Source organism: Ruegeria sp. AB9 (assembly GCF_056542585.1).
This window is the reverse complement of the sequence record NZ_JBQGAA010000019.1, coordinates 1-52087: the sequence shown is the minus strand read 5'-3', so window position 1 is coordinate 52087 and position 52087 is coordinate 1. Positions and strand designations below refer to the sequence as shown.

At 55.8% G+C, this 52087-nt stretch carries 49 protein-coding genes, 1 tRNA gene and 3 pseudogenes; 34 read left to right on the top strand and 19 right to left on the bottom strand.

The window, feature by feature from the left end; genetic code table 11:
* Positions 1 to 100: 100 nt before the first annotated feature.
* On the top strand, positions 101 to 274 hold the full coding sequence (locus tag ACR0K5_RS22875; protein WP_480631849.1) for a hypothetical protein: 174 nt from the start codon (positions 101 to 103) through the stop codon (positions 272 to 274).
* 384 nt (positions 275 to 658) lie between these two features.
* On the opposite strand, the gene ACR0K5_RS22870 is transcribed toward ACR0K5_RS22875, so the two are convergent.
* The 3 genes from ACR0K5_RS22870 to ACR0K5_RS22860 all read right to left on the bottom strand — a co-directional run bounded on the left by ACR0K5_RS22870 (position 659) and on the right by ACR0K5_RS22860 (position 2543).
* Entirely contained in the window at positions 659 to 1717 is a 1059-nt protein-coding gene (locus ACR0K5_RS22870; RefSeq protein WP_480631848.1) for a YeeE/YedE family protein, read from the bottom strand.
* Between the two features lie 42 nt (positions 1718 to 1759).
* Complete coding sequence (locus ACR0K5_RS22865) at positions 1760 to 2068, bottom strand: metalloregulator ArsR/SmtB family transcription factor (protein WP_480631851.1); 309 nt, start codon at positions 2066 to 2068, stop codon at positions 1760 to 1762.
* A 100-nt stretch (positions 2069 to 2168) separates the two neighbouring features.
* Positions 2169 to 2543: a hypothetical protein gene (locus ACR0K5_RS22860; RefSeq protein WP_480631847.1), complete on the bottom strand. Its 375-nt coding sequence runs from the start codon at positions 2541 to 2543 to the stop codon at positions 2169 to 2171.
* Positions 2544 to 2623: 80 nt separating this feature from the next.
* Here ACR0K5_RS22860 and ACR0K5_RS22855 point away from each other — a divergent pair, with 80 nt between their 5' ends.
* The 14 genes from ACR0K5_RS22855 to ACR0K5_RS22790 all read left to right on the top strand — a co-directional run bounded on the left by ACR0K5_RS22855 (position 2624) and on the right by ACR0K5_RS22790 (position 15533).
* Positions 2624 to 3364, top strand: coding sequence for a cytochrome c biogenesis CcdA family protein (locus tag ACR0K5_RS22855; RefSeq protein ID WP_480631846.1), 741 nt, complete (start codon positions 2624 to 2626; stop codon positions 3362 to 3364).
* Positions 3365 to 3378: 14 nt separating this feature from the next.
* Positions 3379 to 3957: a thioredoxin family protein gene (locus ACR0K5_RS22850; protein WP_480631845.1), complete on the top strand. Its 579-nt coding sequence runs from the start codon at positions 3379 to 3381 to the stop codon at positions 3955 to 3957.
* A 130-nt stretch (positions 3958 to 4087) separates the two neighbouring features.
* Positions 4088 to 4564 (top strand): sulfur oxidation c-type cytochrome SoxX, encoded by a 477-nt coding sequence (gene soxX / locus ACR0K5_RS22845; protein ID WP_480631844.1) that lies wholly within the window; start codon positions 4088 to 4090, stop codon positions 4562 to 4564.
* A gap of 46 nt (positions 4565 to 4610) precedes the next feature.
* Positions 4611 to 5027 (top strand): thiosulfate oxidation carrier protein SoxY, encoded by a 417-nt coding sequence (gene soxY, locus ACR0K5_RS22840; RefSeq protein ID WP_480631843.1) that lies wholly within the window; start codon positions 4611 to 4613, stop codon positions 5025 to 5027.
* Between the two features lie 34 nt (positions 5028 to 5061).
* Positions 5062 to 5391 (top strand): thiosulfate oxidation carrier complex protein SoxZ, encoded by a 330-nt coding sequence (gene soxZ, locus ACR0K5_RS22835; protein WP_480631842.1) that lies wholly within the window; start codon positions 5062 to 5064, stop codon positions 5389 to 5391.
* Between the two features lie 70 nt (positions 5392 to 5461).
* Positions 5462 to 6307, top strand: a complete 846-nt coding sequence (soxA, locus tag ACR0K5_RS22830) for a sulfur oxidation c-type cytochrome SoxA (protein WP_480631841.1) — start codon at positions 5462 to 5464, stop codon at positions 6305 to 6307.
* An 86-nt stretch (positions 6308 to 6393) separates the two neighbouring features.
* Complete coding sequence (soxB, locus tag ACR0K5_RS22825; protein ID WP_480631840.1) at positions 6394 to 8091, top strand: thiosulfohydrolase SoxB; 1698 nt, start codon at positions 6394 to 6396, stop codon at positions 8089 to 8091.
* A gap of 24 nt (positions 8092 to 8115) precedes the next feature.
* Positions 8116 to 9378 (top strand): sulfite dehydrogenase, encoded by a 1263-nt coding sequence (gene soxC / locus ACR0K5_RS22820; RefSeq protein ID WP_480631839.1) that lies wholly within the window; start codon positions 8116 to 8118, stop codon positions 9376 to 9378.
* Complete coding sequence (locus ACR0K5_RS22815; protein WP_480631838.1) at positions 9362 to 10687, top strand: c-type cytochrome; 1326 nt, start codon at positions 9362 to 9364, stop codon at positions 10685 to 10687. Before soxC ends, ACR0K5_RS22815 begins: the two co-directional genes overlap by 17 nt.
* Positions 10688 to 10689: 2 nt before the next feature.
* Complete coding sequence (locus ACR0K5_RS22810) at positions 10690 to 11397, top strand: c-type cytochrome (RefSeq protein WP_480631837.1); 708 nt, start codon at positions 10690 to 10692, stop codon at positions 11395 to 11397.
* Between the two features lie 23 nt (positions 11398 to 11420).
* A complete protein-coding gene (locus tag ACR0K5_RS22805) occupies positions 11421 to 12683 on the top strand; it encodes an FCSD flavin-binding domain-containing protein (RefSeq protein WP_480631836.1) in 1263 nt (420 codons plus the stop codon).
* 79 nt (positions 12684 to 12762) lie between these two features.
* Positions 12763 to 13197, top strand: coding sequence for a DUF302 domain-containing protein (locus ACR0K5_RS22800; RefSeq protein ID WP_480631850.1), 435 nt, complete (start codon positions 12763 to 12765; stop codon positions 13195 to 13197).
* Between the two features lies 1 nt (position 13198).
* Positions 13199 to 14422 carry a 5-aminolevulinate synthase gene (gene hemA / locus ACR0K5_RS22795; protein WP_480631835.1) on the top strand — a complete coding sequence of 408 codons (1224 nt, stop codon included), beginning with the start codon at positions 13199 to 13201 and terminating at the stop codon, positions 14420 to 14422.
* Between the two features lie 52 nt (positions 14423 to 14474).
* Positions 14475 to 15533, top strand: a complete 1059-nt coding sequence (locus ACR0K5_RS22790; RefSeq protein WP_480631834.1) for a YeeE/YedE family protein — start codon at positions 14475 to 14477, stop codon at positions 15531 to 15533.
* A gap of 1 nt (position 15534) precedes the next feature.
* On the opposite strand, the pseudogene ACR0K5_RS22785 reads toward ACR0K5_RS22790, so the two are convergent.
* Both ACR0K5_RS22785 and ACR0K5_RS22780 read right to left on the bottom strand, forming a co-directional pair.
* Positions 15535 to 16478, bottom strand: a pseudogene (locus ACR0K5_RS22785) (MBL fold metallo-hydrolase).
* Positions 16475 to 17401 (bottom strand): MBL fold metallo-hydrolase, encoded by a 927-nt coding sequence (locus ACR0K5_RS22780; RefSeq protein ID WP_480631833.1) that lies wholly within the window; start codon positions 17399 to 17401, stop codon positions 16475 to 16477. The pseudogene ACR0K5_RS22785 and the gene ACR0K5_RS22780 overlap by 4 nt, the downstream one beginning before the upstream one ends.
* Positions 17402 to 17628: 227 nt before the next feature.
* Here ACR0K5_RS22780 and pyrF point away from each other — a divergent pair, with 227 nt between their 5' ends.
* Together pyrF and ACR0K5_RS22770 are read left to right on the top strand one after the other, a co-directional pair.
* On the top strand, positions 17629 to 18333 hold the full coding sequence (gene pyrF / locus ACR0K5_RS22775) for an orotidine-5'-phosphate decarboxylase (RefSeq protein ID WP_480631832.1): 705 nt from the start codon (positions 17629 to 17631) through the stop codon (positions 18331 to 18333).
* Between the two features lie 337 nt (positions 18334 to 18670).
* On the top strand, positions 18671 to 19924 hold the full coding sequence (locus ACR0K5_RS22770) for a DNA polymerase IV (protein WP_480631831.1): 1254 nt from the start codon (positions 18671 to 18673) through the stop codon (positions 19922 to 19924).
* Between the two features lie 2 nt (positions 19925 to 19926).
* Here the strand turns inward: ACR0K5_RS22770 and ACR0K5_RS22765 are convergent, their stop codons facing one another.
* Positions 19927 to 20787, bottom strand: a complete 861-nt coding sequence (locus tag ACR0K5_RS22765) for an N-formylglutamate amidohydrolase (protein ID WP_480631830.1) — start codon at positions 20785 to 20787, stop codon at positions 19927 to 19929.
* 148 nt (positions 20788 to 20935) lie between these two features.
* On the opposite strand from ACR0K5_RS22765, the gene ACR0K5_RS22760 reads away from it, so the two are divergent.
* The 6 genes from ACR0K5_RS22760 to ACR0K5_RS22735 all read left to right on the top strand — a co-directional run bounded on the left by ACR0K5_RS22760 (position 20936) and on the right by ACR0K5_RS22735 (position 24900).
* A tRNA-Val gene (locus ACR0K5_RS22760) sits at positions 20936 to 21010 on the top strand.
* A gap of 90 nt (positions 21011 to 21100) precedes the next feature.
* Complete coding sequence (gene ykgO, locus ACR0K5_RS22755; RefSeq protein WP_008755722.1) at positions 21101 to 21226, top strand: type B 50S ribosomal protein L36; 126 nt, start codon at positions 21101 to 21103, stop codon at positions 21224 to 21226.
* A gap of 113 nt (positions 21227 to 21339) precedes the next feature.
* Positions 21340 to 22500, top strand: a complete 1161-nt coding sequence (locus tag ACR0K5_RS22750) for a WD40/YVTN/BNR-like repeat-containing protein (RefSeq protein WP_480631829.1) — start codon at positions 21340 to 21342, stop codon at positions 22498 to 22500.
* Positions 22501 to 22692: 192 nt separating this feature from the next.
* A complete protein-coding gene (locus tag ACR0K5_RS22745; RefSeq protein WP_480631828.1) occupies positions 22693 to 23709 on the top strand; it encodes a Fe(3+) ABC transporter substrate-binding protein in 1017 nt (338 codons plus the stop codon).
* 118 nt (positions 23710 to 23827) lie between these two features.
* Complete coding sequence (locus tag ACR0K5_RS22740; RefSeq protein ID WP_480631827.1) at positions 23828 to 24382, top strand: helix-turn-helix domain-containing protein; 555 nt, start codon at positions 23828 to 23830, stop codon at positions 24380 to 24382.
* Positions 24379 to 24900, top strand: coding sequence for an N-acetyltransferase family protein (locus ACR0K5_RS22735; RefSeq protein WP_480631826.1), 522 nt, complete (start codon positions 24379 to 24381; stop codon positions 24898 to 24900). Before ACR0K5_RS22740 ends, ACR0K5_RS22735 begins: the two co-directional genes overlap by 4 nt.
* 15 nt (positions 24901 to 24915) lie before the next feature.
* Here ACR0K5_RS22735 and ACR0K5_RS22730 read toward each other — a convergent pair whose 3' ends face one another.
* Positions 24916 to 25737 (bottom strand): phenylalanine 4-monooxygenase, encoded by an 822-nt coding sequence (locus ACR0K5_RS22730; RefSeq protein ID WP_480631825.1) that lies wholly within the window; start codon positions 25735 to 25737, stop codon positions 24916 to 24918.
* Between the two features lie 98 nt (positions 25738 to 25835).
* Here ACR0K5_RS22730 and ACR0K5_RS22725 point away from each other — a divergent pair, with 98 nt between their 5' ends.
* Positions 25836 to 26294 (top strand): Lrp/AsnC family transcriptional regulator, encoded by a 459-nt coding sequence (locus ACR0K5_RS22725; protein ID WP_480631824.1) that lies wholly within the window; start codon positions 25836 to 25838, stop codon positions 26292 to 26294.
* A gap of 113 nt (positions 26295 to 26407) precedes the next feature.
* Here the strand turns inward: ACR0K5_RS22725 and ACR0K5_RS22720 are convergent, their stop codons facing one another.
* Both ACR0K5_RS22720 and ACR0K5_RS22715 read right to left on the bottom strand, forming a co-directional pair.
* The gene (locus ACR0K5_RS22720) at positions 26408 to 29197 is read right to left on the bottom strand and encodes a bifunctional aconitate hydratase 2/2-methylisocitrate dehydratase (protein ID WP_480631823.1); all 2790 of its coding nucleotides are present in this window, start codon (positions 29195 to 29197) and stop codon (positions 26408 to 26410) included.
* Between the two features lie 198 nt (positions 29198 to 29395).
* A complete protein-coding gene (locus ACR0K5_RS22715) occupies positions 29396 to 30733 on the bottom strand; it encodes a serine hydrolase domain-containing protein (RefSeq protein ID WP_480631822.1) in 1338 nt (445 codons plus the stop codon).
* Positions 30734 to 31010: 277 nt separating this feature from the next.
* Here ACR0K5_RS22715 and ACR0K5_RS22710 point away from each other — a divergent pair, with 277 nt between their 5' ends.
* Positions 31011 to 31331: a hypothetical protein gene (locus tag ACR0K5_RS22710; RefSeq protein WP_480631821.1), complete on the top strand. Its 321-nt coding sequence runs from the start codon at positions 31011 to 31013 to the stop codon at positions 31329 to 31331.
* Between the two features lie 568 nt (positions 31332 to 31899).
* Here the strand turns inward: ACR0K5_RS22710 and ACR0K5_RS22705 are convergent.
* Together ACR0K5_RS22705 and ACR0K5_RS22700 are read right to left on the bottom strand one after the other, a co-directional pair.
* A pseudogene (locus tag ACR0K5_RS22705) lies at positions 31900 to 32697 on the bottom strand (transposase); the annotation flags it as partial.
* 180 nt (positions 32698 to 32877) lie between these two features.
* Positions 32878 to 33780 carry a LysR family transcriptional regulator gene (locus tag ACR0K5_RS22700; RefSeq protein ID WP_480631820.1) on the bottom strand — a complete coding sequence of 301 codons (903 nt, stop codon included), beginning with the start codon at positions 33778 to 33780 and terminating at the stop codon, positions 32878 to 32880.
* A gap of 147 nt (positions 33781 to 33927) precedes the next feature.
* Between ACR0K5_RS22700 and ACR0K5_RS22695 the strand changes: the two genes are divergently transcribed.
* From ACR0K5_RS22695 to speB, 4 genes are all read left to right on the top strand, one after another.
* Positions 33928 to 34944: a TRAP transporter substrate-binding protein gene (locus ACR0K5_RS22695; RefSeq protein ID WP_480631819.1), complete on the top strand. Its 1017-nt coding sequence runs from the start codon at positions 33928 to 33930 to the stop codon at positions 34942 to 34944.
* 73 nt (positions 34945 to 35017) lie between these two features.
* Positions 35018 to 35623, top strand: coding sequence for a TRAP transporter small permease (locus ACR0K5_RS22690; RefSeq protein ID WP_480631818.1), 606 nt, complete (start codon positions 35018 to 35020; stop codon positions 35621 to 35623).
* A complete protein-coding gene (locus ACR0K5_RS22685) occupies positions 35620 to 36900 on the top strand; it encodes a TRAP transporter large permease (protein ID WP_480631817.1) in 1281 nt (426 codons plus the stop codon). Before ACR0K5_RS22690 ends, ACR0K5_RS22685 begins: the two co-directional genes overlap by 4 nt.
* A gap of 22 nt (positions 36901 to 36922) precedes the next feature.
* Positions 36923 to 37888, top strand: a complete 966-nt coding sequence (speB, locus tag ACR0K5_RS22680; RefSeq protein WP_480631816.1) for an agmatinase — start codon at positions 36923 to 36925, stop codon at positions 37886 to 37888.
* 134 nt (positions 37889 to 38022) lie between these two features.
* Here the strand turns inward: speB and ACR0K5_RS22675 are convergent.
* From ACR0K5_RS22675 to ACR0K5_RS22640, 8 genes and pseudogenes are all read right to left on the bottom strand, one after another.
* A pseudogene (locus ACR0K5_RS22675) lies at positions 38023 to 38159 on the bottom strand (IS3 family transposase); the annotation flags it as partial.
* A 168-nt stretch (positions 38160 to 38327) separates the two neighbouring features.
* Entirely contained in the window at positions 38328 to 39374 is a 1047-nt protein-coding gene (locus ACR0K5_RS22670) for a linear amide C-N hydrolase (protein WP_480631815.1), read from the bottom strand.
* A 165-nt stretch (positions 39375 to 39539) separates the two neighbouring features.
* Positions 39540 to 39893 (bottom strand): hypothetical protein, encoded by a 354-nt coding sequence (locus ACR0K5_RS22665; protein WP_480631814.1) that lies wholly within the window; start codon positions 39891 to 39893, stop codon positions 39540 to 39542.
* A 250-nt stretch (positions 39894 to 40143) separates the two neighbouring features.
* Positions 40144 to 40365, bottom strand: coding sequence for a hypothetical protein (locus ACR0K5_RS22660; RefSeq protein WP_480631813.1), 222 nt, complete (start codon positions 40363 to 40365; stop codon positions 40144 to 40146).
* Positions 40366 to 40473: 108 nt separating this feature from the next.
* A complete protein-coding gene (locus ACR0K5_RS22655; protein ID WP_480631812.1) occupies positions 40474 to 41580 on the bottom strand; it encodes a lyase family protein in 1107 nt (368 codons plus the stop codon).
* On the bottom strand, positions 41573 to 43087 hold the full coding sequence (locus ACR0K5_RS22650) for a tripartite tricarboxylate transporter permease (RefSeq protein WP_480631811.1): 1515 nt from the start codon (positions 43085 to 43087) through the stop codon (positions 41573 to 41575). Before ACR0K5_RS22650 ends, ACR0K5_RS22655 begins: the two co-directional genes overlap by 8 nt.
* A 6-nt stretch (positions 43088 to 43093) precedes the next feature.
* Positions 43094 to 43561, bottom strand: a complete 468-nt coding sequence (locus tag ACR0K5_RS22645; protein ID WP_480631810.1) for a tripartite tricarboxylate transporter TctB family protein — start codon at positions 43559 to 43561, stop codon at positions 43094 to 43096.
* A gap of 68 nt (positions 43562 to 43629) precedes the next feature.
* Positions 43630 to 44589: a tripartite tricarboxylate transporter substrate binding protein gene (locus ACR0K5_RS22640; protein ID WP_480631809.1), complete on the bottom strand. Its 960-nt coding sequence runs from the start codon at positions 44587 to 44589 to the stop codon at positions 43630 to 43632.
* 102 nt (positions 44590 to 44691) lie between these two features.
* On the opposite strand from ACR0K5_RS22640, the gene ACR0K5_RS22635 reads away from it, so the two are divergent.
* The 5 genes from ACR0K5_RS22635 to msrQ all read left to right on the top strand — a co-directional run bounded on the left by ACR0K5_RS22635 (position 44692) and on the right by msrQ (position 51795).
* Positions 44692 to 45609 (top strand): LysR family transcriptional regulator, encoded by a 918-nt coding sequence (locus ACR0K5_RS22635; RefSeq protein WP_480631808.1) that lies wholly within the window; start codon positions 44692 to 44694, stop codon positions 45607 to 45609.
* Positions 45610 to 46070: 461 nt separating this feature from the next.
* Positions 46071 to 48689, top strand: a complete 2619-nt coding sequence (clpB, locus tag ACR0K5_RS22630) for an ATP-dependent chaperone ClpB (RefSeq protein WP_480631807.1) — start codon at positions 46071 to 46073, stop codon at positions 48687 to 48689.
* Positions 48690 to 48781: 92 nt separating this feature from the next.
* Positions 48782 to 50149 (top strand): dGTP triphosphohydrolase, encoded by a 1368-nt coding sequence (gene dgt / locus ACR0K5_RS22625; RefSeq protein ID WP_480631806.1) that lies wholly within the window; start codon positions 48782 to 48784, stop codon positions 50147 to 50149.
* A gap of 124 nt (positions 50150 to 50273) precedes the next feature.
* Entirely contained in the window at positions 50274 to 51176 is a 903-nt protein-coding gene (gene msrP / locus ACR0K5_RS22620) for a protein-methionine-sulfoxide reductase catalytic subunit MsrP (RefSeq protein WP_480631805.1), read from the top strand.
* A gap of 4 nt (positions 51177 to 51180) precedes the next feature.
* Entirely contained in the window at positions 51181 to 51795 is a 615-nt protein-coding gene (msrQ, locus tag ACR0K5_RS22615) for a protein-methionine-sulfoxide reductase heme-binding subunit MsrQ (protein WP_480631804.1), read from the top strand.
* The last annotated feature ends 292 nt before the right edge of the window (positions 51796 to 52087 follow it).

Here is a 52087-nt window from a genome sequence, read left to right as displayed (position 1 = left end):
CTCGCTACGACAGATGTCCGAAGGCCTTCCTCTCAGCAATCGCCCTGGCCGCAACCGTCATCTACTGGCTTTGAAATTCAATGAGTCCAGAGCCTAGAAGATGAGGTCCTCGTCGGATCATCGCATTCCTGTACGGGTCGTCGGAAAACGCATGGGCATCGCACGGGATGGAGCATGGGGCCACCGAAAACCCGAAACAAGGCTTGTCGCAATTGGCGCACCGGGAGCCCTTTCGAAACACGCGCTTTCTGATACGTTGTTGGAGACCGCATAGCGGCAAAATTTACCAAACTTGTTTGAGTGTGTTTCTTAATTTCCAACAGGTAACAGCTCGCAAATCCGCCGCACCGAGGATCAGGTAAGGAGAAACATCTTACTGATGAGACAGGTTAGGAAATTGATTCAAGTAAACGCATTAATCGCACCCGCCACTGCGATGGTATTTTCGGGCGCGGCGGCAAACGCGCAAGAAATCTCAAGTCGAGAATTGCCGAGTTCAACCGGAGGACAAAATGCCGGGTAGTTTTCTGCTTTCCATGGGCTTGAGGCGTTACCTCGAGCAGCCGATTTCATTTGCAGCGGCTCCGCTCAGGAGTTCGCGACGGAAAAGAAATCGAAAATTGTTTCGATCAATCAGCGTGATTGAGCGCGCCGCTACCTACAAGCTGTTGAAGGACAATCCAGTCACGAGCTGCCTCAATCCAAGCGCTGCACCGGCAAAGATCGCAGCGAAGGTAACAGGTGCACTGTAGGCCAAGAGGGAGAAGGCCGATATACCTTGTCCAACACTGCAACCAACCGCTATGATTGCTCCTGGCCCCATTATCGCCGCGCCCAGCATTTGCCGTTTGAGTTCGCGCGGGTCTTCACACGCTTCCCACCGGAAATGGCCTTTTGACCATGACCCTAAAAAAGCACCGATAAGAACACCTGAAACCGACCCGACTGCAAAGGAAAGCGTGTTTCCGGATGCTGTCATGAGGTAAAAAATGGTATCACCGAGAGGGGCAGCGAAGGTATGGGTTTGCACCGGCTCTCCATCAAACCCGTGTGTCGCAACCCAATGTGTGCCGAGCCATCCTGAGATGATCGCCAATCCAACTGCGGTTCCCCAAAATATTTGTGCAGGATTGCGGCGAATACGTTCATTTGCCAAAGCAAAAATCACCAAAGCAACGCCTATGACCGAGCCAATGAGCCATGCCGGAACAGAGGTCAGTCGTTCGGAAAGAAAGCTGATGCCTTGAGGTTCGCTGAGGTTCATTTCGACTGGAAAAACCCAAACCCTCAGGTGCGCCAGCGGTCCCGACATCACGACATAGGCAGAAAGACCCATGATCAGAACAATGACGAATGATCGAAGGTCTCCGCCTCCAAGCCTGGCCAATGCGCCGTAGCCACAGTTTCCGCTGATAGCCATGCCGTAACCGAACATGAGCCCGCCTATGATCGAGCCGATCGGGTTCCAAGTTTGTGCAAGATAAGTGGTTTCGACCGGGTTGAACCATCCAAACGCCATAGCGGCGTGGCTGCCTGCAATAGCAACGCCTATCGCAACGGCCCACATGCGCAGTCGTCGGTCGTCGCCGGCATAAAGGAAGTCCTCGATCGCGCCCAAAGTACAGAAACGACCGATGCGCGCAGCAAGGCCCAATACGATGCCACCGATTAATCCAATCAACGCAACAGTATTGGCATCTCCCAGAAATTCGAACATGGCCAGTCCCCTCCCAAAGCTGGCGGTGATTCAAACGGGCTTCTATTTCTCCCGACAGAAAAGATCGTAGACAACTTCGAGGATCTGCGTCGATCGGTCATCCGCCAGTCTGTAATAGATCGTTTTTCCCTCGCGACGTGTCTTGACCAAGCCCTCAAACCGTAATCGGGATAGCTGTTGGGACACCGCCGCCTGCCGGGCCGACAGCATCTCCTCCATCTGAGTGACTGACTTTTCGCCGGACGACAAATAGCAGAGAATCATCAGACGCCCTTCGTGGCTGATTGCCTTGAGGAAGTTTGACGCCGTCTGCGCGTTCTCCATCATCCTGTCCAGATCTTCGTCGCACATGTCCTTGGTGAACACAGGCAGCTTCGATGGTTTGTCCAACAAGATCGCCTCGCTTACTTGGCTTCACGTATTCAAAACAGTTTATGTAATTTGGCGCGATTTAGCCAGAGCTCTCAGTCGGTACCCCAGCGTCACGAAGTAAAACACCCAGCAATCCCCAGAAAAAGTCGTCACCCGGGTAGCCTTCGATCCGGCCCACCTCTCGGCCATTGTCCAGCAAGACAAAGGTTGGAGTGTAGTAAAGCGGCCTTTCCAAAGTGATGCTGTCCGGTATTGCTGTGTGGATATCGACGCGTTGAAGCGGAGCAGCTTTTCCTTCGGGTGTTTTTGGATAGATTTCTGAGATTTCGGTGTCCCAGCGGGCGCACCATATACACCCATCTTCTTCCGCCATCAGAAGCGTCATTTCCGCCCGTGAAACGACAGGAGCTACAAACAGTGTGAGGGCAAGCAACAGCAGGAGTAGGTGGCGCATCTCAGGCTCCGATTGACCATAGCGTTTTATCTTTATAATTTTGAATGTGTGAATGATATCGTGTCAGAACGGATTTGACCATGCTCGACATTACATTTGCAGGTGCTTTGGTCGCCGGGCTGTTGTCGTTTCTGTCCCCGTGTGTTCTGCCAATTGTTCCTTTTTATCTTAGCTATCTGGCGGGTGTCGGGATGGAACAGATTTTGTCGGGTGCAACTGTCCCTGCGGATGTCCGTCGAAAGGCGACACTATCCGCGCTCGCATTTGCAGCAGGAATCATAACGATTTTCATGGCGCTCGGCGCAACGGCTTCGATTTTGGGACTACTGGTTCGGGAGTACTTTGACATTCTGCGTTGGATTGCAGCGGCCATTATCATTGCCATGGGCCTGCATTTCTTGGGGCTCATTCGCGTCGGGTTCCTGTATCGCCAGTTCCGCGCGGACATCGGCGAGACGTCGAATGTAAGCCTGATCGGGGCCTTCGTTCTTGGGCTGGCCTTTGCCTTTGGCTGGACCCCCTGCGTCGGGCCGGTACTGGCCGCAATCCTGTTCACCGCAGCGGGAACCGAGACGGCGTGGCGCGGAGCCGCGCTTTTGTTCGTTTACGGGGTGGGAATGACCGCGCCGTTTGTTCTGGCGGCTTTTCTGGTCCGTCCTTTCATGCATTGGATGGCACGATTTCGGAAACACCTGCCACTGATCGAGAAGGCTATGGGTGCTCTGCTGATTCTGTTCGGCGTCCTGATCGCGACCAACTCGATAAACCATATCGCGCAATGGATGCTGGACCACATGCCCTGGTTCGCAGCCATTGGCTAATTCGGGAGGAAGATATGAAACGAGTTTTGTTCGTCTTGTTTGCTTTTCTTGTCGGTGGGGCGGTTTCCTCTGCTGAGCTTGGCGATGACGGCCTCCACAAAACGCCGTGGATGCGGGACACTTTCAAAGACCTTCGAGAAGACTTGGAAGAAGCGTCGGCGGAAGGCAAACGTTTGGTTTTGTTCATTGAGCAACAAGGCTGCATCTACTGCAAAAAGATGCATGAAGAGGTTTTCCCTCAGCCCGACCTGGCGGCGTATATCGAAGAGAACTTCTTTGTTGTCCAATTGGACCTGCACGGTAGCACCACGGCTATCGACTTCGATGGAGAAGAAGATGAGCAAAAAGCGCTGATGCGCAAATGGGGGATTCTGTTTACACCGACGCTTGTTTTTCTGCCCGAAGACGTGCCCGATGACGCCACTGCCATCGAAGCGGCGGTTGCCGTAATGCCGGGAGCGTTCGCGAAAGGAACAACGTTAGACCTTTTTACGTGGGTCTACGAGGAACGTTACACGCTTGATAACGGAGAAGATTTTCAGCGCTATCACGCACGTCGCATTCAGGAGCGAAACAATATTTCGCAGGATTGATCTCCGCGGCCATAAATAAAAAAATTCATTATAATGAATTTAATGTTGCGATAAGCCATACCCGTCGACTACGGTACACAAGGCTTTGGGTCGCAAAGCGCCATCGGCGCGGTAGCAAATGGGAGGGATCATGAAGCTAAGACTCTTAATGGTGGTCTGCGCAACGACAGGTGGTGCCGTCTTCGCGGCAGAAACCGGACCGAAAGACGTAACCTATGACGACTATGGTGCGGTAGAGGAATCGCTGAGCGGTGTTTCAGGCGATGCAGCCAACGGCGCGATCATCGTTGGTGACAAGTCGAAAGGCAACTGTGTAGCCTGCCACGCGGTCACGGCTTTGGCAGAGATCCCGTTTCACGGCGAGGTCGGCCCTATGCTGGATGGCGCCGGTGATCGTTGGTCCGAGGCGGAACTTCGGGGATTGGTCGCGAACGCAAAGATGACATTCGAAGGCACGGTAATGCCCGCGTTCTACAAGGATGACGGATATATCCGCCCAGGCGATGCCTATACCGGCAAAGCGCCGTCTGCACCTTTGACGTCGATCCTGACGGCACAGGAAATTGAGGACGTTGTCGCATTTCTCGCGACCCTGAAAGAAGAATAATCACGCCTGCCTGCGTGAAATTTCGAAGATTCAAAGGAGATTGAAAATGGAACTCTCTCGCCGCGAGACTCTGGCCCTTGGCCTGGGCGCCGCGTTCCTGACAATTATGCCGCTTCGCGCTAATGCGGCCGCTGACGATGCGATTGCCGCGTTTACGGGCGGCGCGGATATTGCTGACGGTGGAGTTACGCTGACTGCACCGGAAATTGCCGAGAACGGGAATACTGTACCGATCGAAGTAAGTGCACCGGGCGCTGTTTCCATTCTGATCGTGGCAGCGGGCAACCCTGAGCCAGGCGTCGCAACGTTCAATTTCGGTTCTTTAGCTGCTGAACAAGCCGCCTCGACCCGTATCCGTCTTGCCGGAACGCAGGATGTCATCGCTGTGGCCAAGATGGCGGATGGCAGCTTTGCCAAAGCGTCGGCGACCGTAAAAGTGACAATCGGCGGTTGCGGCGGCTGATCGCCACGCGCCCTGAATAACAGGAGATTAACCAATGGCATCCGGTGTAAAACCCCGCGTCAAGGTTCCCAAGACAGCCGCTGCTGGCGAAACGATCACGATCAAAACACTGATCAGCCACAAAATGGAAAGCGGTCAGCGCAAGGATAAAGATGGCAACGTCATCCCGCGTTCGATCATAAACCGCTTCACGTGCGAATTTAACGGCGAGCTTGTCGTCGATGTAACGATGGAACCGGCGATTTCGACCAATCCATACTTTCAGTTCGAGGCGACCGTGCCGGAATCCGGTGAGTTCGTCTTCACCTGGTACGATGACGACGGCTCTGTCTACGACGAAAAAAAATCGATCGAGATCGCCTGACGGCTCGACCACTAAGGCAGATCAGCGCTGGTCGGAGGAGTTGGCGCTGATCCACCAAGGGAGGAACGTAATGAATACCAAGGCACTTACGGCGATCGCGGCAATTCTGGTTTTCCCAGTGGCAGCGATGGCTGGACCGGACGAAGACAATCTTGTGATCAATGATGAGCTGGACATGACCTCGGTCACCGAGGCCCCGGCGCATCTGGAAAACTTGGACACGATCTATTCGGGTTGGCATTTCCGCACGGATGAAACGCAAGCGCTTCAGATTGATGATTTCGACAATCCGGCGATGATCTTCGTCGATCAGGCTGTTGACCTTTTTGAGAAGGTGGACGGTGCTGCCGGTGAAAGTTGTGCTTCATGCCATGATGGCGTGGAGAGCTTTGAAGGGCTGCACACATCCATGCCCAAGGTCGATGCTGAAAACGGCAAGCTGATGGTCATGGAGGATCTGATCAACAAGTGCCGCACGGATCGCATGGAAGCGGATGCCTGGAAATGGTCCGGTGGCGACATGCAGGGTATGGTCGCTCTGATCGGTCTGCAGTCGCGTGGGATGCCAATGAACGTCGCGATTGATGGCGATGCCGCCCCATATTGGGAGCAGGGCAAGGAAATGTACTATACCCGCTACGGTCAGTTGGAGTTGAGCTGTGCCAACTGTCACGAAGACAACTGGGGCAATATGATCCGCGCTGACCACCTGAGCCAGGGTATGATCAACGGCTTCCCGACCTATCGTCTGAAACAGGCCAAGTTGATTTCGCGCCACAACCGATTCCGCGGCTGCATTCGCGATACGCGGGCGGAAACATTTGCCGAAGGCTCAGATGAGTTTCGTGCGCTGGAGCTTTATGTGGCCTCACGTGGCAACGGGCTTTCAGTAGAAACCCCGGCAGTGCGTCAATAACCAACGGCCCGCGCGGAGATGTCCGGTGCGGGTTTTTCGCAGAAATAACATTCACACATTTATATGTGAAATGAGAAAGACATCAGATGATTTCGCGACGAGATTTCCTGCAGGTTTCAATGGCCGCCTCGGCGCTTTACGGCGCCTCCGGGTTTGGTAACTGGGCCAGACTTGCAGCACAACAAAGCCTGACGCAGGATCAACTGCTGGAGTTTGAGACCTTTGGCAACATCAGCCTGATCCATGTCACCGATATTCACGCGCAACTCAAACCGATCTATTTTCGCGAACCCGAGATAAATCTTGGTATTGGCACCGCGCGCGGTCAGATGCCACACGTCACGGGGGCCGCGTTTCGTAAGGCCTACGGAATTGAAGACGGAAGCCCGTCGGCCTATGCGCTCACCTACAGCGATTTTGCAGCACTGGCGAAGACTTATGGCCGGGTCGGTGGTTTGGACCGGGTCTCGACCGTCATCAACGCCATACGCGCGGACCGTCCTGATGCTCTGCTTCTGGATGGTGGCGATACCTGGCATGGCTCATACACCTGCTATCAGACGGCGGGTCAGGACATGGTCAACGTCATGAATGCGTTGAAACCCGATGCGATGACATTCCATTGGGAGTTCACGCTGGGCAGCGAGCGGGTGAATGAAATCGTTGAAGGTCTGCCCTTTGCGGCCTTGGGTCAGAATATCTTTGACGCCGAATGGGACGAGCCCGCTGAATTGTTCCAGCCCTACAAGTTCTTTGATCGGGGCGGCGCAAAGGTCGCCGTGATCGGGCAGGCGTTCCCATACATGCCAATCGCGAACCCAGGCTGGATGTTCCCAGAATATTCATTCGGTATCCGGGATGAAAACATGCAGGCAATGGTGGATGAGGTTCGCGCTGCCGGTGCCGATGTCGTCGTAGTCCTCAGCCATAACGGCTTTGACGTGGACAAGAAGATGGCGGGACGGGTGCAGGGGATCGACGTGATCCTCAGTGGCCACACCCATGACGCGCTTCCCGAGCCGGTTCTGGTCGGTAAAACGCATATCATCGCGTCTGGGTCGAACGGCAAATTCGTCAGCCGCGTGGATCTGGATGTTCGGGATGGGCAGATGATGGGATTGAAGCACAAGCTTATCCCGATCTTCTCTGATGTAATCGCTCCTGATCCATCGATCTCTGCCCTGATCAATGAACAGCGCGCTCCTTATGAGGCGGCACTGAGCGAGGTGATCGGTAAATCGGACTCGTTGCTCTACCGTCGCGGCAACTTTAACGGCACCTGGGATGATCTGATCTGTGATGCCCTGCTCAAAGAGCGGGAGGCAGACATTGCGATGTCGCCCGGCGTTCGTTGGGGGCCGTCGATCCTGCCGGGGCAGGAGATCACGCGCGAGGACATCTGGAACGTCACCTCGATGTCGTATCCGAATGCCTATCGCACCGAAATGACAGGCGAGTTCATCCATGTGATCCTCGAGGATGTTGGCGACAACCTGTTCAACCCCGACCCCTACTACCAGCAGGGCGGCGATATGGTTCGTATCGGTGGGCTGGGCTACCGCATCGACGTGACAAAACCGCAAGGGCAGCGGATCAGCGAAATGATCCTGCTCAAGACGGGTGAAGCGATTGATCCGTCGAAAACCTACGTCGTGGCCGGTTGGGCCAGCGTCAACGAAGGCACCGAGGGTCCGCCGATCTGGGATGTCGTCGAAAATCACATTCGCAACCTTGGCACCGTCACGGTGCAAGAGAACACCAGTGTCGATGTTATCGGCGCTTAAGAAATAGATGGAGACCTAAGAGATATGGATGACGCGTTCACGCCGTCCCGCCGGGCCTTCCTGAAAGGCAGTGCTGCGGTCGCCGCAGGATCAGTCGCCGGCGCGGTTGCGGCAGACACGCCCGACCCCCTGATAACCGAGCTTCAGGATTGGGCATCCTACACAGGCGTGGGGGTCGACGAGACACCTTATGGAATGCCGATCAGCTTCGAATCCGATGTTGTTCGCCGCAACGTGGAATGGCTGACCGCTTCTCCGATTTCGTCGATCAACTTCACGCCGATCCACGCGCTTGATGGCACAATCACACCACAGGGATGCGCCTTTGAACGCCATCACTCGGGCGCGATCGAACTGCGCAAAGAAGATTATCGCCTGATGATCAACGGGCTGGTTGAGCGCCCTCTGGTTTTTACCTATGAGGACATTGAGCGGTTCCCACGCGAGAACCACGTGTATTTCTGCGAATGCGCGGCGAATACAGGGATGGAATGGGCTGGTGCGCAACTCAATGGCGTCCAATTCTCCCATGGTATGATCCATAACATGGAATATACCGGTGTTCCGTTGCGAACGCTGTTGCAGGAAGCGGGCGCCGATATCTCGCCCGACAAATGGGTCTATGTCGAGGGCGCAGACGCATCATCCAATGGCCGCTCCATTCCAATGGAAAAAGCGTTGGATGACGTTTTGGTCGCCTTCAAAGCCAATGGCGAAGCGCTGCGGATGGAGCATGGCTATCCAGTACGTCTGGTCGTGCCGGGTTGGGAAGGCAATATGTGGGTCAAGTGGCTGCGCCGCATCGAGGTTGTCGATATGGCGGTCGAAAGCCGTGAAGAAACATCAAAATACACTGATGTTTACGCTGATGGTACAGCTCAGAAATGGACTTGGGTGATGGATGCAAAATCCGTCATTACGTCACCCAGTCCGCAAATGCCGATCAAACACGGACCGGGTCCGCTGGTCATATCCGGGCTTGCGTGGTCAGGCCACGGGCAAATCACGCGGGTCGATGTTTCCAAAGATGGCGGCATCACCTGGGAGTCGGCGCGCCTTGGCAAGCAGGGCGACAGCAAGGCTTTGACGCGTTTCTATCTCGATACGAACTGGGATGGGGCACCAATGCTCTTGCAGGCCCGGGCGATGGACGAAGCCGGCTATGTGCAGCCTACCAAAGACCAGTTGCGCGAAAAGCGTGGAGAAAACTCGGTCTATCACAACAACTGTATTCAGACCTGGTACGTAAGCGCAGAAGGGATCGCTGAGAATGTCGAAGTCTCTTAGTCATGTTTTCCTGCCTGTTTTCGGCGGCACAGCGTTGGTTCTTGCGGCAGCATTGGCTTTCGCGAACCGGAACTACGGCCAGTCGCAGATCGAAACTCTGGAAACCCGGATCGGTCAGGTTGAGGCGCACGCAGCAGCAGCCCAGGAAAATGCGCAAGCTGAAGCCAACCGAGCAGCCGAGCTGGAGCTCAAAGTCGAAGAAATTCAGGCTGCTGCAGCTGAACGTGTCGCAATTGGTGCGAACCTGACTGCACCAGCGCCCAGCCGCGATGGCGCTTATGGGCTTGGGCGACTTGCTCTGGAGGAAGAGATCGCGGCCTGGGACGTTGATGTTTTGCCGGACGGGCGCGGCTTGCCAGTTGGGTCGGGCGATGTCTGGACCGGAGAAGAGGTCTTTGCCGATCGCTGCGCATCGTGCCATGGCGAGTTCGCGGAAGGTGTGGACAACTGGCCTGTTCTGTCAGGTGGTTTCGATACCCTTGCAGACGAAGATCCCGTAAAAACCGTTGGGTCTTATTGGCCGCATTTGTCGACCGCGTGGGATTACATTTCGCGCTCTATGCCTTTTGGTGAAGCGGGCACGCTGACAGCCGATGAGACCTATGCAATAGTCGCCTACATCCTTTATTCCAACGATCTGGTGGATGATGATTTCGAGTTGAACAATAAAAATTTCGCTGATTTCCAGATGTACAATAAGGACGGTTTCGTAGTCGATGTTCGACCACAGACCGAATACGCTGAATGGCGCGAAGAGCCTTGCATGGAAAACTGCAAAACAGAGACCGCGGTCACCATGCGCTCTGTCTTTCTGGTTGAGACGCCGCCAGAGGGTGGTTCGACTTCGGTCATGAATGATGCCGACGCAGATGAATTGCCAACATTCACGGCGGATGGCCCTTCATTCATTCCAACTGCTGCACCAAAACCGCAGGAAGATGCTGCAACAACGCCCGACGTTCAAAAAGCTGCAGAAACTAGCGAAACCACACAACTGGTCGCTGTAGGCGAGAAAGTCTTCAAGAAGTGCAAGTCCTGTCATCAAGTCGGAGACGACGCAAAGCACAGTACGGGGCCAGCACTGAATGGGGTTGTCGGAGCCAATGCCGGATCGGTTGACGGGTTCAAGTACTCCAAGGCAATGAAGGCCGCTGCAGATGAAGGTCTTGTCTGGACCGATGAAGAAATGGCCGCCTTTCTTGCCAAGCCCAAGGCCTACATGCAAGGAACCCGAATGTCATTTGCGGGCCTTAAGAAACAGGGCGATATCGAAGCTGTGATTGTCTATCTCAAAACGTTTGGCAGTTGACTATGCGGTGGCCGATCGTTCTGATCTGCACCATGATCGTTGGGGCTTTTGCCTCTTCGACCTGTGCGACAGAAAACCTTGGCGATGCTGAAGCCGGTAAAGCGGTGTTTGACAATTGCAAAGGCTGTCATCAGGTCGGCGAAGAAGCCGAAAACAAGATTGGCCCGCATCTGAACGGGGTCTTTGGACGCAAGGCTGCAGGACTTGACGGCTTCAACTATTCCAAGAGTCTTGTGCGCGCGGGCACTTCGGGCCTGGAATGGCATGCGGACACCCTTTCGGCATATATCGAAAATCCACGCGCCTTTGCGTCAGGCACACGGATGAGTTTTCCTGGTCTGACAGACCCGGAAGACCGCGCCAATGTGATCGCCTATTTACGGGAGTTTTCCGACAATCCCAGGGATATCCCGGAAGCAGATCCAACCGCGAAAGGCACAGATCGTTCCGTCAACCTCGCGATTCTGGAAATTCAAGGCGATCCTGAATACGGCGCATACCTCAGCAGCGAATGTACAACGTGCCACCAGATCGAGGGAAGCGATGAGGGTATCCCTTCGATCGTGCATTGGCCGGATGAGGACTTCGTGGTCGCCATGCACGCCTACAAGAACAAGCAGAGGCCACATCCCGTCATGCAAATGATCGCCGGACGGCTAAGCAATGACGAGATCGCGGCGTTGGCCGCCTATTTCAACAATCCAGAGTGACTAACCTAAGGGGAGGAAACGCGATGAAACTTGATAGACGAACCTTTCTCGGAGCCGCCAGTGTAGTGGCAGCCGGGTTGTCGGCACCGATGGTGCTGGCCCAGGGCAAGCCACGGGTCGTCGTCATCGGCGGCGGCGCGGGCGGCGCAACTGCTGCGCGTTACATCGCCAGGGATAGCAAAGGTGAGATTGACGTTACTCTGATCGAGCCCTCCCGCACGTACTACACCTGCTTTTTCTCGAACCTGTATCTGGGAGGGTTTCAGGAGCTTTCGGACATCGCACACAGCTATGGCACGCTGGCAGCGAAATACGGTATCAACGTGATCCACGATTGGGCCGTGGGTGTTGATCGTGACGCAAAGACAGTCTCCTTGGCGGGTGGTGGGGCCGTTCCTTATGACAAGCTGATCCTGAGCCCGGGCATCGACTTTGTCGACGGTGCAGTCGAGGGCTGGGATATCTCGGCGCAAAACAAGATGCCGCACGCCTATAAGGCGGGGTCCCAGACCGAGCTTCTCAAAGCGCAGATCATGGCGATGCCCGAAGGTGGTACTTTTGCCATGGTCGCTCCGCCGAACCCGTTTCGGTGTCCGCCCGGACCGTATGAGCGGGTTTCCATGGTTGCGCATGTTCTGAAGGCGCATAACCCGACAGCAAAGATCATCGTTGCTGACCCAAAACCGAAATTCTCCAAAATGTCATTGTTTCAGGAAGGTTGGGCAGATCACTACGAAGGTATGGTTGACTGGATCGGGGAAGATTTTGGCGGGGGCAACGTGTCGGTGAACCCAGGTGCGATGACCGTTACCATCGACGGCGAAGAGACGAAGGTTGATGTTTGTAACGTGATCCCGGCGATGAAAGCAGGGCGCATCGCGGAAATGGCCGGCGTGACTGATGGCAACTGGGCGCCTGTAAACGCGGACGACATGTCCTCCAAGGCTGATCCGGACATCTATGTCCTTGGCGATGCCAGCCAGCAGGGTGATATGCCGAAATCCGGCTTTTCTGCCAACAGTCAGGCCAAAGTCTGTGCGAATGCTGTGAGAGGCGCACTGACCGGGTCCAAAATATTCCCGGCAAAGTTCTCGAACACGTGCTGGTCGCTGATCGGCACCGATGACGGTGTAAAGGTTGGTGCGACCTATGAGGCGACACCTGAGAAGATCGCCAAGGTGGATGGCTTTATCAGCCAGACGGGCGAAGATTCGGATTTAAGAAAAGCAACCTACGAGGAATCGCTGGGTTGGTATGCCGGTATCACCTCAGACATGTTCGGTTAAGAAGTTCGGGGGCTGGACCACTGTCAAAGCCCCCGAGGTGCAATCTGAGAAAATGCGGTTCAGGAGAAGGATTATGACCATGAAACACTTTATCGCAACAGCCGTGTTTTCCGCTGTCCTCGCAAGTCACGCGCTTGCAGAAGAGATCATCACCACCCCCTTTGACGGCAGTTTTGATGATGCCACGTTCGCCGTCGAGTCCGCGATAGTAGGGCAGGGGCTGGTCATCGACTATGTGAGCCACGTTGGTGAAATGCTGAACCGGACGGGCGCTGATGTCGGCAGCGACAAGCAGATTTTCTCGGCAGCAGATATCTTTATCTTCTGCTCGGCAAAGGTCTCGCGCGAGGTGATGGAAGCTGATCCGATGAACATAGGCTATTGCCCATACGGTATCTTCGTGGCCGAAGACGACAGCGGCGTCAAAGTCGGTTATCGAAGCTATCCGGACGGGGCGATGGAGAAAGTCGAAGCCCTGCTGGCGGGTATTGTCCAAGAAGCCGTCGGGAACTGAGATGAATTACCGACAGTTCTTTCGTGGCCGGTTAGAGCAGCTGCGCGAAGAAGGGAATTACCGGGTCTTTGCGGATCTCGAGCGCCAATGCGGAGCGTTCCCGACAGCGCGCAATCATGCTGAGAACGGTCCCGAGGAAGTGACTGTTTGGTGCTCAAACGATTATCTCGGTATGGGCCAGCATCCCAAGGTGCTCGCCGCGATGCACCAGGCGATTGACAGTTGCGGTGCAGGCGCTGGCGGCACTCGGAATATCTCGGGGACGACCCACGAGCATGTATTGCTGGAGCAAGAGCTGGCAGACCTGCATGGTAAGGACGCGGCATTGCTGTTCACGTCCGGATACGTGTCGAACTGGGCCGCGCTGGGCACCTTGGCGTCCCGCATCCCTGGTATCACGGTTCTGTCGGATGAACTGAATCATGCTTCGATGATCGAAGGCATTCGCCATAGTCGCTGTCAAAAGCGGATTTGGAAGCACAATGACCTTGCGGACCTTGAAAGGCATCTTGCTGACTTGCCAGTCAATGCGCCTAAGCTGATCGCGTTCGAGAGCGTTTATTCCATGGATGGCGATATCGCACCGATTGCCGAGATTTGTGAATTGGCGGATCGCTATGGCGCGATGACTTATCTGGATGAAGTTCACGGGGTCGGACTTTACGGACCGCGTGGTGGCGGCATCGCAGAGCGTGAAGGTCAGATGGATCGACTGACTGTCATCGAAGGAACCTTGGGCAAAGCCTTCGGCGTCGTCGGTGGATACATCGCGGCATCGCATGAGCTCGTCGATTTTGTCCGGTCTTTTGCCAGCGGGTTTATCTTTACCACCGCGTTGCCTCCTGCCATGGCTGCAGGTGCTGCGGCCTCGGTTCGGCATCTGAAGCAAAGTAATGCGGAACGACGCCTGCACCGGCAGCGCGTGTACGAGGTTCGAAACAGGCTGGACGATCTGGGCATTCCACATACGCCGAACCCAAGCCATATCATTCCGGTCATGGTTGGCGATCCGGTCAAGTGTCGCTTCATCTCGGATGTGCTGATGCGCGACTATGGGATTTACATCCAGCCCATCAACTATCCGACCGTCCCTAAGGGAACAGAGCGTCTGCGGATTACACCGTCGCCCGTGCATTCCCCTGAAGACGTGGATCGACTGGTATCTGCTTTGGGTGAGCTATGGACACAATGCCAATTGGCGCGCAGGCCGACGGCCGCGCAGTAACAGTTTGACCGAAGACAAGGACGAAACCGCAACGAGGTGAGAGTTTCTGCCCATGGAGAGGCTCATCGATCTGTTAGGAGACCCAGGCGCATTAGCATTTGCCGGAGTGCTTGTCGGTGTCTTGTTCGGTGTGACGGCTCAGAAATCTCACTTTTGTTTGCGGGCATCGACTGTTGAAGTTGCCGAAGGTGAGTTTGGTCCCCGTTTGGCGGTTTGGCTGATCGCTTTCACGGCAGCGCTTGCGTTGGTACAGGCGCTTGTCACCGTTGAGTGGCTGGACCTGTCCGAAACACGCGCAATCGCCTCAACAGGCAGCCTGAGCGGCGCGTTAATCGGTGGAGCATTGTTCGGCATTGGCATGGTTTTGGCGCGCGGATGTGCATCCCGCCTACTGGTGTTGGCCTCGTGCGGTAATCTGCGCGCCCTTGTGGCAGGATTGATTTTAACCTTGGTGGCTCAGGCAGCTTACACGGGCGTTCTTAGCCCCGCACGCGAGATGCTTTCCGGTATCTGGACCGTCGCAGGTGGTGCGCCGCGCGATCTTTCAGAAATATTCGGTTTTTCACCAGCGGTTTACTCTGCTGTTGCAGCGCTAGGATTGATCTCTGCAATTGCGTTTGCTTCCCACCGTAAAGTCGCGCTTGCAAGGATCGTAACCGCCGCAGGCGTTGGGGTGGCGGTGGCACTTGGCTGGTTGATGACGTTTTCGATTGCGCAGGCATCTTTTGAAGTTGTGCCCGTGTCCTCGGTCACGTTTACCGGCCCGGCCACGGATACACTGATGGCGCTCGTCGCGAAACGGGACGTTGCGTTGTCTTTCGGCATCGGACTTGTTCCGGGCGTTGCAATCGGGGCTGCGACATCGGCTGTTCTTGCCGGTGAGTGGAAGATCGAACGGTTTGGACCGGACACCCCGATGGAACGGTACCTCGTCGGAGCCGTTCTCATGGGCTTCGGAGCGATGCTGGCAGGAGGTTGCGCCGTGGGTGCCGGGTTGTCCGGAGGGTCCGCCCTGTCATTGACGGCGTGGCTTGCCGTATTCTCCATGTGGGTCGGGGCGATCAGCACGCATAGGATATTGATGCGAATTCCAGCTCCGCTGCATTCCTGAGTTACTCAAATTCCATCTGCTCGAAGACGCGCCCGGCATTTTTCGTTGCCAGTTCTTCGAACGTGTCCAGATGGGCATAAGGAGACTGATCGACGTAGTAAGCCTCTGCCAGATCTCCGCCTGCGTCCATGTGCTCCTGAACTTTGCCGCGCAGGTAAACCAGGTAGTCGCGTGTGTATCGGCGCACCTGATCCATGTTTGTCGGATGGCCATGACCAGGGATCACATATGCCGCCATAAAACTTCGAACTCGTTGTCCCAGGTTTCAAGCCAGTCCGCAGTGTAGGTCTCCTGAAAGATCGGCAGCATACGCTCGTGAAATGCCATGTCACCCGCGATGACAAGGTTCTGGTTCGGCAACCAGATCGAGATATCGCCAGGACTGTGGGCAGGTCCGAGGTATTTCGCCTCAATCCGGAATTCGCCCATCTCAACCACGTATTCATCGTCGAATGTCTCGGTCGGGCCAGCCAGAAATGTTCCTTCGGCCTTGTCCTGATTGTATCGCTGCATTCCCTCCAGAATCTGGGGGCCATATTCCTCGAATTCGGCGGCAGCATCCGAATGGGCGATGATTGGAATGCCAAGTTCAGACCAGTAGGCGTTGCCAAGCATCGCGTGCCCCTGACCATTCTCGTTGAAAACAAGTTTGACCGGCTGATCCGTGATTGCCTGAATCTCCTTGTGAAGCGCTTCAGCAAGGACATAGGCCGCGCCGCCGTTTATGACGACCACACCCTCACCTGTTACGATGAAGCTAAGGTTGTTGTTGTGGCCAGAGTTTTCATAGGTGGGTGGAGCGGTTGCGCCAATGGCGGAATATACGCCGGGGATGTATTCGACCGGTTTGGAATACAGCGCGCTATGCGGGTATTGGTCTTCAACATCTTCGCTTGCCCAAACCGGTGTGGCCAAGGCTAACGCAACTACAAGCGATCGCATCATGAAGGCTCTCCAATAAATCGATATGTGGAGCCGGCCTTTTCGACCCGGCCAACCCCACCGTTCGGCAGGTGGAAACCAATTATGTTCATTTGCTCCTGAGAAATCTGATCCAGCAGCGATCTTCGCGTGGCTGCCGCAGTTTGAGGATCTTGATCCGTGCCGCTGTACCAATCGGGGCGTTCAAAAGCCACGTGTGGGTTTCCGAGCGCATCGCCGACAACCATCACGGTTTCACTGCCATTGCGAATTTCAAAGGCCATGTGCCCAGGCGTGTGCCCAAAGCTTGCCCGGGCGGCAATACCAGGCAGGATTTCCTGCCCGTCATCAAAGAAAACGACCTGATCTTCAATTGCTTCCATGCGCCGCCTTGCGCCCACTGCGAACGCGGCGCGATCTTCGCCTATGGTTTCCACCGTCGATGGGTTCCACCAATAGTCCCATTCCTTGCGGGCGAAGTGATATGTGGCATCGGGAAAAAGCAGGTCATCGAAGTCATCCAAAACGCCCCAGATGTGATCTGGGTGCGCATGGGTTAAGATCACGTGGGTGACGTCTTCGGGCGACAGGTCAATTGATTCAAGAGTTTCCAAAAGCTTGCCGGATGTCGGCATGAAATCTGCCCCGGCACCAACATCAAACAGAACCGTGTTTTTACTGTCTCGGTAGAGCGCCACGTTGCACTCTGGCTCGTATTTGGTTGCGTCAGTTTGATTGCGGTTCAGAAGCTGCTTAAGCTCTTCTTTCGGCATGGATCCGAAGACCATCTCTGGCGGCAATGACAGATAGCCGTCCGACAATGTTGTAATTCGAGCCGAGGAACCGAGTTGCAACTCTGCAAGCGCAGTTTTGGACTGAGCGCCCAGTACTGCGAGACATGCGGCGCGGCAGAAGAAAGTGCGTCGAGAAAGTGCTTTTCCATTCATACACAATCATTAAGATGAATGTTTTAATTTGTAAATGACGAAGGATGGAAAAGGGCTGCACTGCCGCGTTCCTCCGGATTGCAACGCGTCGCGATCTGGGTAGGTGGAAACCTGTGCGCTTGTGTACAAAAACGCAAAAGGAAACTTCGCCTGTCCAGCATCTCAGATGGACAGAGCGGCCCGAACTCGCTAGGACGCAGACGTTTGCCAAAAAAAAGGAGTGCCCCATGTCTGATGACCGTCTGATCGTAGCCCTCGACGTACCCAACGCCCTGCAGGGTCTGGCTATGGCCGAGCGCTTGGGGGACAGCGTTTCGTTCTACAAAATCGGGTTGGGCATGCTGACCGGCGGTGGACTGGCATTGGCCAATGAGCTGAAACAGGATCACGGCAAGCGCATTTTCCTGGACATGAAGCTGTTCGACATCGGCAATACAATTGAAAGCGCCGTGCGGGGTCTGGCGCAATTCGATCTGGATTTTCTGACCGTGCATGGTGATCCGCATGTGGTGCGTGCCGCCAAAGAAGGCGCAGCGGGCAAAGACCTGAAAATCCTCGCGGTGACGATCCTGACCTCATTGAACCGCGACGATCTGGACGCAAGTCTTCTGAAACCCGGCGACGTGCAAGACGTGGTCGTTGAACGCGCCGCCAAAGCGTTGGAGGCCGGTGCTGATGGCGTCATCGCGAGCCCGCAGGAAGCCGCTTTGATCCGCGCGCTGCCGCAGGCCGAGGGGCGTTTGATCGTCACTCCCGGCGTGCGCCCGGCGGGCGCAGCGCTTGGTGATCAGAAACGTGTGGCCACGCCGGCCAATGCCATCCAGGACGGCGCAGATCATATCGTCGTTGGACGCCCGATTTATCAGGCAGAGGATCCGAAAGCCGCCGCCGAAGCGGTTTTGGCCGAGTTAAGTTCTCTGAAAGTGCACTGAACGGATTCACCGTTTCAGGCGTTTTTTGTGCTCAAATGCCGCCGCAAGAGATTGACCTAACGTCAATTTTTCAGAAATCCGCGCCAAATCGTCCCTGTGCCAGAAAACACACATTCAAAAAGTGAGTTTTGCCAAAGCGACCTTCATCCTATCGGGGATCGTAAATCTTGGCGATTCTCAAGGGGAATTACTCCCCAACGAACCATCTCTTCCTGAGGTTCGTTACTTCCCCCCGCGATGCTGCGGGGGGTTTTCTTTTCTCCGAATGATCTTTGAACACTGTTTGGGGATGATATAAAGAACCCCCAAGTCAACTGCGGAACATACGAGGACGCAGATGCCCGGTCTTTGCCGAGATTGCCTGACCCCTTTGACAAACGAACGGCGCTGCACGGCCTGCGGCAGCCCCAGGGTCAAGTTACACCCCGAACTATTTGACCTGTCGATCGCTCATATGGATTGCGATGCTTTCTATGCCTCGGTGGAAAAGCGTGACAATCCGGAGTTGGTGGACAAGCCAGTCATTATAGGCGGCGGCAAGCGCGGTGTCGTTTCAACAGCCTGCTATGTGGCCCGGATTCGCGGCGTGCGTTCCGCCATGCCCATGTTCAAAGCGCTGCAACTGTGCCCGGATGCTGTCGTGATCAAACCGCGCATGTCCGTCTATGCCGAAGTGTCACGCGACATCCGCGCCATGATGGACGAACTGACACCCGTGGTCGAACCGCTGTCTCTGGACGAAGCTTTCATGGATCTGTCGGGTACCGAGCGCCTGCACGGAGCACCCCCTGCCGTCATGCTCGCGCGTTTGGTCAAACGCATGAAAGATGAACTGGGTGTGACCGGGTCAATCGGGCTGAGTCACAACAAGTTTCTGGCCAAGGTTGCCTCGGACCTTGACAAGCCACGCGGGTTCTCGGTGATCGGCAAGGCGGAAACGGCAGAGTTTTTGAATGACAAACCCGTGCGGTTGATCTGGGGGATTGGTCCCGCTGCGCAGGAATCACTGGAACGGGCGGGAATCCGAACCTTCAACGACTTGCTGCGTTGGGATCAGGAGGCTCTGACTGCGCGCTTTGGCTCGATGGGGTATCGCCTGTGGCATCTGGCACGAGGGCAGGACAAGCGGCGTGTATCTGCCCATGAACCGATGAAGTCCATCAGCAATGAGACTACCTTTTTTGAAGACACCGCCAACCCTGATGTTCTGGACGGTCACTTGTGGCGCATGGCCTTGAAAGTGTCTGACCGCGCTAAAGCCAAGGATTTGGCTGGCCGGGTCGTTACCTTGAAGCTGAAGAAAGCAAATCACAAGATTCTGACGCGGCGCGTCTCATTGCGGGACGCAACGCAGATCGCAGACAAGATTTATCGCACGGCAAGGGGGCTTTTTGATCAGGTGGGCGATCAGGGGCCGTATCGCCTGTTAGGTTGTGGTCTGTCCGATCTGTGTTCCTCGGATCAGGCCGATATTTCTGGCGACCTGCTTGATCCGGGCGCCGTCCGCAGATCGCAGGCCGAGCGAGCCACAGATGAGATCCGCCAAAAGTTCGGAGCTGAAGCCATCGTGAAGGGCCGCGCTTTGCGCTAGGCTCATTCCGCAGCCAGACGGACCGGTTTTGAACCGATGCTGGAGATTTCGCGAACCACTTGCCGAAGGAGTTTCGAAAACGCCATGAAGTTGGCGTTTGGGGCAATCTTTTCTTCGTCCATATACAAGGCGCGGTCGATTTCGATCTGTATCGCATGCTGCTGACGGCTTGGGCGACCGTAGGTCTGAGTCACGTAGGCCCCGGCAAACGGGGCATTGCGCGCCACATTCAGACCCGCCGACGCAAACGCCGATTCAACGTGGTCCACAATCTCGGACGTGGCCGAAGCACCAAACCGATCCCCCAGCACGATTTCGGGCCGTTTGTTTCGGGTCGTGCCAGCCATGGCCACCGCCTCATGCGGCATCGAATGGCAATCCACGAGAATGGCCTGACCGAATTTCTCATGCGATTCGGCAAGCAAGGATTTCAATCGTGCGTGATAGGGGCGCCAATAGGTGTCGATGCGCAGCCGCGCTTCGTCCATGGTCAGTTTGCCGCTGTAAATCGCCCGCCCATTGGCCACGACGCGGGGGATCACGCCCAGCCCTGATGCAACCCTTGGATTATGCCCGTGCCTGCGTGCACCGCTGATCAGCGCCGGGTCCAACTCGTCCAAACTGCGATTCAGGTCCAGATAAGCACGGGGCATGGCCGCCTTTATCAAAGGCGCGCCATATTCAACGGCTGACGCAAAAAGTTGATCAACAAATGCGTCTTCAGAGGACCGAATCACGCTTTGGTTCAGAACGGACCGCTTCAGAAATGCTTCGGGATAATCCCGCCCGCTATGTGGGGATGAAAAAACCACGCATGAACTGCGGTTTTCGGGCATATCCAATACAAAGGCTGCGTTCTGCATGATCTCTCCATGTTCGTAATCAACATAGACCGGAAAATAGTTCTTCCAAACCCCTTGAACCCCTTTGCGACTCCTTTTATAGACCCCGCTACCGGCGCGGGGATCCGCGCCCCATTTCGTTATGGGGCTGGGCACGCAAAGGGAAAGTGGGCGGTTAGCTCAGCGGTAGAGCACTTCGTTGACATCGAAGGGGTCACAAGTTCGATCCTTGTACCGCCCACCATGATTTCACTGTTCCGGGTTTCCGGGGCACCCGACTAACCCAGGCGCTGGCCACGTCCTTGATGAAGGCGCCGCAGATTGGAGACAGACCATGAAGGTCAAGAACTCGCTCCGCTCGCTCAAGAACCGGCACCGTGACTGCCGTATTGTGCGTCGCAAAGGCCGCGTCTACGTTATCAACAAGACGCAGCGCAAGTTCAAAGCTCGTCAGGGCTAAGAACTGCACAACACTGATTTAAAAAACCGCGCTTTCGAGCGCGGTTTTTTTGTTTTCCACGCCAATGGGTGTAACGTGGTACCCTTGCTTCGATAGTGCGGAGCGCGAAGTTCATGCGAGAACACGGCATCAACGTATTGGTGGGAACGACCAAGGGCACTTTTATTGTCTCAGGTGACCATAACAGATCAGATTGGAAAGTATCAGGCCCGCATTGTGAGGGCTGGCCTATCAACCATGTCATCGGCGATAGCAGGACTGGCACACTTTGGGCCGGGGGTGGTGGTGACTGGCATGGTGCCGGTGTCTGGCGATCCGAAGATTGCGGTGAAACCTGGGAGGTAACGAAACTCACCAGTGGTCAAATGGACGAGTGGGCTGCGAACGACCCGGATTTTGCCCGGATGATTGGCTGGACCGGAGAGCCCGCACCTTTCGCTGATGAGTTTTCACAAATCTGGTCTCTGCGCTATGAGCATGGAACGTTGTATGCGGGCACGAAACCGGCCCGCTTGCTGGCCAGCCATGACAACGGTCGGACCTGGAATACGGTCGAGGGTCTGACAAACCACCCTTCGGCACCTGATTGGAATCCCGGTGGTGCGGGGCTGGTCTTGCATACAATCGTGGCGGATCCAAATGATACGCAAAAGCTCTGGGTCGGCATCTCGGCCGCAGGTGTTTTTGCGACTGAGGATGGCGGTTCAAACTGGGAGCGGCGCAACAGGTTATCCAACGCCGAGGCCTGTACGCACCATGATCATCCCGCAGCCCCCAGAAATGGTGAGACGGGGCATTGCGTCCACAACATGGTGCAGGCCCCCGGCGCCACGGATCTGCTGTATCAACAAAATCATCACGGGGTCTGGCGCTCTCCTGACGGGGGGCGCAGTTGGGAAGACATCACCGAAGGCCTGCCGTCCACTTTTGGGTTTCCGATCCACGTTCACCCGCGTGACTCAAACACGATCTGGACCTTGCCATTAAACGGGGACAGCATCGGGCGTTATCCGCCTGATGCCGCCGCCGCAGTATGGAAATCCACCAACGGAGGCGCAACATGGAAAGATCAGCGGTGCGGTCTGCCGCAGGAGAGTTGCTTTTTCACTGTTCTACGCCAGGCCATGGCCGGAGATTGCCGAGACCCCGCCGGTATTTATTTCGGGACCAATAGCGGCTCTGTTTTTGCCAGTGTGGATGAAGGGGACACTTGGATAGAAGTAGCGCGCCACTTGCCCACAATCCTTGCAATTGAGGTTCTTGATCGCGGGTGATCCATTCGTTGCAGCATATACTACTTTCTCTTTCGGACACCTCTTGCACGTACGGATGTGCCTCGTATGAGCACCTGCGATCATTTTCCCAAGTAAATCTGTCGGATTTCCTTGCATCTGACCGAGAATCATATAATTGAGCAAATCAGTCGGATTATGGGCCGACACGAAATTCAATTGTTGGGGCACACTATGCTGAAATCCACAACCTGCCTGGCCGCCGCTCTGTCGGCATTGATCGCAACCTCGGCCGCTGCCGAAGGCGAGCTGAACCTCTATTCGTCACGCCACTATGATACCGACGAACGTCTGTACACGGACTTTGAAGACGCCACTGGCATCAAGATCAACCGGATCGAAGGCAAGGCGGACGAGTTGATTGCGCGCATGGAGGCAGAAGGCGCGAACTCTCCAGCAGACGTGATGTTGACCGTCGATACCTCGCGCCTGGCGCGCGCCAAAGATGCGGGCATCCTACAGTCGATCGAAAGCGATACTCTGGAAGAGCGAATCCCCGCTAACCTGCAGGATACCGACAACCAGTGGTTCGGTTTCTCACAGCGTGGTCGGATCATCTTTTACAACAAAGAAAACGTCACTAATCCGCCGGCCACTTACGCGGATCTGGCCAAGCCGGAATACAAAGATCTGATCTGCATCCGGTCATCAACCAACACCTACAACCAGACCCTGCTGGCCTCGATCATCACACATGATGGAGCAGAAGCTGCAAAGTCCTGGGCTGAAGGCGTGGTCGCCAACATGGCGCGTGATCCACAGGGCGGTGACACTGACCAGCTGCGTGGCATCGTTTCAGGTGAATGCGATATCGCTGTGTCGAACACCTATTACTTTGCACGTGCAATCCGCAAAGATGTCAAAGGTCTGTCTGCTGACCGCGACATGATCGGCTGGGTCTTCCCCAACCAGGACAGCTATGGCGCGCATATGAACCTGTCGGGTGGCGGCGTCGCGGCGCATGCGCCAAACAAAGACAATGCGATCCTGTTCCTTGAATATCTGGCAAGTGATCAAGCACAGAAATATTTCTCGGCGGGCAATGACGAATTCCCGGCGGTACAAAGCGTTGAGCTGGCGGAATCGGTAAAGGCACTGGGTGAGTTCAAAGCTGACGAAGTGAACCTTGCGGACGTCGCCAAGAACATCCCGGAAGCGCAGAAAATCTTTAACGAGGTTGGCTGGAAGTAATCCGCTGCATCGTTAAAAGTTTGCAAAGGGCGTGGAATTTCTACGCCCTTTCTCATTTACAAGTTAAAATTTTCAGGATACTTTTCTCACATACGAAAACTATTCTCGTTTGTGATCTATGCTCGATAACCTGTCAAACCGCCTCGCCTTTCGCTTGAACGAGTTTCGCCATGGGCGCGGGTGGTCGCTGGATCAACTGGCCGCTCTGAGTGGGATCAGTCGCGCCACGCTGTCCCGAATGGAGAAAGGTGATGTCAGCCCTACGGCAGAGAATCTTGGCCGCCTCTGTGCTGCTTATGACCTGCCCATGTCGCGACTATTGATGATGGTCGAAGACAGTTTTGACCCCAAGGTGCCGTTTGAACGCCAGACCGAATGGCGTGATCCTGAAACGGGCTTTACCCGCCGCGCAGTATCACCTCCTGCAAACGGCCTGAACGCAGAGGTCGTGGAATGCCACCTTCCGCGAGACACGGTCATCACTTACGAGACGCCGCCCAAATCCGGGCAGGAACATCATCTGATCCTAATCGATGGCGCACTTACACTGACTGTTGACGGAACACCCCATGCGCTGAGCGCCGGAGATTGCCTGCGTTATCACCTGTCAGGCCCGACCCGGTTTGAAACCGGGGCATCGCGCGGTGCGCGCTATGTTTTGGTGCTGATATGATCTCGCGTCTGAGCGATCCCGATTTCGGCGCAGCGCTTGATGATCTGGCAGAAATCCTCCACGCCTGTGTTCACGACGGGGCCAGCATTGGCTTCATACTTCCGTTTACACTGGAAGATGCACGAAGGTACTGGCTGCAAAACGTTCTGCCGGGGCTCAGGTCCGGCGCATTGGAGGTGTTCGTCGTCCATGACAAAGGGCGCATTCTGGGCACCGTTCAACTGATCCCGGCGGCCATGCCAAATCAGCCGCACCGCGCCGATGTCGCGAAGCTTCTGGTGCACCCGAATGCCAGACGGCGGGGTTTCGGTCGCGCTTTGATGGATGCCCTCTTTCAACATTCGAAAGAGTTAAGGCGCACGATGCTGGTCCTTGATACGCGCAGCACCGATCCCTCACGACTGCTTTATCAGGACCTCGGATTTCAGAGTGCAGGCGAAATACCGAACTACTGCCGAAACCCGTTCGAACCCAAACTGGAACCCACAACCTATATGTATAAAGACCTGTCTGTCTGACGCCGGGCGGCGGCCCTATTCCGCCGCTGTCACTTTTTCCGGGAACTTGTTCGGCAACAGCCCCAACTGGCGCGCGCGACGAACATCTGCCAGAAGGTCGCGATCTGCGGCTTCAAACAACTCTTCAGGGTCATCCAGAACAAAATACCCCATCTGATGCATATCGATCCGATACGGCGTGCGCAAAATGGTCAAGATGTCGAACGGGTCCCGATCCGGGATATCGCTGCTCACGGCATAGATCAGTTCAGTCGGCGACGATGCCAGCCCCGATCCCAACGCCTTGATCTGACCGTTCTGACGGCGCAGGCCAAACTCAATTGAAAACCAGTATAGCCGGATCAGCCAGGCATAATCGGCATCGTCCGCCTGTTTCCCGGCCTGGCCGATGGCATGGCTGAACGCAGCAAAACGTGTGTCGCTCAACAACGGAGTATGACCGAATATCTCGTGAAAAATGTCGGGTTCTTCGATGTAGTTGAAATCTTCGCGGGACCGAATGAACGAGGCCGCGGGAAAGACGCGATCCGCCAGCATACCGAAAAACGTCTTGAAGCCGATCAGGGCTGGAACCGGCTGCACCCGCCATCCCGTCAGGTCCAGCAACCGGTCAGAAATGTCCGCGCAGGAGGGTACCCTTGTCTTCGGCAAGTCCAGTCGGGCTAGCCCGTCCAGATATTCTCGCGCCATGTGGCGCTGCACATTGCCTTCTTGCGCTGCATACAAATCGGCCCAGACAGCGTTTTCTTCGTCAGTGTAGGCGATGTGGCCCCGCGCATCGGCGACCTTTGCGACATATTTGGTCGATTTGGGCATCCGTTTCCTCCTGCTTGCCAACAGGATAGCGCGCAGAGTGCGGTGGATTTGTTTTGATAATCGAAAGACTCGCGATAATATGAATGAAACGTCCTGACAAATATCTAAAAACGAAATAAATGCTTCATCCTGCTGACATAGACATTCTGCGAGAGCTGCAACTAAGCGGGCGCCTCTCGATGCAGGAACTGGCTGACCGAACCGGGTTGTCGGCCTCGCAATGCTGGCGTCGTGTACGCGACCTTGAAGCATCCGGAGTGGTTACGGGCTATCGCGCGCAAGTCCCCGCCAAGGCCGTCGGTCTGAACGCCATCGCCTACGTCCATGTTGCGTTGAAGGATCATCAGGAAAAGAGCATCTCGGACTTTTTGCGGCTTGTCGAAACCGAACCACAGATCGTCGAATGTGCCTCGATCACCGGGGATCATGATTTCATCTTGAAAGTTTATGCGAAGACACCCGAAGATCTGGAGGTGTTTATCATGCAGCGTCTTTTGAAGTCCGGCCTCGTCCGGGACACCCGCAGCAACTTTGTTCTTCGGCAGACCAAGACGCGTGGACCTTTGCCTATTCTTTGAACCCGGTACGCGTTTTTGTCAGGTGCAATCACAGCCAAATAGACACGAGACAAAAAACGCCCGGTCACCTGATAGGGTGCCCGGGCGATCGACATTAGTTTGAAGGTTCGCGCTTAGAAGTGAGCCGACTTCGTGTCCGCCGGTTTTTCAATCGGAGGGGCGAATTTGGTCAGGTCGATGCCTTCGACGGCAGCTTTGTATTCCTCGACGTTTGGGGTCCGACCCAGGATGGCCGACAAAACTACGACGGGGGTTGAGGCGAGCAGGCTTTCGCCCTTCTTGTCCGGCGCATCTGCAACAACACGGCCCTGGAACAATCGGGTTGAGGTGGCCAAAACCGTATCGCCTTTGGCGGCTTTCTCCTGATTGCCCATGCAGAGGTTACAGCCCGGACGTTCGAGGTACAGGATGTTCTCGTACTCGGTGCGGGCCTTTTCCTTCGGGAACAGGTCGTCGAATTCGAAACCCGAGTATTTCTCGAGCACTTCCCAGTCGCCCTCCTCCTTCAATTCGTCGATGATGTTGTAGGTCGGAGCCGCGACCACCAGTGGTGCCTTAAATTCGACCTTACCGGTTTCCTTTTCAAGGTTCTTCAACATCTGGGCGACAATCTTGATATCACCTTTGTGCACCATACATGAACCGACAAAACCCAGATCCACATGCTTTTCAGCATTGTAGTAAGAGATCGGGCGGATCGTATCGTGAGTGTAGCGCTTGGAGATGTCGGCGTTGTGGACGTCGGGGTCAGCGATCATCGGTTCGTTGATCTGGTCCAGATCGACGACGACCTCGGCGAAGTATTTCGCGTTGTCGTCGGGTTGCAGAGCAGGTTTTTCACCCGATTTGATCTCGGCGATGCGTGCATCAGCGATATTGATCAGCTTCTGCAGCATGCCGTTTTCATGCTCCATACCCTTGTCGATCATGATCTGGATGCGGGACTTGGCCAGTTCCAGTGACCCGATCAGTGTTTCGTCATTCGAGATACAGACCGAGGCTTTGGCTTTCATCTCAGCAGTCCAGTCGGTGAACGTGAAGGCCTGGTCCGCCAGCAGAGTGCCGATATGCACTTCGATCACACGGCCCTGGAAAACGTTGTCGCCGTGCTGTTCCAGCATTTGCGCCTGTGTGGCATGCACCACATCACGGAAATCCATGTGATCGGCCATTTTGCCCTTGAAGGTGACTTTGACCGATTCCGGGATCGGCATCGAGGCTTCGCCGGTGGCCAGCGCCAGTGCCACGGTGCCCGAGTCTGCACCAAACGCTACGCCCTTGGACATACGGGTGTGGCTGTCGCCGCCGATGATGACTGACCAGTCATCCACGGTGATGTCGTTCAGCACCTTGTGGATCACGTCGGTCATCGAATGATAGATGCCTTTGGGGTCACGGCCGGTAACAAGGCCGAAATCATTCATGAATTTCATCAGACGCGGCGTGTTGGCCTGCGCCTTGGCATCCCAGACCGATGCAGTGTGACACCCGGACTGATAAGCCCCATCAACGCTTGGCGACACCACCGTCGCGGCCATCGCCTCAAGCTCTTGCATGGTCATCAGGCCGGTGGTGTCCTGCGACCCCACGATGTTGACCTTTACACGCACGTCCGATCCGGCGTGCAGGGTCTTGCCCGGTGTTGTGCCGACGGCGTTCTTGTTGAAGATCTTCTCGACTGCGGTAAGGCCCTGGCCTTCGTGGCTGATCTCTTTGGATGGTGCAAAAACCAAAGGCGCTTCGACACCCAGTGTTTCTGCCGCGATGGTCTGCAATTTCTTGCCAAAGACAATGGCGTATGAGCCGCCGGCCTTCATGAATTCCACTTTTTGCGGAGTGAAGGACGAGGATACGTCCACCAGTTCGTCACCATCTTCGCTCAGCAGCTTGTGGTCTTTGGTGTTGATCTTCAAAACCGTGCCGGTTGCAACCGAATACTTCTCTTCAAGAATCGGGTTGCCGTCGTTGTTCAGGATTGCGTTACCGTCTTCGTCCACCTTCTTGACCCAGTTTTTCAGGTCGAGGCCGATGCCGCCGGTCACGCCAACGGTGGTCAGAAAGATTGGCGAAATGCCGTTCGTGCCAGCGACGATCGGGGCGAAGTTGACGAAGGGCACATAAGGGCTGGCCTGATTTCCGGTCCACAGCGCCACGTTGTTCACGCCGGACATACGCGACGAGCCCACACCCATGGTCCCTTTTTCCGCGATCAGCATTACGCGTTTGCCGGGGTGCTGAAGCTTAAGACTTTGAATTTCCTCTTGCGCCGCCTCCGAGATAAAGCACTTGCCGTGAAGTTCGCGGTCAGCACGTGAGTGTGCCTGATTGCCCGGCGACAGAAGATCTGTCGAGATATCACCCTCGGCCGCGACATAGGTCACGATTTCGATTTCTTCATCGATATCGGGCAGCTTGGTGAAGAACTCAGCCTTGGCATAGCTTTCCAGAATGTCCCGTGCGACTGCACTGCCAGCTTCGAACGCCTCCTTGAGGCGGTCGGTGTCGGCATCATACAGGAAGACCTGCGATTTCAGAACTTCGGCGGCCTGCTCGGCAATCGCGGCATCATCACTCAGCGCCAGGTCCAGCAGAACCTCAACCGAGGGGCCGCCCTTCATGTGTGACAGCAATTCAAACGCGAAGGGTACCGAGATTTCCTCGACCACGGTTTCACCCAGAACGATTTCTTTCAGGAACTTCGCCTTTTCACCTGCGGCGCTGGTTGTGCCCGGCAGCGTGTTGTAGATGAAAAAGTTCAGCGACTCGTCGCGATGTTCATTCCCGGCATCCTTGATCTGGGCGACGATCTCTTTCACAAGAGCGCCATCATCGATGGGCTTTGGGTGCAGCCCCTGTTCTTTGCGGGTTTCGATCTCGCTGAGATATTCTGTGTAAAGGCTCATGGCTGTTCCGGCTATCTGCTTCTGGTGACGATTTACGCCAGGCTCGCGACGGTCTGGCCAGCCCTGGCATTCATTTGTATGCGGCGGTATACTAAAAGCTGCCAATATGCAAGATACCTGCCTGCGACCCGGTGTCCTGATGAATGGGGAAACAACAGTGAAGTGTACGGCGATGCGCTGGGTGGAGGGGGGCCGACCCTAACCCCCGAAAGCCGAAATTAACTCTTTCGCCAACGGCAAAGAGGAATAACCCATTCGGGATGGCGTTAACCCCATCCTCACAACAACCATGTCATGGGACGGGAATATTCCGATGAATTGACCGTCATGCCCCTGCAACCAAACCGCGTCTTCGAATGGTGGCAGGTCGCCCGGCGCTTCCAGCCAAAGGTGACCTTTGGCATATTTCCCGTCCGAAACGGCAACGGCTTCAAACATCCAGTTCACAAACCCTTCGGGTAAAATCCGTGCGCCGTCCCAAACGCCATTTTGCAATAGAAACTGTCCATACCTGGCCCAGTCACGAGCTGTCGCATACATGTAGCTGGACCCGATAAAGGTATCACTGGCGTCTGCCTCGATAATTGCGGAAGTCATGCCAAGCGGTTCAAAAAGCGCCTCTTGCGGATAGGTCAACCCGCCGTCGGGCAGCTTGTCTTGCCACACACGGGACAGAATCGTGGACGTACCCGAGGAATAGTTGAAATCGGTGCCAATGTCGGTTTCGGGGGCGCGGCCAGCAGCAAAATCAGCCATGTCGTCGCTGAGATACAGCATCCGGGTTACGTCAGAAACGTCTCCGTACTCTTCGTTCCATTGCAATCCGCTGGCCATGGACAGCATGTCAGCCACGGTAATGTCCCGGCGAGAGTCCTTGGCCCATTCCGGAAAACTGTCGACGAGTGTTTCCGACACGCTCATTCGACCCGCGTTAATCAATGTGCCGATCAATCCAGCCGTGACCGTCTTGGTCATGGACCAGCCCAGCAATGGCGTGTTTGCATCGAACCCATGGGCATAGAGTTCGGCAACGATGCGCCCGTTTCGAACCACAACAACGGCCCGATATCCGTCCCCCACCAAGCTGTCATCCGACATGACGCTCTGAACCTTGGGATCCTGAGACAGGGCGACGTCATTACCATTAGGCCAAAGGCCTTCTGGCAAGGGATCAATTGCCTCAAGGGTCCGTGCGCTCAGAGATGCATCATGAACATTTGTGCAGCCTAGCCCCGGCCGAAACTGCGACGTGGCGGGCGCAAAGAACCGGAAGATCCGCGCTTGCACAGTTTGCGCGTCCCGATCAACCGTGATCGAGATTTGCCTAAGCAGCGGATGACCGGGCGCCTGCACGTCTACCGCCAGAACCTCGTCAGGATCGCGTCCGGCAATAAAGACGTTGGAACAGACGATTTTGGCAGAGTAATTCGTTCCGACTTTCAGCAGATCCGGCGGTGCAATCAACAGATAGCCGACCAAACCCACAGTGCCCAGAACCGCGACACCTGCAATTGTCTTCAATACCTTCCTGAACATCTGTCAGACATGCCCCTGCTGCCATTTTGTAAGAAAAGGTTAGATGCAACTGGGTCGGGTTTACTACTATTCCGTTACGTAGAGCTTTGATGCCGATCGATAGGTCAGGCGACTTTGAAGCAGACTGGGGCTCCCCAAGAATTGCCGTCAACGTGATGCCATTTCCTGTTCCAGTGTTCGATTTTCTATCGCCAACCTGGAAGCCGCGTGATGCAAATCACTTCATCCCACGCGCTCTGTGTCATTGTGCTGCAAAATCAGAGCGAGGGACGAAACATTGAAGAAGCTGTTTGTAATGGGCACAGCCCTGCTGCTGGCCGCCTGTGATCAGAGCCCGCAAAGCGATCCGCCGGATACCGGGGTGGCACCTACACCGACCAATGACAACTTGCGCCTGGTGGGTGGATACAGGTCGGAAGGGGATTGGTGTCAGCTGACCGGAGAGACCGCGTTTACCGTCAACTTTCTGGATCACACCGCCGATCTTGTCTCGTGTCCGACGGGGAGCGCGGCGGCACAATCTCTGGTGGATGATCTGGGTGCAATTCAGGTGGCAGAAACCGGAGGGTATACTGTTTATACAATCCAGCGCGAATAGGGTGAATGGCGGCACATGGTTCTGCCATCAGCGACGGAACCTTTTTTGTCTCACTTCCTTCATCCGACACCTAAGTCGACTTCAATGATCCTGACTTACGTAGTGGAAAATCAGGGCTGATTTGCGGATCAGACACTCTATTCGCAACAAATTCAGGCCCACAGCTGCGGATCAATTGCCGGTATGGGCTCTTTCCTCCAATCGATGCCCAACGCAGAGAATGGTAGCAGAGAGCCGATTGTGTTGAAAAACTCAAAAATGCAGGAGGTTCGAGTTTTCTGCGAACGGGCGATCCGTCGACAAAGTCCAAATCCAATATTGATGACAGTTGTTGAGACGCCCTCTGGCGGTTAGAGTCAGATTTTGGCCGACCCCTAAGCTGAAAAATTCTATCGGGCTTCTACGAGTAAATATGGACTCAAATTTGCGCAAACTCGGAGTTTTTCAACAGTATCAGCCCGCAGGCGCCGATGGTTGGCGGAGCGAATTCCAGCTGGAAACACAAAACTAACCGACCAACCGATTCCAAATCGATTGGTCCGTGTCAATCAGCCATCGGTATCCACCGCAACGCCCATTTGGCTCGCATGTTCGCGGTAGAGACCGGATTTGATCCTCCCTCAGCCTGCCGGATTGAACGCGTCGCATCCACATCGACGATGACGCCGTGATCGGTATCGATCAGATAGTTGTCGGAATAGCTAAAGAAAGCAGGGCTTTTACGTGCCGCCGTCCATTGGCTGGCCGGATCAGAATGGGATGTGAACTTCGCTTGCACCTCGCTGGCGGCACCGAATGCAGCTTCATCCAGCGCGTCGAGATACTCGCGAACGGCGCGAGTGGCACCCGTCGGGTCGATGTCGGATGCGTTACATTCTTCCTTGGGTGTGGAGTTCTGCTTGTTGGCATCCGCCTCGATTAGGCTGGTATCAATTGCCCGGCGCTGCCCGCTCACCAGACCTTCCGCGATGCAACGCGCCACAGTCGTCTCGAACAGGTGGCGCAGCAATTCATTCTCGCGGAACCGACCATGCCGGTTCTTGGAAAACGTTGAGTGATCAGGTGCGCGGTCGGTCAAATCGAGGCGGCAGAACCAGCGATAGGCCAGGTTCAAATGAACCTCTTCGCACAGGCGACGTTCTGACCGAATGCCGAAGCAATAGCCCACCAGAAGCATCCTGACCAGCAGTTCGGGATCGACCGATGGACGACCCGTGTGACTGTAAAAATCCGCGAGATGTGCTCGAATGCTGCTCAGATCAACAAATCGATCAATCGACCGAAGCAGGTGATCTTGGGGAACGTGGTTCTCCAATGAGAACTCATAGAACAGCGACGATTGCGCTTCCTGCCTCGATCCCATCATCGTTCAATCCCCCATCTAGTACGGAAATTGAATCAGCGACTTCGGCTTCGATCAAGGGCGAGTTTTTCAACGAAATATGGCCCTTTTGGGCACAAATGCCGCGATTTCTACGAACGCACGCTTTTCCCTTCAAAGCAGACATCAACTCGTGACATCAGGCGATACCAAATAAGTTCCAGTTTAGTGATTCTGATCGCCTTCTGTGTAGTAACCGGCCACATCTTCGACAAAAAGTTCAACTGCGCGCCTGTGTACGCTTGTAGATCGGGTCGCGAGGTAGAATGTCGAAATCCAGTTCAGCCGTTCGGGCGCCACGGCTCTGAGCTTGTCGTGATATTCCAGACTTGTCGCGAAATGCACTGGCAGGGCCCCCAGATAATGCCCGGTTTCAATTAGTACTGCCATCGCTTCCATATTCGCCACGACAGCACGCATATTGGTTGGTTTCAACTCGGGCGAAACGAATACGTCGTAAGATCTCTGGCAAATTTCATGCATTGTAAGATCTTCCAGACTAATTTCCGTGTCAGGCACGGCAAACAGCGGATGGTCGCGCCCGCAATACAATTGGTGCTCCTCGTCACACAGCTTGGTGTAACGCAGTTCCGGCACCTGATTGCGAAACGGAGCGATGGCTACGTGCAAATCGCCCGAGATCAGCCTTTGCGTCAGTTCGATCGGCGAAGCGACCACAATTTCCAGCTTGACTTCATTAGGACGATCCAGAAATCGCTTCAGCGATCTGGACAGGTGCAGATCCGTCAAAGTGTTAACCGCATCGACGATGCCAATCCGCAAATCGCCCGTCACTGCGTCGCGCAATTCCAGCAGTTCAGCGTCGAAATCCCGGACGTTACGTAGGACTTCTCTTGCCTTGTGATAGGCAATCTCGCCACGTTCGGTCAGGCGAAACCCGCCTCGCCCCCGTTCGCAGACACGATACCCAAGAGAATCTTCGAGGTCGCGGATTCGGATGCTGATCGCTGATTGGGTGATGCCCAACGCATATTGTGCGTCAGTGAATCCGCCGCATTCAACGACTGTCACAAAGGTTTCGAGCAGAGTATTTCTGAACAGTTTCAACGGCGTCGGCTTTCACAATATTCAAATGCTTTATTACATGAACTTTTGTTATGTGAACATAAGCAACATAATATTTTTTTGTGTAAAATTCTATGCTGTGCTGATTCCAATCTGACAACCAATAGGGATCAAAGGGAGGAACCCAGCATGACCTATACTCTGCGGAATATGCGCACGACGGCAGCAGCAGCCTTGCTCAGTCTGGCACCACTCACCGCTCTGGCCGAGGACTGGAAATTCGCCATCGAAGAAATTCCGGGCTCGATCATGGACGCCTATGCGCAAGAGTTCAAATCGCGGATCGAGGCGGCCACAAATGGTGACGTGACTGTCACTGTCTACCCGATGGGCACACTTGGCACGCCAACCGAAACGGTTGAACAGGCCGCTGACGGTGTCATCCAGTTCACCAACGTTTCCATCGGCAACCTTGGTACCGTGGTTCCGGAAAGCCAGGTCTTCCTGCTGCCTTACCTGTTGCCTTCCGATCCGGCAGCGATTTCAAACATCCTCAGCAGCTCGGAAACCATCTATGGCCCGCTGAACGACGATTTCCGCAAGCGTGGTCTGGAAGTTCTGACCATGTACTCTGAAGGCCCACAGGTCTGGACCACCAATCGCGAGATCCGTACGCCAGAAGATTTCGACAATTTCAAAATGCGGGTGATGGTGTCGCCGATCCTGGTCGAGACCTATAACAACATGGGCGCAAGCCCGACACCGCTGCCGTTTGGCGAAGTGTTCGGCGCGCTGCAGTTGGGTGCAATCGACGGTCAGGTCAACCCGATCCCGACTATCGAAGAGATGAAGTTTTATGAAGTCACCAGCCACCTGATCTGGGCCGGCGAGCAAGAGCTGGTCACTACGGTCGTGGCCGGTTCAGACTGGTTCGAAACGCTCAGCCCTGACCGTCAGCAACTGGTGCGTGACACCATGGCAGACATGACCGGGTTCATCGATGGCGTCGTCACCGACTTCAACCAAAAACGCCTCGACATCATCAAAGAAGCCAAACCGGATATCGGGCTGGTTGTCCTGAGCGAAGAAGAACGCGATGCATTCCGCGAGCGCAGCACTGGCACTTCGGCGACCTATGTGGAAACCGTCGGCCCGCGCGGTCAGGAACTGCTGGACGCGCTTCAGGCAGAATTGTCGGGCAACTGATCCCTCCCCAAGAATATCGCTTAAAACTCCCTCACGCGTTTAGCGCGTGAGGCTTTCAAAAAGGGGGGACACGATGGAAAACGGTACTGCCACTCCTTTCGGCTTCTTGGGAAAGATTGATGCCGTTATCGGACGGATCGAAGTCTGGATCCTGGGCTGGGGGATCATCCTGATGGCCGTCAACACCATCGCCAATGTTTTTGGACGGTATGTATTTAACCAGTCCATCTATTTTTCCGAGGAACTGAATGAGTTCCTGATCGTCATCGTCACTTTCATGGGACTGGGTTACGCCACCCGCAAAGGCATCCATATCCGCATGTCGGCGATTTATGACGCGCTGCCAATCAAGCTCCGTAAGGGTTTGATGGTGGTGATTGCGGCCACCACGGCCGTCGTTATGGCGGTACTGGCCTGGTACGCACTGGAATATGTTCAGAAAGTCGCCGCGCGTGGGCGCATCACTCCGGCGCTGCAACTGCCGCTGTATCTGACCTATGTATGGGTCGTGATCGGCCTGACGCTGGCTTCGTTCCAATATCTGCTGACTGCAATTCGCAACCTGAACTTCGCCGAGGAAGAGGTTTACGTCTCGTACCTCGAAGTTGACAGCTACGAAGATCCTGAAACCGCAGCCGCCATCAAGAAATTCGAAGACTCCACGGAGGCAGACAAATGACCGAATTGATGCTTGCTGTCATGATCATCCTGCTGCTGGCGGGCTTCCCAATGAAAATGCCGCTGATCTCGGCCGCGGTGCTGGGGTTCCTGGTCTATTTCCCCACGATGAACATGCAGATTCTGATCCAGCAGATGATCGGGGGCGTAAAGCCCGCCGCGCTGATCGCGGTGCCAATGTTCATTCTGGCCGCTGACATCATCACACGCGGCCATTCCGCCAACCGGCTGATCGACCTTGTAATGAGCTTCATGGGCCATATCAAAGGCGGTCTGGCGATTTCCGTCACCTCGGCCTGTGCGCTGTTTGGCGCGGTCTGCGGTTCGACTCAGGCGACCGTTGTGGCCATCGGAGGCGCAATGCGACCCCGGATGCTGAAATCGGGCTATAGCGACAGTTTCTCGATCGGCCTGATCGTGAACGCTGCTGACCTTGCCTACCTGATTCCGCCCTCTATCGGCATGATCATCTATGGCGTGGTGTCGGGCACGTCGATCTCACAACTGTTCATCGCGGGCATTCTGCCGGGGTTGCTGATCGTGGTCCTGTTCTCGGCCTATTGCATGTACTACGCCTATCGCCACGACATTCCCGTCTTGCCACGTGAAGGCTGGGGGCAGCGGTTCACCGCGCTTCGCAAGGCGCTGTGGCCGATGGGCTTCCCGGCCATCATCGTGGGCGGCATCTATGGCGGCGTGTTTTCTCCGACCGAGGCGGCCGCGATCTGTGTGCTCTATGCGGTCATCCTTGAGGTCGTGATCTTCCGCTCGATTAAGGTGAAAGACCTGTTCGACATCGCGTTGTCCACCGGAGCAATCACCTCCGTCGTGTTCATCCTGATCGCGGCCGGCGCGGCGTTTAGCTGGACACTGAGTTTTGCGCAGGTACCACAGACCATCATCGCTGCGCTAGGTTTGGAAAGTGCCAGCCCCCTGATGGTGCTGCTGGCCATCAACATAGCCTTCTTTGTCGGTTGCATGTTCGTGGACTCGATTGTCGTGATCCTGATCCTTGTTCCGATCTTTGCGCCCATGATCAAGGCCAGCGGGCTTGATCCGGTACTGGTTGGCGTGCTGATCACCTTGCAGGTCGCCATCGGTGCGGCAACACCGCCCTTTGGCTGCAATCTGTTCACAGCCATCGCAGTTTTCCGCCGCCCCTTTGTTGAAGTTGTACGTGGCGTGCCGCCGTTCCTGATCATCCTCCTGATCGTAACCGGACTGCTGATCGCTTTCCCCCAAATCGCCCTGTTCCTGCCGGAACTGGCCTATCGCTAAACTATAAGAAACGGAGAAAATCATGTCGGGACATGGTTATGAAGCTGGTCGTCTGAATCTGCCTTTTGTCGGCATCTCGACCTTTGGCAAAAAGCCCTATGTCGAGAACTGGGACAAGATCGACGCGGATGTCGCGATCCTTGGCGCGCCGTTCGATTTTGGCTGTCAGTTCCGCTCGGGCGCACGGTTTGGTCCGCGCTCGGTACGGGAGGCTTCGACGCTGTTCAGTTTTGGCCACGCCGGAGCCTATGACCACGAGGACGACGCGACCTATCTGGGCAGCGACGTGCGCATCGTCGATCTGGGGGATGCGGATATCATCCACACCAAGACTGAGGAAAGCCACGCCAATATCGAATACGGCGTCAAAAAGATCCTCGATGCCGGTGCCATTCCGGTCACCATCGGCGGCGATCATTCGGTCAACATCCCCTGCATCAACGCCTTTGCCAAAGATTGCGCCGAAAACGGCCCGATCCACGTGGTCCAGATCGACGCGCATCTGGATTTTGTCGACGAACGCCACGGCGTCACCGTCGGCCACGGCAACCCGATGCGCCGCGCCATCGAGAAGGATTATGTCTCGGGCATGACCCAGCTGGGCATCCGCAACGTGTCCTCAACCGCCAAGGAGGGCTACGACGACGCACGCGCACGCGGTTCGGACATTCTGTCAGTCCGACAGGTGCGTAAGCTGGGAACGCAAGGTGTTCTGGATCGCATCCCCGAGGGTCGCCGCTATTATATCACCATCGACATCGACGCGTTCTGCCCCTCAATCGCGCCCGGCACCGGTACACCCAGTCATGGCGGATTCCAGTACTACGATGTACTGGAGATTTTGCAGGGTCTGACCAAACGGGGCGACGTGGTTGGGATTGATCTGGTCGAGGTGGCCCCGGCATACGACCCATCCGAAAGCACGCAGATTCTGGCGGCGCAGCTTTTGCTGAACCTAATCGGCTTTGTTTTTCATAATAAAAAGTAGGTTTCCTCCCTGGCGTTCTTCATCCCGGATGCCAAATTGCCCTGCCACGCAATCGATGACTTTTGCCTGGCGGGGTTTTCTTTCTACGCGGCCATGATCGTCGAATAGCGCGGCGCAGCGCTTTGTGGCGTCTTCATGATCAACTTGTCCAACGTCAAGTCTGCCACTGCGCGTCCGAGATGCGCATTTCCTTCCGAAGCCGCTTCAGTTCCTTCAATTTATCTACGCCCATTCCGCCGTTCCGCTTCCGCCAGCGGCAATAGGTCTGTTCGCGATTCTCTGATCCTCCGCTTCCTGAATTTAACGGTGGACACAATCAAATGGGGAGGTTCAGCCTGAATTCCTATTCCACCCGGCGGCTCAATTCTCAAGACCTGCTCCCAGTCTTGATCATCGAGCCAACGCGGGGGAAGCTCACTGCGCACCCTAAAGCATGCACCTAGGGTGCAAGCCATTTGAATGGTTCAGCAGGTACGAATTTTTCTGATACGTCGCCCGCCAGAATCGGATGCTCCTTTAATTCCAGCTTTTGAGGCTCACTGCCCTCTGACAAATCAAGCTTGTTGACGTCAACCCAATAGACATTGGGGCTGATGGCCGATTCAAAGTAGTATCTTCCACTTTCGTGATCCGCGACGGACCGCCAGACTGTCGTGGCAAGATTTGGTGCATCCGGGTCATTGATGCCGAGGGGAACCGAAACATTGCGGATGATGGAAAAGGCGGCCGCGGTTGCCATACGGGAATCCTCGAACTCAGGCACCGTATCAAGGTAGAAGGCCGCCCGTGTAAATCGATCTGCCGCACGATTTGTGCCCGGGAGCATAGACAGGCCGCCAACCTGTTCCCAATAGGCTGTCAAAGCAAGCTGTTCATCGTAAGTTGGCGAGTTTGTCATGACCCGGTACTCGTCACCGTGATGCACAATGAGTTCGCCGCCGACGTATTCGAAGATCGCAGAGTCTCCGTTCTTGTCAGACAGTGAAAGATGTAATCCGGCTTCGTGGCCGTTGGGAAGACGTGGAGCTACCATGGCGAACGGCTGTGCTGACAAACCTTCAACCGCCTCTGCGACCGTAGCATAATTGTCGAGCGCATATTGAGCCCAGGCACCGACGGACAGCGTTGGCTTACCTTCTGCCACACCATAGTCAGCTTCGGCCAAATAAAGCAGGTTTGCCACAAGGCCGGCTTCGTTCATGCCGTCGACGGTGCCAATGTCATAGCCCGACAAGGTGATCGATCCATACTTGGACACCCATTCTATCGAACCTTCGCCCAGACCTCCGTCCCGCGTCATGCCTTTGGGAAACGCCCAGAAATCCGATCCGACATCCTCGAACCAGTCCATACTTCTGGCTGTGATGAAGCTGTCCGTTCCGGTTTTGTAGAGTAACCGGGTGCAAGCATCGGCAGATACTGCCATTGCTGACACAGCGCAGATACCGCTGATCCCGGCCAGCAGATTTCGAGCAGTATTTTTCATTTTGAAACTCCGTGTTGTATTTCGAACGACGACCAATTGGAAGATCGGAGAATTCAGGCGCTCAAGTGTTGCACAGAACCTGTGAAATGCCCTGCGGCATGCCTTCCGGTTTCACAATTGCAGCGGACTTTTACCAATTTTCCCGACCAACTGACTTCGCAACCTCTATCCAATGACGCTGTGCCCGCGGGCCTGCATGCAATTCACCAGAACCTGGCGCTGAATCAACTCATCGTTGTATTGACCTTTGACCGAACCAAGTATTCCGCCTGCGACTGCCCCGCCAACAGCATCATACCTATCTCCGATCATGGCACCGGTGAGGGCGCCGTCGATTGCGCCGAATGTAGCGTCCATTCCTCTTTTGCCGGATTGATAATTTACGGCCAGAGCGGTGCAGTGTGCCTCGTCCTGAGCAAAGCTCGCATTCCTTGTGCCGTCCACAGCAAGCGGTTTCTGCATCGGGTACTGAGTGCATGCGGTTAAGCCAAGTACAGCAACGAGAACGAGTTTTTTCATAATCGATTCCCTTCAGATCGAGAATATTGGCCTTATCGACGAGGGTTCAGATCGGCCATTCCCTGAACACTGTTCACATAGGTGGTCGCGGGTTTGTGAAAAGGGTGATTTCGACAATTGGACGCTGCGTAAAATAAAATTTTGCCTGCGATGGCTGCTGACATGTTCGCATTGTTCTGGGTATCGGAATGAGAAATGCTAGCGACTGCCGCGCGGCAGCGTGAAAGCAGATGAAAGCAGTGTGGTAATCTCAAGTTTCACGGCGCCGGGAGAGCCATTGTTGCACCGCCGAAGTCTTCAGTTTGCGGATGTTGGCCAAGGTTTCAGTATGCATCAAGGAAGGCTCCGAGTTGCCCGTTGCACCCACAGCGGTAATCAAGGGATGCGCATTCCCTGCGTTGAACTTGAAGATGCGCTGAGTATCGCCGAGCAAATCGATGTTTGAATCACGTTGGCGGGCGGCACTTGCCATTCTCCAATCCGGACCGGATCTACGGTCGCGCCGCAGTAAAGGGTCGGAACAAGCTCAGCCAGACCAAGACTGCAGATCATTTGAACATTTGCAATCACTCTTCTGTCTTCAATGAGTTTTCAGTTGTTCGTTCTGTATACCCGTGGTGAGTGACTTCTCCATGGCAGCGCTGTCAACCACCAGCGAACGAAACATCCGAACGGACCACTCCAAGGCCCCAGAAGTCAGCAAGAAGGTTTCCGGCACCACGACCCATTCCGCGATCCATGCACCGCCCGAACGTTCATGTTCGTGCAGGGTAAGCTCTCCGATCTGTTCAGTGCGCTGCCGACCCATCCGGGCGACTGCTTCGCCAAATTCAGACGCCCGTTGGTTCTGTTTGTGCGCCATAGCTGACGAGGCACCCCTGCCATTTTCAGCGCGTTCGAAAACCTCACCAATATCGGAAGAAGACAAAAGATTGACGTTATGGGCTATTTTGCACAAGGTTCCGCACAGAGCGCCGAGCGCTGTGATGATCTCGGCCACACCGTCACGGGCATTCTGCCAGTGCGGTTCGACGGTGTGCAGCCCAAGCGCATTAGCGACGGCTTGTTTGATCTTTTGCCCATCGCCGTTTTCATAGGCTTGCAGATCCCCCACCGGACCACCGATCTGGACGTTGAGCCCGCGACCAGCAGCATCCGACAGGGCCGCTTGGCGGCGCTTCAGTTCGGATTTCCAGACCTGTAACTTGGTTTCCAGGCGGATCGGGACGGCGTGCTGACCGTTGGTGCGACCGATCATCATCGTGCGCCCATCTTTGGCGATAAGCCGATCAAGTTCGCCAATGACCCGCGCGATGCCTTTGCGGACGTGCTCTGACCCGTGAAGCATCTGCACTGTCATGGCTGTGTCCATGATATCCTGAGTGGTGGTGCGGTAGTGGACGTATTCAGCGTGCGTACCTGCCAGCGCCCTCAATTGCCGGACCAGACCGACAATGGGTCGCCCGACCAACGCCATGTCAGCTTGCAACTGGTACTGGTCAAGATCCGAAACAGAGATGGCTTCCATTGCGACCGCAACCTCGATGGGAATCAGCCCGGTCGCGGCTTGGCAGCGCGCCAACGTTTGCTCGACTTTTAGCCAGGCTGAGATGGTGGCGTGTTCAGACCAGATCGCGCGCATGTCGGCACTGGAAAAACAGTCACGGTAAAGGCCGAATTCAAGCATCGTCCAAGCCTCCCTCCGCCAGTTTGCGCTCTTTGATGATGCCGCGGATGCGGAAGGCAATGGCACCGGCACCAAGGATCAGGAAGGCCAGGGCGATGGGCCGCTCGATAAAGATCATAGCTCCGCCATCGGACATCAGCAGGGACTGGCGGAATGTCTCCTCTGCGCCTTTGGCCAGCACAAAAGAAATCACGAATGCAGCAATGTTGAAATCGTGTTTACGCATCAACCAGCCGACGAAACCCGCGCATGTCATCACGGTGACATCGAACATCGACCCGCGCGCCGAATATGCGGCGACGAAAGCGGTCATGAAGATCAGAGGATAAAGCACATTTGTTGGGATCTTGAGGATCAGTCTGGCCACCTGCGTGGCACCGAAGTACCCGATGACGCCATAGGCGATAATGCCAAGCATCCCGCAGGCGAACAGCTTATAAACCAGTTCTTTGTCCGTCAGGAACAGCGTCGGGCCAACCTGAATGCCATGGATCAGGAACACGCCCAGTAAGATCGCACCAATTGTCGAGCCAGGGATACCCAGTGTCAGCAGCGGCGCCATCGAAGGGCCTGAAACCGCGTTGTTTGCAGCCTCTGGGGCCGCCACGCCTTCCAGCGCACCCTTACCCCATAGCTCGGGGTTCTTTGCGCGGCGCTTGCCCTCGCCGTAGGAAATGAACGCGGCAATTGCCGATCCCAGTCCCGGCAAAACACCAATGCCCGCGCCGATAAAACCACCGCGCAGGGCATGGGGCAGACAGGGTTTGTATTCTTCCCATGTCAGATGATTGCCACCTGCGGAGCTTTCGTTTTCCTTGGTTTCACTGGTGGTCTTGTGTCGCTCTTCAAGCTGAGCGAAGACTTCGCCCAACACGAAAACGCCAATCATGAGCGGCACCAGACCGACACCGTTCGAGAGATCGAACGAGCCGAACGTATAGCGTTCCTCGCTCGAGATCGGGTCAAGCCCGACCATGGCCACCAGTATTCCCAGCAGCGCCGAGGCAAGACCTTTGACAATCGATTTGCCGATCACGGAACCAATGACGACAAAAGCTGCAAAGTAAATTGCAAAGGTTTCCGGAGGTCCCAGTTTAAGTGCGATGGCGGCAATGTATCCCACTCCGACGACCAACAGGATGTCCCCCATCAGATCGCCTATGACCGACGAGATTGTGGCCACTTTCATGGCTTTGCCGGCCTTCCCGGCGCGCGCCAACGGATAGCCGTCGATTTGGGTCGCCGCGCTGGCCGCTGTGCCGGGTGTATTGAACAGGATGGCCGCGATTGACCCTCCATAGCGTCCGGATTTTCCGATAACATAGAGGAAGGCCAATGCGAAAAGTGGCGACATGTAAAAAGTGATTGGTAACAGCATCGCAATCGCGGCCGAAGCGGTCAGTCCAGGCGTTGCTCCGACTATCATACCAACTGCGGCGGCCAAAACGATGGCGAACAACAGCATCGGGTCGGTGATGACAGAAATAAGGGCTGGGAAGATTTCCATGTAAAATTACCCCTGTATCCAGCTGAGCAGGTCGAATACTTCGCCATAGGGCGGAAAGACACCAAGCAGCACGAAGAAGATGATATGAAAGACCAGCGGGCAGATAACGACTGATATTGCCAGCCCGACCCAGTTGCGCACGCCGAACACGTACAGCACCAGAGGTGCTACAACCGCTGTGGGCAACAAGTAACCGAACCACCGAAACGACTGCTGATAGATCAACGCGATGATGAACAGGGTGACGATTTGGAACGTCGCACCATTGTCCGAAGTGGTCGGCGCCGCACCCGCAGGCTGACGAGGCGCGCCTACAAGCAAGAGTATCGAAAGTCCCAGCAATGCTACAGAGGCGGCAAATGGTACAATTCCGGCCCAGGTATCGCCGGGTGAGGCCGCGGGAACCTGCCAGGCACCCCAGGTCGCTGCTAGTGATATGGCCGCAAGCACCAGACCCTCGGTATAAGCGCGCATGTTGTCCTCCCTGAACTTCACGTCGACTGGAAAGGACCGGACGGACATGCCGCCCGGTCTGTTCGGGCTTAGTTGGTCAGGCTTTCGACCAATGGTGCTGCATCAGATTTCATCGAGGTCAAAGTTGCCTTGGCATCTGCCCCTGTCTGGAACACCGGACCGGTCCCGCGTGAGACCAACAGTTCAGCGAATTCAGGTTTGGCCGAGATCTGTTCAAGCGCGGCTTCCATCGCGACAATAACTTCGGGTGGCGTGCCTTTCGGGGCGAACACAATAACCGGTGAAGACACGGCAGCAAACGGAATACCCAACTCACCAAAAGATGGTACGTCGGTCATGATACCGTCGCGTTCCTGACTGTTGACTGCAAGCGCGCGCAGCTGATCTTCGAACCCGGCAAGCTGTTGCACACCAAGAAATCCAAAGTCGGCCTGCTCACCAATCAGCGCGGCGCGGGTCGGTCCGCCCCCTTTGAACGGCACGTCCTGTGCCTCGATTCCGTTGCTTGCCAGAAAGCCCAGACCACCAACATGGTGGAACCCGCCACGCCCGGAATGCGCCCAGCGCAAGCTTCCCGGATCAGCTTTGGCTGCATCTATTACGTCTTGAACAGACTGGAAGGGGCTGTTCTTTGGAACCATCAACGAGGTCTGTAACTGGCCTACCTGGCCGACAAACTCAAAGCTTTCTAGCGCGTCGATTTCGGTGTCACGTGTCATCGTCGACAGCAGGAACGAGCCGCCCGACGTCATCATCATGGTATAGCCGTCTGGCCGTGCACCCATGACGGAATTGGCGCCATTCAGGCCGCCCGAGCCAGGTTTGTTCACGACAACAACTGGGACCTCCAGAATACCATCGGCCGCGGCTGAAATGGCGCGGGCGTAGGCATCAGTTCCGCCTCCCGCCTTATAAGGCACAACAAGGTTAATCGGACGTTTCGGCCAGTCGGCCGCGAATCCGGCTGAGGTTGTCGCTGCAACGGTCAGTGCCGCTAGAGCGGTGCGTATTAAAGTGCGACGTTTCATTGGATCCTCCCTAACTCAGTTGCCTCGAGACTAAGGGGATTCAATGATTGTTAAAAATGCAAATATGTTATCTACTCTTGCAAAAAACGGAAGATATACCGCATGAACATCAAAGCGCTCCGCGCCTTCACGGCCACACTATCCGAGGGATCTTTGATCGCGGCGTCTGAGATGTTGTACTTGAGCCAGCCGGCAGTGAGCCGACTGATCTCGGGTTTGGAAGCGGAACTGAAACTCAAACTGTTTGACCGCAGTGGCCGCGCCTTAACGCCGACGCCAGAGGGGCTCGCGTTCTACCGAGAGGCTGGCCGGATTCTTGATAACCTTGACGAGGTCCCGAGAATTGCGGCTGAAATACGTGCAGGGCGCACCGAAACCCTGCGGATCGTGACTATGCCAAGGATTGCGCACTCGCTTTCGGCGCCGGCCGTGGCGAAATTCCTAGTCGCCAATCCGGATACCAACGTCAACTTGGATGTCCGCGCACGGCGGGAGGCAGGGAAATGGCTGGCCGGCCGAGAGTACGATATCGGCATCGGTGCGCTGCCCGTCAATCACCCCGGCATCGTGACCAAACCACTTCTTCGGGTCCGCGCGCAGGCCGTGCTACCGGTCGACCATCCGTTTGGGTCCTTGCCGGAGCTGAGTGCTAACGATCTGGCGAACGAATCCGTCATCCGCCTTATGCACGGTCTTCTTCTGCGGGATCAACTCGACGAATTCTTCCGCTCAGCAGGCGTTGTTCCGAGGCAGACTTGCGAAGTGGCGGCGTCACAACTGGCCTGCTCCCTGGTCGCGGAGGGGGCCGGTGTGACCATCGCTGACGAACTTGTGGCCACTCAGAGCGGAACCGAGCGGCTCACCCTCGTTCCCGTAGTGCCCGCGCGCTGGATGACCTTTGGTTTGTTGTACCCGGCTGCCCAATCAAAAAACGATGCCCTTCATGAGTTTGAAACGGCACTATCAGAGGTCGCTAACGAATTGGCTCGGCGAAGCCCCACACTCGAATTGGTTAATTGACTTGGAGGAGTTACCGCTTGTCTGCATTTGAACGTTGAAAACGTTGGCACCTTCAAACTGAGACGGCCGTAACGATTCTAATAGCTGCCTGGGCACAACAATGCGGGCTATGCAGGCTTTGGTGAGGGCGCAGCGAAGGTCTGCAAAACCCGCGTCTTGGTGAGAAGCCCCCGTCAAAATTGAGGCTGCTCGAATGGTGAATGGGCAGTCGCTGATCTTGATGGAGGACCTTTGAGCCGCAATTGGCAAGACATGTGTAGCAAAGTAAAAGTGGTTTGTTATAAATCAACAGGTTGCCTGGGTGCCAATGGGTAAACCAATTGTTGCCCGGCATAGCAGTGATTTCTGAATCTGAGCCTCTTGAACCGACAAAGATATTACCCAGATTGAATGTGAGGCTTCGATCGATGTGCGCCGCCAAGCGGGCGCATCAAAAAGAGGCGCTTTGAAAGGAGAATATCATGGACTTAAACAAGTTCACCGAGCGGGCGAGGGGATTCGTGCAGGCCGCGCAGACCATTGCGCTTCGCGAGGGGCACCAGAGGCTGGAGCCCACACATATACTCAAAGCACTGATGGATGACGATCAGGGGCTGGCCAGCAACCTGATCACACGCGCGGGCGGCGCGCCGATCCGCGTGGTCGAGGCGCTGGACGCTGCGATGGGGAAAATCCCGAAAGTCAGCGGTGACGCCAGTCAGATTTACATGGACGGCCAGACCGTCAAAGTACTGGACGAGGCCGCCAAGATTGCCACCAAGGCGGGCGACAGCTTTGTCCCGGTTGAACGGGTGCTGATGGCGCTGTGCATGGTGAAATCCAAAGCCAAAGAGGCGTTGGAAGCCGGTGCTGTATCCGCCCAGAAATTGAACGAAGCGATCAACGACATTCGCAAGGGTCGCACAGCGGACTCCGCGTCGGCGGAAGAGGGTTATGACGCCCTTAAGAAATACGCGCGTGATCTGACCGAGGCGGCGGCAGAGGGCAAGATCGACCCGATCATCGGGCGTGATGAAGAAATCCGCCGTTCGATGCAGGTTCTGTCGCGTCGCACCAAGAACAACCCGGTTCTGATCGGGGAACCCGGCGTCGGTAAAACCGCGATTGCCGAGGGTATGGCCTTGCGTATCGTCAACGGCGACGTACCGGAATCGCTGAAAGACAAGAAGCTGCTTGCACTCGATATGGGTGCGTTGATCGCTGGCGCGAAATACCGCGGTGAGTTCGAAGAACGCCTCAAGGCCGTTCTGACCGAAGTGACCGAGGCGGCGGGCGAGATCATCCTGTTCATTGACGAGATGCACACTCTGGTCGGTGCCGGTAAATCCGACGGTGCGATGGATGCTGCCAACCTGATCAAGCCTGCGCTTGCACGGGGTGAGCTGCATTGTATCGGCGCGACCACGCTGGACGAGTATCGCAAATACGTCGAAAAAGACGCAGCCCTTGCGCGCCGGTTCCAGCCTGTGATGGTCACCGAACCGACGGTCGAAGATACGATCAGCATCTTGCGTGGCATCAAGGAAAAGTACGAGTTGCACCACGGCGTGCGTATCTCGGACTCGGCGCTGGTGTCGGCGGCGACCCTGTCGCATCGCTATATCACCGACCGTTTCCTGCCCGACAAAGCCATCGATTTGGTTGATGAGGCGGCGTCGCGGTTGCGGATGGAGGTCGACTCCAAACCCGAAGAGTTGGATCAGCTGGATCGCCAGATTCTGCAGATGCAGATCGAGGAAGAGGCGCTGAAGCTTGAGGACGACGCGGCCTCGAAGGATCGTCTGGAGACCCTGCAAAAGGATCTGGCCGATCTGCAGGAGAAATCCGCCGAGATGACCGCCCAGTGGCAGGCCGAACGCGACAAGCTCGCGGGTGCACGTGATCTGAAAGAACAGCTCGACAAGGCGCGGGCCGATCTGGAGATTGCAAAGCGCGAAGGCAACCTCGCCAAAGCCGGTGAGTTGTCCTATGGCGTCATCCCTGAGCTTGAGAAAAAGCTGACCGAAGCCGAGAATGCCGAAAGCAACGCCATGATGGCCGAGGAAACAGTACGTCCGGAACAGATCGCTTCGGTGGTCGAACGCTGGACTGGTATCCCGACCTCGAAAATGCTGGAAGGCGAGCGCGAGAAATTACTGCGGATGGAAGACGATCTGCATTCCCGCGTGATCGGTCAGGATGCGGCAGTCACTGCCGTGGCCAACGCCGTGCGCCGTGCGCGCGCGGGTCTGAACGACGAAGGACGCCCGTTGGGCTCGTTCCTGTTCCTCGGGCCGACCGGCGTGGGTAAGACCGAACTGACCAAAGCCGTGGCGAACTTCTTGTTTGACGACGACAACGCGATGGTGCGCATCGACATGTCCGAGTTCATGGAGAAACACGCAGTCGCCCGTCTGATCGGTGCCCCTCCGGGCTATGTTGGTTATGACGAAGGCGGTGTGCTGACCGAAGCCGTGCGGCGCAGACCCTATCAGGTCGTGCTGTTCGATGAGGTCGAAAAGGCGCACCCGGATGTGTTCAACGTGCTGCTGCAGGTTCTGGACGATGGCGTGCTGACCGATGGTCAGGGCCGCACCGTGGATTTCAAGCAGACGCTGATCATTCTGACGTCGAACCTTGGGTCTCAGGCGCTGAGCCAACTGCCCGAAGGTGCGGACAGTGCGCAGGCGCGGCGTGACGTGATGGATGCGGTCCGGGCGCATTTCCGGCCGGAGTTCCTGAACCGTCTGGACGAGACGATCATCTTTGACCGCCTCAAGCGGGCCGATATGGATGGCATCGTCGATATTCAGATGGCACGCCTGCAGAAACGTCTGGCCGCCCGCAAGATCGAGCTGGCGCTGGACGATGGCGCCAAAGAATGGCTGGCGAACGAAGGCTATGACCCGGTCTTCGGTGCTCGTCCGCTGAAGCGCGTGATCCAGCGCGCCCTGCAGAATCCTCTGGCGGAGGCGTTGCTGGCGGGCGAGATCAAGGACGGCGAAACCGTTCCAGTTACCGCTGGTTCGGATGGCCTGATCATCGGCGACCGGCTTGGAACGTCTGAACGACCCCGCCCGGACGATGCCGTGGTGCACTGATCGGCATTGATATGGTTGAGAAACCCGCCCTTTCATAGGGCGGGTTTTTCTGTCACCAAGCGGCTGAATAATAAAAAGAAGGTATCGGCAGTATGGCAAAAATGGATTGGGCGCTGCTTTTGAATACGGCAGGTCACGGTGACAAACCCGACAAGGTCGAGCGACCGGAACGTCCAGCATATGTCATCGCCGCCGACCGGATCACTTTTTCGGCCCCGTTCCGTCGTCTGGCGAATAAGACTCAAGTCCATCCATTGTATGAAAACGACCACTTGCGCCACCGGTTGATCCACTCGGAAGAAGTGGCGAGCGTGGGCCGCTCGCTTGGGATGCAGATCGGGGCCTGGCTGGCGGCCGAGGGGCATATCTCGGACGTTGACGCGCATAAACTGGCCGGGGTGGTCCATGCCGCCTGTCTGGCTCATGATATCGGCAACCCGCCCTTTGGGCATTCCGGGGAAGAGGCGATCGGGGCCTGGTGCGCAGATAAGCTGCGACAGTGTTCTCCGGCGTTTCAGGGTATTGCCGGCACGGTCTGGCATGAATTCGAAAAGTTCGAGGGCAACGCGCAGGGATTCCGCATCCTGTCCCGCCTTGAAATGTACCGCAATGAAGGTGGCATGTGCATGCCCAATGCGGTGCTGGGGGCCTTTATGAAATACCCCATGGGGGCCGAGACCGCGAAACACATTAAGGCTAAGGCCGACGCAGACAGCAAGCCGCTTTATGTCGGAGCCAAGAAATTCGGCTTTTTCGAAACCGAACGGACGTATTTTGCCGAGGCGGCCACCGCAATGGGCCTGCCGCAAGCCATTGGGCCGGACGGACTGACATGGTGGCGGCGGCATCCGCTGGTCTTTCTTGTCGAGGCGGCGGATGATATTTGCTATAATATTGTCGATCTTGAGGACGGCTACGCCGCAGGTGACCTGCCGTACAAACAGGTCGAGGATTTGCTGTCGGCAGTGGCGCTTCCGCCCAGCCGGAATCAGGCCGACTATACCGAATATGAAAAGATCAGCTATCTGCGTGCCCGCGCCATCGGTGGGGCGATCAATGCCTGTTTCGAGGCGTTTGTCGATAATCATGACGCCATCCTGAACGGCAGCTTTTCCAGTTCGCTGATCGAGGAATCAAAAAAGGCTACGGCGTTTAAGGAAATCCGGAACCTTGCCCATGAGCAACTGTTCACAGCCCCGCGAAAAACCAAGCTTGAGGTCCGGGGCCGCAATGTGATCCGCAAGGTGTTGGATGGTTTGTGCCCGGTCTACGAGGCGCTGGCGAAGCATGGCTGGGACGTAAACGCCGTGCCCGCTTATGAACGGCAGGTGATCAGCGCCGTGCAACTGGACTTGCGTGATGTGAATGATGCGTATTCCGCGTTGCACTCGCTGACCGACTTTGTGTCGGGCATGACTGACAGATATGCGGTCAAAACCGCGGATATGCTGTCGGGCTGATCCGGCGCCATTGAGGCGGGTTCATACGTTACAATCACTTCGCTCAATCGTGACGCCTGTTTCCTTGGCTCTGTGCTATCAGACATTACCTCATCCCTGAGGCTGACTGATTACGGAGACCCATATGGCGCATCGCTGGACCCACACTTTGACACATGCCGACGTTACCCCTCGGGCGGCGTTCCTAAACCGGAGGCAGGTTATGGCCGGGTTGGCAGGTGTCGGTTTAACCGCGATGTCCAAGCCGGCTGCGGCACAAGACGCCTTGGAACCAAACACGTGGGAAGAGATCACGACGTACAATAACTACTATGAGTTCGGGACTGGAAAAGATGATCCCGCGAAATATGCTCACACGCTGGTGACCGAACCCTGGAGCGTCAAGATTGATGGTCTGGTTGACCGCCCGGGCGACTATGATTTCCAGAGCATCTTGTCCGAAATGACGATAGAGGAACGGATCTATCGCTTCCGCTGCGTAGAAGCCTGGTCGATGGTCGTTCCATGGAACGGGTTCGAGCTGGCAGACCTTCTGAATTTGGCGGGTGTGCAGCAAGGCGCGAAATATGTGGCTTTTGAAACCGCCTATCGCCCGGAAGAGATGCCGGGAACGCGGTTCCCCATTCTCGAGTGGCCGTATCGCGAAGGGTTGCGCCTGGACGAGGCGATGCATCCTCTGACAATTATGGCCACCGGAATTTATGACCGCCCAATTCCAAACCAGAACGGCGCGCCATTGCGGCTGGTCGTTCCGTGGAAATACGGCTTCAAATCGATCAAGTCGATTGTCCGGATTACGCTCACTGAAGAAGAACCGCCCACCAGCTGGAACATGTCCAACCCGCGCGAATACGGGTTCTATAGCAATGTGAACCCCAACGTGGACCATCCGCGCTGGTCTCAGGCTTCCGAGCGCGAAATCGGCGGCGGTTTGTTCGCGTCGCGTAAACCAACTCTGATGTTCAACGGCTATGAAGAAGAGGTCGCCAGCCTTTATGAAGGCATGGACTTGGCCGAGAACTATTAAAGTCATGCAGGCGATTAACCAGACACTCCGCCGTATTCCGGTATGGGCCATCTATCTGCTGGGGGCGCTGCCCGCGCCCTGGCTGTTTTATCTTGGCCTGACCGGTGGTCTGGGTGTCGATCCGATTGAGGCATTGGAGCATCGCTACGGCGAACTGGCCCTGCAGCTTTTGATCGCTGGTCTGGCTGTCTCGCCTTTGCGTCGGCTTGTCGGTCTGAACCTGATGAAGTTCCGCCGCGCGATCGGGGTGCTCACTTTTGTATACGTCACATTGCATCTTCTTGTGTGGCTGGTTCTGGATGTGCAGCTTCCCGGTCAGATCTGGGCGGATATCCTCAAACGTCCGTACATAACGGTCGGCATGGGGGCTTTCCTTATCCTGCTTCCGTTGGCGCTGACGTCCAACAACTGGTCGGTGCGCCGACTGGGGCCGCGCTGGCGCAAACTGCACCGCCTTGTGTACGCGGCCGCGCCGCTGGGGGCGGTGCATTACGTCATGCTGGCAAAAGGATTTCAGATCGAGCCGCTGGTCTATCTGGCAACCATCGTCGCCCTGTTTGTCTTGCGTCTGCCGATTCCCAACCTGTCTCTCCGGTCCAACAGCGCAGATTCTGCCTGACTCGGAAACGAGTCTGTGGGTAATATTGTGCATAACGCGATGGACCGTGAATTCTGTCCTGCCTTTTCGTGGAATTTGGCGGCCATATGCCTGATGAGCGTTGAGTAACCTATTGGTTTTAAAGTATTTTTGTGGAAACTTCAAAAAAATGCTCAGCAACGTCATTTTCTGCTTGCGGCTTGGTGTGGTTATACTTAGAACCCCCTTCACCGGCGCTGCTGAGGCGGTGCTGACGGGTCGGAGAGACGGCCTGACGGACTGGAAAGACGGTTGAGACGCTCGGGAGAGACCG

Coding starts and splice junctions, on each gene's coding strand:
- ACR0K5_RS22745 (WP_480631828.1), top strand. CDS start 22,693: ATGCTGAAATCCACAACCTGCCTGGCCGCCGCTCTGTCGGCATTGATC.
- ACR0K5_RS22780 (WP_480631833.1), bottom strand. CDS start 17,401: ATGAATGGAAAAGCACTTTCTCGACGCACTTTCTTCTGCCGCGCCGCA.
- ACR0K5_RS22805 (WP_480631836.1), top strand. CDS start 11,421: ATGAAACTTGATAGACGAACCTTTCTCGGAGCCGCCAGTGTAGTGGCA.
- soxA (WP_480631841.1), top strand. CDS start 5,462: ATGAATACCAAGGCACTTACGGCGATCGCGGCAATTCTGGTTTTCCCA.
- pyrF (WP_480631832.1), top strand. CDS start 17,629: ATGTCTGATGACCGTCTGATCGTAGCCCTCGACGTACCCAACGCCCTG.
- ACR0K5_RS22815 (WP_480631838.1), top strand. CDS start 9,362: ATGTCGAAGTCTCTTAGTCATGTTTTCCTGCCTGTTTTCGGCGGCACA.
- ACR0K5_RS22850 (WP_480631845.1), top strand. CDS start 3,379: ATGAAACGAGTTTTGTTCGTCTTGTTTGCTTTTCTTGTCGGTGGGGCG.
- ACR0K5_RS22665 (WP_480631814.1), bottom strand. CDS start 39,893: ATGAAAAAACTCGTTCTCGTTGCTGTACTTGGCTTAACCGCATGCACT.
- ACR0K5_RS22855 (WP_480631846.1), top strand. CDS start 2,624: ATGCTCGACATTACATTTGCAGGTGCTTTGGTCGCCGGGCTGTTGTCG.
- ACR0K5_RS22640 (WP_480631809.1), bottom strand. CDS start 44,589: ATGAAACGTCGCACTTTAATACGCACCGCTCTAGCGGCACTGACCGTT.
- msrP (WP_480631805.1), top strand. CDS start 50,274: ATGGCGCATCGCTGGACCCACACTTTGACACATGCCGACGTTACCCCT.
- soxX (WP_480631844.1), top strand. CDS start 4,088: ATGAAGCTAAGACTCTTAATGGTGGTCTGCGCAACGACAGGTGGTGCC.
- ACR0K5_RS22715 (WP_480631822.1), bottom strand. CDS start 30,733: ATGTTCAGGAAGGTATTGAAGACAATTGCAGGTGTCGCGGTTCTGGGC.
- ACR0K5_RS22750 (WP_480631829.1), top strand. CDS start 21,340: ATGCGAGAACACGGCATCAACGTATTGGTGGGAACGACCAAGGGCACT.
- ACR0K5_RS22660 (WP_480631813.1), bottom strand. CDS start 40,365: ATGGCAAGTGCCGCCCGCCAACGTGATTCAAACATCGATTTGCTCGGC.
- ACR0K5_RS22800 (WP_480631850.1), top strand. CDS start 12,763: ATGAAACACTTTATCGCAACAGCCGTGTTTTCCGCTGTCCTCGCAAGT.
- ACR0K5_RS22650 (WP_480631811.1), bottom strand. CDS start 43,087: ATGGAAATCTTCCCAGCCCTTATTTCTGTCATCACCGACCCGATGCTG.
- ACR0K5_RS22875 (WP_480631849.1), top strand. CDS start 101: ATGAGGTCCTCGTCGGATCATCGCATTCCTGTACGGGTCGTCGGAAAA.
- soxZ (WP_480631842.1), top strand. CDS start 5,062: ATGGCATCCGGTGTAAAACCCCGCGTCAAGGTTCCCAAGACAGCCGCT.
- ACR0K5_RS22725 (WP_480631824.1), top strand. CDS start 25,836: ATGCTTCATCCTGCTGACATAGACATTCTGCGAGAGCTGCAACTAAGC.
- ACR0K5_RS22865 (WP_480631851.1), bottom strand. CDS start 2,068: ATGTGCGACGAAGATCTGGACAGGATGATGGAGAACGCGCAGACGGCG.
- msrQ (WP_480631804.1), top strand. CDS start 51,181: ATGCAGGCGATTAACCAGACACTCCGCCGTATTCCGGTATGGGCCATC.
- soxC (WP_480631839.1), top strand. CDS start 8,116: ATGGATGACGCGTTCACGCCGTCCCGCCGGGCCTTCCTGAAAGGCAGT.
- soxB (WP_480631840.1), top strand. CDS start 6,394: ATGATTTCGCGACGAGATTTCCTGCAGGTTTCAATGGCCGCCTCGGCG.
- ACR0K5_RS22670 (WP_480631815.1), bottom strand. CDS start 39,374: ATGAAAAATACTGCTCGAAATCTGCTGGCCGGGATCAGCGGTATCTGC.
- ACR0K5_RS22740 (WP_480631827.1), top strand. CDS start 23,828: ATGCTCGATAACCTGTCAAACCGCCTCGCCTTTCGCTTGAACGAGTTT.
- ACR0K5_RS22810 (WP_480631837.1), top strand. CDS start 10,690: ATGCGGTGGCCGATCGTTCTGATCTGCACCATGATCGTTGGGGCTTTT.
- ACR0K5_RS22765 (WP_480631830.1), bottom strand. CDS start 20,787: ATGCAGAACGCAGCCTTTGTATTGGATATGCCCGAAAACCGCAGTTCA.
- ACR0K5_RS22685 (WP_480631817.1), top strand. CDS start 35,620: ATGACCGAATTGATGCTTGCTGTCATGATCATCCTGCTGCTGGCGGGC.
- hemA (WP_480631835.1), top strand. CDS start 13,199: ATGAATTACCGACAGTTCTTTCGTGGCCGGTTAGAGCAGCTGCGCGAA.
- ACR0K5_RS22860 (WP_480631847.1), bottom strand. CDS start 2,543: ATGCGCCACCTACTCCTGCTGTTGCTTGCCCTCACACTGTTTGTAGCT.
- clpB (WP_480631807.1), top strand. CDS start 46,071: ATGGACTTAAACAAGTTCACCGAGCGGGCGAGGGGATTCGTGCAGGCC.
- ACR0K5_RS22720 (WP_480631823.1), bottom strand. CDS start 29,197: ATGAGCCTTTACACAGAATATCTCAGCGAGATCGAAACCCGCAAAGAA.
- ACR0K5_RS22655 (WP_480631812.1), bottom strand. CDS start 41,580: ATGCTTGAATTCGGCCTTTACCGTGACTGTTTTTCCAGTGCCGACATG.
- ACR0K5_RS22735 (WP_480631826.1), top strand. CDS start 24,379: ATGATCTCGCGTCTGAGCGATCCCGATTTCGGCGCAGCGCTTGATGAT.
- ACR0K5_RS22645 (WP_480631810.1), bottom strand. CDS start 43,561: ATGCGCGCTTATACCGAGGGTCTGGTGCTTGCGGCCATATCACTAGCA.
- ACR0K5_RS22770 (WP_480631831.1), top strand. CDS start 18,671: ATGCCCGGTCTTTGCCGAGATTGCCTGACCCCTTTGACAAACGAACGG.
- speB (WP_480631816.1), top strand. CDS start 36,923: ATGTCGGGACATGGTTATGAAGCTGGTCGTCTGAATCTGCCTTTTGTC.
- dgt (WP_480631806.1), top strand. CDS start 48,782: ATGGCAAAAATGGATTGGGCGCTGCTTTTGAATACGGCAGGTCACGGT.
- ACR0K5_RS22635 (WP_480631808.1), top strand. CDS start 44,692: ATGAACATCAAAGCGCTCCGCGCCTTCACGGCCACACTATCCGAGGGA.
- ykgO (WP_008755722.1), top strand. CDS start 21,101: ATGAAGGTCAAGAACTCGCTCCGCTCGCTCAAGAACCGGCACCGTGAC.
- soxY (WP_480631843.1), top strand. CDS start 4,611: ATGGAACTCTCTCGCCGCGAGACTCTGGCCCTTGGCCTGGGCGCCGCG.
- ACR0K5_RS22870 (WP_480631848.1), bottom strand. CDS start 1,717: ATGTTCGAATTTCTGGGAGATGCCAATACTGTTGCGTTGATTGGATTA.
- ACR0K5_RS22695 (WP_480631819.1), top strand. CDS start 33,928: ATGACCTATACTCTGCGGAATATGCGCACGACGGCAGCAGCAGCCTTG.
- ACR0K5_RS22790 (WP_480631834.1), top strand. CDS start 14,475: ATGGAGAGGCTCATCGATCTGTTAGGAGACCCAGGCGCATTAGCATTT.
- ACR0K5_RS22690 (WP_480631818.1), top strand. CDS start 35,018: ATGGAAAACGGTACTGCCACTCCTTTCGGCTTCTTGGGAAAGATTGAT.